This is a genomic window from Alteromonas sp. KUL106 (assembly GCF_009811415.1).
Lineage (GTDB): Bacteria > Pseudomonadota > Gammaproteobacteria > Enterobacterales > Alteromonadaceae > Alteromonas.
This window is the reverse complement of the sequence record NZ_BLIG01000006.1, coordinates 1-57,671: the sequence shown is the minus strand read 5'-3', so window position 1 is coordinate 57,671 and position 57,671 is coordinate 1. Positions and strand designations below refer to the sequence as shown.

Genomic DNA, 57,671 nt, shown 5'->3' with positions numbered 1-57,671 from the left:
CGACTTTACTATCAGTTTCGCAATGTACTTATATTAGCGCGTCGATCCTATGTACCTCTCTATTGGAAACTTCGTCATGTTTGTGCAATACCCGTTCGGTATCTTGTTAATCGGTATTGTTTTGAGCAAGGCAAAGATAGAGGGCGCTTCATGCGCTCAGGACTTAAAGATGGCGTTGTTTATCGCACTGGCGCCTTGCATGCAAAAAAAAGCGACAGTAGTGAACAGTAGAAGCGTTGGTTAAAAGCAACAATTTGGGCAAATTCTGCTGCTGAAGTACAATTTTATCTCTTGCACGCTTTCACTAAATTGGTGCATTAGATATCATTTATCCCAATAATGGTGCTTTGGCACAAGTATTAGAGCGTTTTTGCCCACTCTTAATACATGAGTGCTCTAAAACGGTAATTGGAACATCGATTGCATTATATTGAATTATTCAAATGCATTAGTGCAAACACGTTTTTTGCTTGAGATGACACTACAGTGATGAAGTGCCGTCTTAAGCGCGAAATTAGGATTTTAAAAAAGGATATTAACTTATGAGTCAGGTAAAAAAAGCGGTAATCCCTGTAGCGGGCCTCGGAACGCGAATGCTTCCAGCAACAAAAGCAATTCCTAAAGAAATGCTTCCAGTGGTGGATAAGCCGTTAATTCAATATGTAGTGAGTGAATGTGTTGCTGCAGGACTTAAAGAAATTATTCTTGTTACACACGCAAGTAAGAACAGTATTGAAAACCACTTTGATACCTCTTTTGAACTAGAAGCTACATTGGAAAAACGCGTAAAACGTCAGCTTTTAGAAGAAGTTCAGTCAATTTGTCCGAAAGACGTGACGATTATGCATATTCGTCAAGGTGTGGCGAATGGTTTAGGGCACGCAGTGCTTTGCGCGCGTCCGTTAATTGGTGACGCGCCTTTTGCTGTAGTTTTGCCTGACGTTATTATTGACGATGCAGCGAGTAATCCGAAAAAGGATAACCTTGCAGACATGGTTGCTAAGTTTAATACCAGCCGCGTCAGTCAGGTAATGGTAGAACAAGTACCAGAAGAAGATATTTCTAAGTTTGGTATCGCAGACCTTGACGGCGCTGCAATAACGCAGGGCCAGTCTGCGAAGATCCACAAGATGGTAGAAAAACCACCGCTTGATGAAGCTCCGTCTGATCTCGCGGTTGTAGGAAGATATGTACTCTCTGAGAAGATTTGGGATCTATTAGAGTTCACCCCTCCAGGTGCTGGCGGTGAAGTACAGCTAACTGATGCCATTGACGCACTTATGAAGCTTGAACAAGTGGATGCTTACTACATGAAAGGTAAGAGCCATGACTGCGGAAGCAAACTAGGTTATATGAAAGCTAACGTTGAGTATGCACTGCGTCACCCCGCACTAGGCGATGAATTTAAAGAATACCTCGCATCTATTATGAAATAAGCGAGAAAGAAATTCGAAGTAGCTACAGCTTCTTAAGAAAAATGCGCCTTAACGGCGCATTTTTTGTTTTAAGCCCGCAGGCAGTTAACCCGCGTGAGCGGCGCTATTTTACCTGCACATAGTCCTTTATTTTACTCAACATCTTTTCGCCAATGCCTTTGACTTGAGTGAGTTGAGCAACCTCAAGAAATGGACCTACTTCTTCGCGATATTTGATTATCGCTTGCGCTTTCGATTGTCCTACGCCCGGTAGCGTTAAAAGTTGATCAACGGTAGCCGAGTTTAAATCAATACGTTGCTGAAAACTTGCAGATTCGTTGCCACTACGCCGTTCTCCACTCATTTCTTGAGCTTGAACTGCCGGAGCTTGAATGGCGAGAGCCGATAGTACGAGTAAACCTGAAATTAACTTTTTCATCATCTTTCCTTGTATGCGTTGCAATAAACACTTTGGCTGCGAATAACAGTGTGTTTTAGCTGTTTGGTATGTGATTTGTGTACCCTAAGCGCGCCGACTTTGTAACGTTTATACATTGCTGAACTTTGCGTATTCGTACAGCATTTCTACTTGCCTTGGGACAGGTAGATTACAAGGCTCAGTTCACTGAAGAGGTACAATTGAGATAATAAATGTGAATGAAGAAAGGGATAGTCCAGTTTTAGTACAGTTTTAAAGGCACCGAATGTTAAAACAAAAAAAAACGGGTCAATAAACCCGTTTTTCTCGTGTTATTTGAAGCAAAATAGCTTATAGACGATCTAGAAGTGCCTGCGTGAACTCGATAGTCCCAGCTTCACCACCAAGGTCGCGAGTAGTGCGATCACCTGATTCAATAACGTCTCTCAATGCTGTGCGAATCTTCTCAGCTTTGTCACCCATGTTTAGGTACTCGAGCATTTGTGCTGCAGCTAGAATAACGGATGTTGGGTTCGCTAGGTTTTTACCCGCGATGTCAGGTGCAGAACCATGAACGGCCTCAAAAATTGCACAGTCTTCACCGATATTCGCACCTGGTGCCATTCCAAGACCACCAACAAGACCAGCGCAAAGGTCTGATAATATGTCACCGAACAGATTGGTAGTGACAATAACGTCGAATTGGTGAGGATTCATAACAAGCTGCATACAGCAGTTGTCAACAATCATCTCAGCCGATTCGATGTCTGGATAACGTTCACCAACTTCACGTGCCACTTTAAGGAAAAGACCTGACGTTGACTTAAGGATGTTGGCTTTGTGTACTGCTGTTACTTTTTTGCGGCCTTCACGACGAGCGAGTTCATAAGCAAACGTTACGATTTTTTCAGCGCCGTCACGGGTGATCTTACTCATTGCTTCAGCTTCGTTACCGTCTTCCGATACAACTTGACCAAGACCTGAGTACATACCTTGTGTATTTTCACGAACGGTAATGATATCAATGTCTTCGTAGCGGGCTTTAGTGCCTTTAAAAGAGATAACTGGACGAAGGTTCGCATAAAGTTTGAACTGCTTACGAAGGCTAACATTGATAGAGGTAAAGCCTTCACCTACAGGTGTAGTGAGTGGGCCTTTAAGTGCAACCTTGTTCTTTGCGATTAAATCAAGTGTTTCTTGAGGAAGAAGCTCGCCATGTTCTTCCAGTGCGACTAAACCAGCGTCGGCATAGTCATAGGCAAAGTCACAGCCAACCTTATCTAAAATTTTTGTGGTTGCATCGATAATGTCCGGGCCTATGCCGTCACCGCGAATGACTGTAATACGTTGCTGAGTCATGTGGAGGGATCCTCTGGTAATTCTGTTGTCAAAATCGTTAGGTTTGTTTAGTCTTTTGGCGCTTAAAAGGCCAAATTCTGCCTGCTCGTTTATTATAATGGAATTTGTAGGGAAAAACGGTTAAGCACTGCAAAAGTTGCTGTATTTTATACGATAGCCGGCACAAGTTATAGCCATTCGTAAAGATAAATTTGAAACCATTCACCATTGAGCGCGTTGCTCAAAGCGCTGGAACATTTTCAGCCTAAACAGAAAGAGGGCAAAAGAGTAAGTGTGCGTTAGCATCCAACGCCCTTAATACCTCGTCTTCATCTAGACTTAATACATTCAATATTGATTTTACTTCGATATTTTTTAGTAAAGCGTAGAAATCGTGAGTGAGTAGGCAGGCTTTTGATAAGGTAAATGCAAGCAGAATAATTGCTTGTTCTTTTTGCAATGATTTAGGCACATCGCTAGTTGGCTTATTGCACTGATGTATGATAGCTCGCCACGTTGAGCTCTGATGCCAGCTTCCCGCGAGTTCAGACGCGATTGCAAGCCAAGGGATGTTTGATTTTACTTTGAATGCGCTGTTAACCGTTACGCTTTTTGTTCTATCGACCGGAAGTGAATGAGCCACTTTAAAGCCCGGCAAAGTAAAAAGTGGCGAGCAAACAAACGTCATGCTCAAGGCTGCTGACTGAGGTGAAAATTTTGAATTCACTACTTGGGCAAAGTGGCTGGCAAATGAGCATGCAAGTAGCGTGATTTGTTTACACATATCCAAGAGCGGAAATTGATTTTGCGTCAACCTTTCTAACAAGGCGAATTGCATGAGCATATCGCCAACACGCTCAATGCCGTACGTCAACACCGCCTGTTTTATACTTTTTACAGGAAGTTGTAGCCGATTGTCCTGACTAGCGGTATAGATTAAAAACTGATTGAAAGTGGGCACTTGCTCAATTTTATCGCACAGCGAGGGGATATCTACCTCAGTCTTTTGTAAGGAATCTATAATTCCTAGCAATGCTTTGGGCGGATGTTGTATTGCGAAGGTTGAAGGCAAAAAAGCATTGCCTCCCTGACTCAACCTCGCCTTAGCGGTGTCGGAGTAAAGCGCAATAAAATGGTTAAATGGAATCGATAATTTGACAGGACGATTAATAGATGAGAACGGGATCCATTTGCCATCAACATCTTCGCTGCTTAGTGAAAACACAAAACCATGGCTCTGCTGTATATCAATCATCGCGCCCGGAATTCCGTTTGCGTACACTTTTGACCCCGGTAAAGGCCGTTCAAATAAGGATAAAAGAGGCGAGAGATAATGCCTGTGATGAACAGGAAATCGAGGAGCAAGCATTGCAAAAAGCGTATGGTATTCCGTTTTACTCGGCTTATAGGCAAATGCACCGGCAAGCAAGCAGAGACGCTGGGCAATATTAAGCCTGCTATCTGCAATGTAGTTTATTCGTTTTTCAGATTGGAACGCTTTCTGTAATCGAAGGGTGTCCAACCAAATAATGAGATTGTGCTGTCGTAAAAATCGAACAACCTCGGCGATGTTTTTATTCTCTTTCCCATTATCACATAACCACATAGTTGCGAGCATTGACGCAATAATATGCTGGAGATAATGGTCATTAAAACGGCACAGCTTTCCAAATAATGCGACGAGTAAAAGTTGTTGTGTGTCCTTGGGAAGGTCGTTTTCTAAATGAAGAACAGCAGCGGCAATGGCCGGATTTTCGTTAACCAAAGCAAGAATTCGTTTTGCGCCTTTCAACCAATGGTTAATTCGCTCTTCAACACTAAGCGTAGCATGGCCTTGATTTGCAAGCCGCTTAAGCATGGAAATGATATTGGTCACTCCCCATCCTTTTAACTTTTTTGGTAACTGGAATAGGCTCCTTCGCCCCAGGCAATTAACTTGTCATTTTCAAACAGCAATGGTGTACATTCATCTTGGGTGGTCAAGCCATCAGCACGTACATGCTGCGTTCGGAAGAACATGACCTGAATGGCAGTTGAACCCTGACGTTTGGCCTCTGTTATATCTGGAGAACCCAATAGTGCGAGAACTTCTTCTCGAGTACTTCCTAATTTTAGTTTAGTAATTTGAACCCGGTTGTATTCTTCACGATCCTTCCAATCCATGTTTTCTGGCTTATCAGGGTAGAAAGCGATAACCATAAAAACAAACACCGCATAAAGTGCGACGCCAGCTAAAATTAGACGAATAACCTTGGTATTCATGACCGTTACTTCTCAATCCTTTGTTCTAGAATTAACCCACAGATAGGAATGCAATCTAGAACTTATCGACCTTTTATTTGGCACAAAGACGGACAAACCTTGATGCAAAGAGGTTTGAAGTGCTTCATACAATTAACTTAATCACTTTTTTTGCCAGTGTACCGCAAAATGCGTGCGAAACATAAGTGGTAATCGTAAGCAAATACGTCATATAAAACGTATTTCTAACTCATGTCCTTGATAACATAACAAGGTTTATACGCACTGCCGGGTAATTTCATACGGTGTTGTTTAACGAAAGACTCTAATAGCACATCCACCCTTTTCATGAGGGCACTGTCACCGGTGAGTTCAAAAGGTCCATGCTTTTTAATCTGAGCGATGCCCTCTGCCTTCACGTTCCCGGCGACTATACCGGAAAATACTTTGCGTAAATTGGCGGCAAGCTCACTTTTATTTTGATCAAGGTGAAGTTCGAGGGCTGACATACTTTCATGGGTCGGGATAAAAGGCTGTTGAAAATCATGCTCAATTTTTAATGACCAATTAAAACTAAATGCATCTCCCATTGCCCCTCTAAATTTTTTAACCTTTTCAAGTCCTCGATTTAACGTACGGGCTACTTCTTCAGGGTCGTCGACAATGATTTGATACTTTGACTGTGCTTCTGCACCTAACGTCGCCCCAATAAATTCGTCAATTGCCTCAAAATATTCCTCACTGCCCGCCGGCCCGGTTAATATGAATGGAAAGGGTTGTTGGGCATTACGTTCGTTCATTAAAATGCCAAGAAGATAAAGCAGTTCTTCTGCGGTACCAACCCCTCCGGGAAAGACGATAATGCCATGACCCAGTCGAACAAACGCTTCTAATCGTTTCTCGATATCAGGCATGATGATTAATTCATTCACAATAGCATTTGGGGGCTCGGCTGCAATAATACTCGGTTCAGAGATACCAATGTAGCGTCCAGCTTTATGACGCTGTTTTGCGTGGCCTATTGTCGCTCCTTTCATCGGTCCTTTCATGGCGCCCGGGCCACATCCCGTGCAAATATTCATATCGCGAAGACCGAGTTGATAGCCTACTTCCTTTGTATATTTGTATTCTGTTTGATTGATGGAGTGGCCGCCCCAGCAAACAATGGTATTAACGCCGTCGTTGCCCTCAAGTGCTTGGGCATGACGTAGCATGTCAAATAGCATATCCGTAATTTCACTGCCTTCGGCAGGGGCCGATTGATGAAGAAAGGCGTATTTATTCCCCATGTAAAGCAAATCGCGAAGCACCGCAAATAAGTGCTCATGGACGCCGCGAACTAACTCACCATCGACAAAAGCCACTTCAGGGGGATTGATTAACTCAATTTTCACCCCTCGCTCACGACGTATCAGTTTAATCTCGAAGTTTTCGAAAGGGGCAAATAGGGCTTCAAAGTTATCTTCGTCAACGCCGCTATTCAACACGGCTAAACAGCAATTTCTGAACATGTCGAAAAGCTCGCTATTTGCTGCATCTTGAAGACGAGCGACCTCGGCCTGCGATAACTGGCTCATCCAGCCAACGGGGTTGAGCTGTACCTTTTTCATACGTCTATGTCCTATTAATCTGTACTTAGGTCAGTGACAACGAGATTGCGGCCATTGCGTTTTGCTCTATAAAGATAATCATCGGCGCGCTCAAAAACAGATTCGGTAGTATCGTTTTCACTAAAACATGTGGCGCCAAATGAGGCGGTAATCTTTACTTTTTCTTGTTTAAACTTAAATGGCATCGCTGCAAGTTTAGTTCGGATTTCGTTAAGTTTTTTATCAACATCTTGTATCGAGGTTTCTGGTAGCAACATTACAAACTCTTCTCCCCCCCATCTTGCGATAAACTCATCTTCTGACAGGTGTTGTTTGAGGAACTTGCTAACCACTTGCAATGTTTTATCGCCGGCGGCGTGTCCAAACCTATCATTTATAGATTTGAAGAAATCGATATCGACCACCGCCACTGCTAACGTGCCTCCTTGTGCTTTAAAATTGCTATATGCAGCTTCAAGACGCTCATTGTACGCTTGTCTGTTGGGGAGACGAGTCAGTGCGTCCGTTCGACTCTGCATGGCTTGTTCGGCAATCTTCTTTTTATACACACTGGTCTGCTGCTGCAGTGTTTCAATACGCGACTGCATGGAAAAGAGCAGGGTCAACAATCTTTCTTGACTCTGCTGATCATTATTCTGCTGCTCGCTAAGCGTGGTTACGAGTTCGTTTACACAATGTTGAGTTTGCTCTTTCAATCGCTCGAAAGACTCGCTTTCAGATACCGCCTCTTCAATATGGCTAATGTGGCGAATAATTTTTTCATTGCCGGCACGCCGTTGTTCAAACTGAGATTGACTATTTTCTATGGTGCTTTTGACATCGCTACTCACTTCGCCAAGTGAACGATGGAGGCTCTGAATAACTTTACCCGTCAAACTTGCTTCAGACATCGCGTCTTGCACTATCATTCGTAAAATGACGACGCAGCTTTTGAGTAGTTGGTCTTCGTCCATACCCTCATCAAGTCTTTGTTTGATATCATTTAGCTGCTGATCGTCAGGCTTCTTTTGTGCATACGAGGCGATTAAATGATTGAGTTCGACCAGAATCGAGCGGTAGTGTGGGCTATGGTCTTTTAGTGAACGGGCTTCCCCGGTGTCGCTTGTCTTTTCATCGTTTTCAGACGACGCTACAGGCGACAAACCCACCATTTCTTTATTGAGTGCGATGCGATGCAATGCAATAGCTTTCGCATATAATTTGTAGATACTAAAAATGTCGGTTACAGGCTGATTGAGCTTAATCAGTTCCTGCGTGGTGAGCGCTTTGAGTTCGCTATCTTCAAAGACGATTTTTTGTAGTTGTTTCATCGCGTCTTCTAATGATGAAATCGTATCTACACTGTATTTCCGTAGTGTTATCTCTTGATGTTGAAGAGATTTGTTCAACTTGTCGATACTTACTGCGGCTAGGGTAAAATTAGGCGTACCCGAAAGATGCCCTCTTAAAATTTTAAGTTCGGTATCTATCTTATCGGAAAAGCCCTCGTAAAAAGCAGAGAGCTTCACAATAAACTGACAAAGAAGCGTGTTATTTTGTTTTAGGGATTGTAATTGTTTTGCTTCCATACTCTCGTCTTTATTCTCATTCGCTTAAAAGCGGAATTTTAGCTAATCTGACAATGCTTAACTTCACCGCTATTTCTACTGACGCGCTTGACGATGATTGGAATAGGGCGTTTCATAATTTGAGCGGAAGGGGTTTATATCTAACCCACCTCTTCGCGTATATCTCGCACACACGGTTAATTTTTCAGGGCTGCACTCACGCATAATGTCGCTATATATTCGTTCAACACATTGTTCATGGAACTCGTTATGCTGTCTGAAACTAATCAAATATTTTAAAAGCCCTTCGTGCGCTATTGCTTTCCCTTCATATCTAATTTGAATACTAGCCCAGTCTGGTTGACTTGTTATTAAACAATTAGATTTAAGTAAGTGCGAAACAAGTGTCTCTTTCACGTCTTTGCGATGTTCATCCACATTCAAATATTGTGAGTTGGGGGAATATTCTTCAATAGCTATATCTAACTCGTCCAACAAAATACCTTCAAATTCTTTAAACTTAAGGCTGTCAAATTGCTGTGGCAATATTAAATTTACCTCTACAGGCTGACCTGCACATGCAGATAGGTCACTCTGCAATACTTTTTTTACTTCATCAGCAGAGGCAAACTTAGTTTGATTGAAGCTGTTCAAATATAGTTTGAAGGATTTCGATTCAATTAAGTTTTCCGAGGTGATTGGAACAAAGCACTCTAAAATTGCAATGCAAGGCTTGCCTTTTAAGTTAAGCCACGAGAGTTCATAGCCTGTCCAAGTATCGATACCGTCAAATGGAAGTTCCTTATCAACGAGATGCAAAGTGTCACGGCTTAGACTGCGTGGTACCCCCTGCAGTAAACTCGGATTATATTCAAATTCGTAGTCAACCTCTTTACCCAAAGAAAGGTTATCAGGTGCAGAGATAATAATTTTTTTAGGTGAGTTGTCAGTCGACATAAGACCCTTTTATGTTTCTATCAGGAGGCGTAGTAAACACGCTCTAAACCATGTGGACTAGAGCGGCGAAGCTCAACGCCCTTAGTATTGACTTAACTATTTAGTAGTATAGTGTACCCCAAAAATACGCAGGTAACGTCACAATGGCTCTAACAATTTCAGAACAATTACATAAATTTGTATCATCTTATGTCGAAGAAGCGAAAAGCGAAGGGCTCAAAATTGTTTTTGATAGTGATTGGCCATCGCCTTGTTATGAAGAAACTGCCAAGGATGGTGAATGGGTAAAGTGGACACCAAAAGGACAAGCGCCGAAGCTCTCTTTCGATAATGTGGAGGAAGCGCTGTCTTTACAGCTTCATCCAGATTACTGTACTTATTTTACGTCCTACTTTAGTGACAACCTCAAGGCAAAAGCGCCTCAGGGTAATTGCGAACTGCTTCAGGTATTTAACCACGAAGACTTTGCGCGACTTCAGCAAAACCTCATTGGTCATTTATTGATGAAAGAGCGACTCAAGCAAGCGCCTACCTTATTTTTTGGACTTACCGATGAGGAAGATTTTATTCTAACCCTAGTTAACGATAGTGGCGAAGTTGCACTTGAACAGGTGGGGAAAGAACCTGCCCAAATTCTTGCGCCTTCACTCGCTGCGTTTTTAGCGCAGCTTACGCCTATTCCACACTAGGGGCTGTTGACCTTTGCTATTTTATGTCGCTTAAGAGCTTCTGTAGAACCTGCTTGAGCTCGGCTACCTCTTTTTCCAAGGTATCAATGCGCTCATAAAGATCGCCACGACTCAACGGCAAATCAACGTTTCTTTTCTCTGAACCATTATCTCTCTGTTTATCTATGGAAGGTTTGTGAGCGTTAAAGCGCTTTACGGCTTCAATGGCTTCGGTTACTGACACTTTAAACGGTGCTTTCGCTCGCAAAATCCCAACGGAAAGTGGCTTGCCTTCCTTGTGGATTTGAAGGCACAACGCGTGCAGCTGTTGTAAATTTGAGTTGTTCATGATGAAAAAAACGATATGTTGAAATTAGGTATAGTTTAGCTCGTTCAAATGGTGAATTTAACCAAATTGTTAATTATTTCACTAATTTTAAAAGTTGCTGTATCGTGCGTTTCCTATAAAAAGCAATATATATCAATTGGTTATTATTTTGGCCTTATTCTTGTTTACCTTGCTTATCAATCAATTTGGGCAGGCTAAGTCTGTGTCGAACTATTGTCGATAAATAGAGGAACTGCTGTCGAATCAAGCCGTAATCTCGAACGTTCATAAAAATACCATCAGATACATTAATTAATAAATACATAAAGTTAAGGAACACACATGAAAACACTATTTCTTTCTGCTGCTCTTGCCTCTTCACTTCTTCTGTCAGGCTGTGTTGTATCAGTCGGCGGCGGTTCAGATAGTCACTACAGTGCTGATTGGGAAGATAGAGAGTTCAATAATCGCAAACACATAGCTAATCTAGAGAAAGGGACAAGCTATGAGAGTGTATTGAGAAAAATGGGAGTTGCAGATTTTAATGAGCTGTTCGAGAAACAGGATGGCACTTATCGCGTACTTTACTACCGTACGCAGAAAACTATGGGTGATGGTATTACAACAAAAGATGAATGCACGCCGCTCGTATTTAGAGATGGTAATCTTGTCGGTTGGGGAGACAGTGCGTACAGTTTGATGCATTAATCGTCCTTTTACATCGCATATGTTGACGTTTACTCAATACTTTAAATGTTAATAAAAGGTTAACATTCTCGGGGTTTTCGCGTAGGGTAAAGTTTGAACAGTTGAAATGTCTGATTAAGACTGCATCTTCGGATCGAAATCACGCATATCACTGTATTGGTTAGATGCAGCCTAAAAACTTTGCGTTTGAGGAGCCCCGATGAACAACAATGCGATAGACGGTGCGTTAGCCCCGCTTCAAAATACAGTTAAAGCGATATATCTAACGGTTGACGATCTCAAGGTTGCCGCCTCTATTCTTTACAATGCTTATGTCGATGACCCTCTTTTTGTTGATATTTTTCAAGCTGAGAAAGAGGGCTATGAAAGTCGCCTTCGCTCTGCTATTCGTGAGGAGTTAAACGCCTTTTGGGTAGCAGAGCAGCCCATGATTGGTCTTTTTGATGAAGAGCGATTAATAGCGGTTGCCTGTTTAACGGCTCCAGACGCAGCATTTGGTTCCGGCAGATATTGGCACTGGCGGCTGAGAATGTTGTTGACCGCCGGCTTATTTGGTACCAAACAGATGCTTGAGAAAGAAGAAAAAGTCAGGTCGCTCGTACCTGCAGACAATTTTCACATGCTCAGTTTTATTGCAGTCCATCCCGATTATCAACATCATGGTCTTGGCCATATACTACTCGGCGCTATAGACAGTGTCGTTGAAGAGGATGAAAAGAGTGAGGGGATATCGGTTTTTGTTACGATAGATAAACACCGTTCATTCTTTAATGATGATAATTATAACGTCGTCGGTCAGTTGAGCCTTTCACATGTAAATGGCGATGTCATGTTTCGTCGAAAGTGATGCTTTTTAAATTACTATTGTTTGATTTTTACACCATTCTAACCCTCCCCATCTTATCAACGTTAAATTTATGACAGAGTTTGTAGGATATGTCTTACAAACTCTGTGCGTGATCTTACCTAAATTTATCAATCTAAAATTATACGAAAGTATAAAGTCTATGATTTTAAAAGAATTTTCTTAATTTAGCCAAAAGTAGTAAAAAAAACTTCTTAAAATTACTGTAATTCAACATGGCAGTAATATTTGGAAGGGATACTATGAACATGTCACAAGGAAACACGACGAGTCACGGATTGAACAAGGAAATCATGTAGGGAAAGAGGTAGGACAACTTACGGAAGAGAATCTCACAGGGCAGTGAGTCGAAGGAAAAGGAACGCAGAAGGGAACTGCATTAATAGGGATATTGAAAAGGATAAAGGACGTTTTGTGTGATAGGACATCACGACAGGATGTAGCAAAGGGTTAGGAATAACGGTGGCAAGGAGCCAACGGCAAGGAAAAGCCTTTTCAGGATTGATGATTTTGCATGGACGAGCAAACCAAGGACGAAAAGAGGGACATGCTGAAGGAATAGCATAGTTGTAGCAGGATGTGCAGCTTAAAAGGGAATGAAGGAAGGGAAGGTCAGCGGAGCCTGACAAGGACAGCCTTAGGACGAGGAACACTGCATGTAGGATGTGCAGTTTAAATGGAGCAAAGGAAAGGGACCTGCGCATGGAAGTGTAGCTCGCACAGGAAGTCGCGAGAGTAGATGGAAAGGGGCGTATACGGATTTTAATCGGGAAGATTTTAGTCGCAAGGGATCGCGGAGAAGGATACTCAAAATTCCAGGAAAAAGGGGAGCCGTCAGGTTCCCCTTTTTTTTGATTCTTGCTCTAGTACCAAAAGGATGAGCTGTTTACCCGTCAAGCAAGCGCACAGCCAAATAGCGAAATATCTATACCCTATGCGGTGGTACCTCAGTGCGTATCACGCTTACACCTATCAACTCAACTTCGCCGGTATATCGGTCCTCGCCATTGCTTGAAAATTCGAAGTTGAATAAGCTGTGCCAGTCTGGTTTCCCGTATTTGAAGGAAAATCGTGTTTTGGCTCTAGCTATACTTAACAACTGTAAACCATGTGTTTCGCAGTATTGCGACAGATACGCGTTCGTTCGCTCGGAAATAGCTCGAATTCGCCAAAATTGATAGCCTGCAAACCCGATCACCATCCACACCACTAACTCAAGTAAGGTCATCTATTTTCTCGCTTGTTCAAACAATTGCTGAAATGCATTGCTGAGAATGTTTGAGTTTGCTTTTGAATGCAAGAGCGTGAGTACTTGTCTGCGCAATTTCGGGATTTGCACTAAATCTGAGAAAAAGCCCGCAAATAAGGCGCCTTGATGATCGTCTTTTTCGTCAACTTTTGCCGCCTGTTCTAAAAAGGCGCTAAGCAGCAAAGGTTCCATTTGCTCGAAATGACGGGCTGCGATAACGCTTAAAATATCTAATCTTAATGACTTGTCGCTTTTTAATAGACTAAGCAACTTAGTATTTATCGTTAAGTTAAAGGTGCCTTCTGAGGTGCCTCTAAGCGCAGCTAGGTTGATGTCGTCTCGACAATCTATTTCGTTCAGGTATGCCGCTAACAAACCTTCAGACAAAGAAACGCTCTCACTCATTTCCATTAAGGAATTCAAAAAAACATCCGAGTAAAGCGAAGTATTGGTTTCAATCGCATGCTCTAGAGCATCTCGTCTTGGGTGCATGCTTAAGCGATATACAAAATCGGCCACGTTTTGCATCGAGATCTGCTGCCAGTCGACAAGTTGTGGTGCTTGGATATATGCCTCAACTTTTTGCGCCTCTTCACTTAAGGGTTGGTTTAACGTGCGTTTAACCAATGCATTAAACTGAGCGAGTTGTGATTGATTCGGGACAAACGAATAAGGGTTATCAGGCAAAGTTTGCGCGTTTTTCGTATCCTCAGCGACAGATTGTCCTAGAGCATCAACAATAATCTCTAAAAAATGATTTTTCGCCGCGGCAATCACTAAACCTTGTTCATCAAGTGGCAATTTAACAAACCAAATATAGTGTTGTGTAGAGGCATTTTTGCTCCAAAAAACGACGCCAAACCACGCATGCTGCTGGCGTGGGAAGGGCGCATAAGCGCTACCATTCTCTATCTCTAGAAAGGTTTGGCTATCTGTGGGTACAAGCCGGCGGCCGAGATCAAAAATTTGATATTCAGTGCCTGCGTGTAACAAAAACTCACTGATAGAATTAATACTGTTCGCGCTCATAAGTCGTTCCAAAATACTGCTCAAATCAAAATTCGTTACGGTATATTCGCACTTTTAAGATACCGCCGACAAAGAGAGTTAATGGTATCACAGCTAAACATTTTCAACGATAAGCCACATTGACTTATGTTGACCTTAAGCCCCTGATATACTGCGCGCCTTAAATTGAAGCGTTTTTGTATTGCGGAGAAGTTGTGAACATAACGAATAGCGCCTGTCACATTGCCTTGAGTAAAGCACTGCTACAATTAGAAATTGATATGCAACAAGACGGTATCTGGCCTGGCGCAAAACCGAGTGAACAAGACCTCAAAAATGCTATGGAAAGTGCGGTTCCTTTTGCGGTCGACTGTTTAGCGTTTGAGAGCTGGTTGGCTTTTATTTTTATTCCAAAAATGCGCATTTTGTTGACGCAGGAAAAGCCTTTGCCGCCTATGCAAATTACGCCTGCAGCACAAATATACCTATCATCGGCGAATCATCGCACCCTGTCTCAGCTACAAAGAATTGATAACATTGCCAATGGAGACATTGGGTGAGCAAACCCAATGCACTATGCAGAACGATTTTAAAAAGGCAAATTAACTGTGCATTCAGATGAGCAAATAATAGGAAAGGCAAACGTTGGTGAAGAAGGCAGTGTTAATGCTCTTCATTTACCCGTGTTGTACCAAGATGAGCACATTATCGCAATTGAGAAGCCGCCGGGCCTATTAGTACACAGGAGCCCCATTGATAGACATGAAACTGTGTTCGCCGTGCAGACACTGAGAGACCAAATTGGCCGCCATGTGTTTCCTGCCCATCGTCTGGACAGACCTACATCTGGGGTGTTGGTATTCAGTTTTAGCTCTGAAATAGCAGCAAAGCTGGGGCAGCAAATGATGGACAAACAGGTTGTAAAAACGTATCACGCCCTTGTTCGCGGTTTTGTGCATCACACCGGGTATATCGATTACGCCCTAAAATACCGCTATGATAAAATTGCAGATAAACATAAACGCCCTCAGCAGGCTCCACAGCCCGCATCAACAATGTATCAAGCAGTAGCAAAATTCGAAGTACCGGAACCTGTGGGCAAATATCAAAGTGCACGTTATTCGTTGGTTAAGCTTTCACCGAGTACCGGACGGAAACATCAACTTCGTAGACATATGGTGCATATCCGTCACCCCATTATTGGTGACACAACCCATGGGGATGGCAAACAAAATAAATTCGCCAAGCAGCACTTTAATTTTAATAATTTGGCCTTAAGTTGTACAACCATGGGTTTTAGTCATCCTGTTACAGGCAAGTGGACAACAATTAATTCAGATATGCACAGTGAAATGCGACAATTGCTTGAGAGGCTTACGCCGTACAGCGTTTAGCTTGATAAAATAGAGAGTATTTGCGCCTGTCGACTAGGGCGACGATTATTGGTTAAGAGGTAAAAATGGCAACATTGAAAATTATTGCGGGTACCGTATATGGCAACGCGCAACACGTAGCTGAGCAGGTGGAAGAAAACTTAGCTGAGCAGGGGGTGGATTGCTCATTAGAAAGCGACCCGTCGGTTGCGGATTTTACTGATGCGGACGCACTTTTGATTATCACCTCTACGACAGGCCAAGGCGATGTTCCACCGAACCTTGAGTTTGTATTTTCTGATTTGAAAGACGAATCACCTATGTTAGCCGGCAAGCCATTCGCTGTGGCAGCGCTTGGCGATAGTAGCTATGGTGAAAGCTTCTGTGGCGCTGGCAAACAGTTTCAGGCGCTACTTACAGAGCTTCAAGGTAACGCGGTTGCCGATATGCTAGAAGTTGACGCTATTGAAACTCTAGAGCCGGAAAAAGATGTTGTAGAGTGGGTTAACAGCATTAAAGATAAGCTGTTGGCGTAAGCGTCAAAAATACAGTGTGGATTACAAATAAAAAGAGGCGCTCGTGCGCCTCTTTTAATATGTATTTATCTATGCGGACTGGAGTTTACTACAAGACGTGGGGCGTCAGCGCCACATGCGCTAACAAGCCCGCTTGTTGAACGCCTTATTCCACGCCGCGAAGTAGCGCGTTGATACCTACTTTGGCGCGGGTCTTCGCATCTACTTTCTTCACGATAATAGCGGCGTAAAGGCTGTATTTACCATCGGCACTTGGCAGGTTACCCGCTACTACTACCGAGCCTGCTGGTACACGACCGTAGTGAATTTCACCGGTTTCGCGGTCGTAAATGCGCGTGCTTTGACCGATGTAAACGCCCATCGAAATAACGGAACCTTCTTCAACAATCACGCCTTCTACGATTTCAGAACGCGCGCCGATAAAACAGTTGTCTTCAATGATAGTAGGGTTTGCTTGAAGCGGCTCTAATACGCCACCAATGCCCACGCCACCTGAAAGGTGAACATTCTTGCCTATTTGCGCACAAGAGCCTACGGTCGCCCATGTGTCAACCATGGTGCCCTCGTCAACAAATGCTCCAATGTTTACGTAAGAAGGCATAACAACTGCGTTCTTCCCTACGAAGGTACCCGTGCGTACCGCTGCTGGCGGAACAATACGCGCGCCGTCTGCCGCAAACTGCTCTGCCGTATAGTTGGTGTACTTCAGTGGTACTTTGTCATAAAACTTGCTTTCAGCGCCTTCAATGACATCGTTGTTGTGAAGACGGAAGAAAAGTAGAACAGCTTTTTTCAGCCATTGATGTACTACCCACTCGCCGGCAATCTTTTCTGCAACACGGCCTTTACCGCTGTTAAGCAGGTCGATAGCTTGTGCTACTGCATCTCTTACTTCATCAGGTGCAGATGAAGGGCTAATGTTGTCGCGATTTTCGAAGGCGTCTTCAATAATGGCTTTCAATTCATTCATGGTATTGTGATATCTTCAAGTTGGTCGAGTTTAAACAGGATCCGCTTTTTGAGGTTTACCTGTTGTTCTTGGGTTAATGCTTTGCCAGCGTCATTGCTGACGATAAAAATATCTTCAGCTCGCTCGCCAATAGTGGCGATTTTCGCAAGCTTTAGCGTCATATTAGTATCAACGAATGCGTGCCCAATTTTAGCTAAAATGCCCGGAGCGTCCAGGGCTTCTAACTCAATAAGCGTGGCTTCGTCGTTGATACTGAAAAAACGAACCTTGGTTGGGACGTCTAATTGTTTCATTTGCCGAGGTAATTTGCGCTTGTTTTCGTGCGAACGTCCCGGCTTTTCAAGTTGTGCAGAAATGGCATTTTCAATAGATGAAATACGAGACTCAGAACTTATACGGCTGCCATCATTTTCAAGAATTATCATACTATCAAATACATAGCCGTCTCTGGTCACAGTGACGTGGGCGTCGTGAATCGAACAGTTGCGACTGTCTAATACAGAAGCGACCTGGGCAAATAAGGCTTTTCTATCTTTCCCATAGACAAACACTTCAGTACCACCTTTTGCACTGTTATCGTTTGCCTTAACCAACAGTCCGTCGTGTTCCGGTGTAAGCCATTCATTCTGCGCTTTTATAATTTCATCGGTATGCCATGCAATTTGTGTAGGCTTGAAGCGAACAAAATAGTCGTCATCAAGTCTTGCCCAGAGCGCATCAATGGCAATGGGATCTATTGCGCGTTCTTGAAGAATCTGTCGTGCTTGGTGTTTGTGAGTCGTTACGCGTTCATTAAGCGTCACTTGGCACTGCAATCCATTGTCCAATGCCTTTTGCGTCATCAAATACAGTTCACGGAGAAGCGACGCTTTCCAGTCGTTCCAGAGGTTGTCATTGGTTGCACGAATATCGGCAAGTGTTAGCGTGTAGAGTAGATTGAGATGATTGTGACTTCTCACCGCACTGGCGAATTCGCTGATAACATCAGGATCGTAGATGTCCCGACGTTGTGCCACTACCGACATAAGTAAATGATTTTCAACTAACCAAGCGATCATTTCTGCGTCTTCGGCAGGCACATTGTGCTGCTCACAAAATTTCGCTACATCTTGAGCACCAAGCGTAGAGTGATCGCCGTTTCTGCCTTTGGCTATATCGTGGAAAATTGCCGCGATATAAAGCACCTCGGGTTTATCAAGGTTTCTGCAAATTCTGCCGCATCGCGGAAAATCTTTATTCTCTTTTGAGAAAAAGTAGTTTACGTGCTTAACCAAGCGATGTGTGTGTTCATCGACTGTGTAAGCATGGAATAGGTCAAACTGCATCATGCCTACAATGGTATCCCATTCAGGAAGATAAGCTTGTAAAATACCGTATTGATGCATGACGTCCCATGCAAAGTCAAAAAACTCTGGCTGTTTCATTAAGCGCATGAATTTTTCGCGACACAGGGGGCGCTCTACATAGTATTCAGCTTCAAAAGCGCGATGAGCGTTGCGCAGCAGCCGAATACAGATAGTACTGAGCCCCTGTACTTCCGGCGTGTTAGCTACCAAATGCAGAAAATCTAAAATTGCCTCAGGGGACGCAAATACGGTTTCGTGTCGTGGCGAAATCATATTATCGAGCAGCTCAAAATCTTCGTTTATGATCACGCTTTTCTGAACACTTTGATTCAGCATGTCATATTTGAAGCGTTGAAGCAGCATTTGGTTGAGTTCTGAAACACGGGCTACTGTGCGAAAGAAATCTCGCATCATTTTTTCTACTGAGGATTTACCCTCTTCGCCATACCCCATCATTTTGGCAACATCAGGTTGGTAATCGAAAAGTAATCGGTTTTCACTTCTGCCGGCAATTAAGTGCAGTGCACAACGCATTTTCCAAAGATGCATGCGACACGCGATGAGTTCACTGTGCTCCTGCTCGGTAAAATAACCGTGGCCGACTAAGTTCCAGCCGTCGTATTCTTTGAAATGCTTTTTGGCTACCCAGCCAATGGATTGGATATCGCGAAGGCAGCCCGGATTTTCCTTGATGTTAGGTTCAAGGTTGTAGGCAGTACCGTTAAATTTTGCATGACGTTTTTTCTGCTCATCATATTTCGCAGAAAAGAACGCTTTGCTCGACCATGAGTTTCGACCGTTAACCTCATCCCATAGTTTTTCAAATGTGGTTTCGCTGCCGCAAAGGAAACGGCTCTCAACTAAGTTGGTCGCGATAGTAATATCGTCTTTAGCTAATTTAACGGTTTCTTTAATTGTTCGAACGGACTGACCTACGTCTAGTTTAATATCCCACAAAAGGGTAATAAATTGGCCAATCTTTTCTTGGACTTCAGGTTTTAGTTTCTTTCTACTGACAATGAGTAAATCGATGTCAGAGTGAGGTTGCAAATGCCCCCGGCCATAACCACCAACCGCGCAAAGCGATAATTCGTCGACGGTATCTAAACCATAGAGTTGCCAAAGGTGACAAAGTAGTGCATCGACAAATTGCGCTCGGCCGGTAACAAGCTGATTGACCGGTGTAGTATCGAAGGACTTTGTAATCCAGACATAACTGGCTTCCACACACGACTTAATCGTGGGGATTTCATCAACAGAGCTTATAGTGTCGATATTCTTTATCAGTGATTGCAGCGTCAAAATACACCTTCGAAATAGACTTCTTTTTAGACGCTATGAACAATAACATGAATTGATGGTGGTGCGCAGTAGCAAATTCATGCATAAGTTAGGTTAAATTGTGAATATTTATGGTTTTTTGTTATAGGTGTGTAGCGTCTTCAAAATGTTCCTACTCTTTGTTGTGTCACCTTGATGTAGAACGACTATACCTTCGGTGACACGCCGCGATTACGAACATTTTAACTCCCGCTGAGTGGGTAATTATCTATGCGGACTGGTATAACCGTAAAATTTTTAACGAAGGGCAGGGTGGGTAAAAAGAAAACGGCTGCAGATTTTGCAGCCGTTTTAGTGGAAATCCTTATTATTGCAATTGATAGACGTCGCCTTTGATATTGGCTTAGACTACCCGTGAGAGATGACGCGTTCTAAGGTTTCTTCTTCACGAAGCGTAAGTATTTCAACTCCAGTTTCTGTAACCAACAGGGTATGTTCCCACTGAGCACTTAAACTTCTGTCTTTAGTCACCACAGTCCATTGGTCTGGCAGCACTTTTGAATAGCGCTTACCTGCATTTACCATAGGCTCGATGGTAAAGCACATGCCCGGCTCTAATACATCACCCGTACCTGGCTTACCGTAGTGAACAATTTGTGGCTCTTCGTGGAAACTCGCACCAATACCGTGGCCGCAGTATTCACGAACTATTGAATAGTTATGCGCTTCTGCGTGGGTTTGGCAAATATGACCGATATCGCCAAGGCGCATGCCCGGCTTCACTTGCTCTATTGCTTTATATAAGCATTCTTGGGTAACGCGAATTAGGCGCTCTGCAAGAATCGAAGGCTTACCTACCACGAACATTTTCGATGTATCACCATGATAGCCATCTTTGATGACCGTAACGTCGATATTGATGATGTCACCGTCTTTCAGTTTCTTGTCAGAAGGAATGCCATGACAAATGCAGTGGTTTACAGACGTACAGATAGACTTTGGAAAAGGCGGGTGGCCGTAGTTTAAAGGCGCGGGTACCGCTTTTTGCTCGTTTACGATGTAATCGTGGCAAATAGTATTTAGCTCATCAGTGGTGACGCCTTTCTTTACATAGGGCCCTATCATAGTAAGCACTTCGGCTGCCAGTTTACCGGCTACGCGCATTTTTTCGATTTCTTCTGGGGTTTTGATAATAGCTGTCACAGCGCCTCTCAAATCGTTTGAAACTAGTTGTATGAAGAATTTTGATTACTTACGAAGTATAACACTATTCAGGTCATTCTTAGTAAGGTTATGATATTGCTTGTTTTTATTTGCTAAAGTCAGCGATATAAAGCGTGTCTGTTAATGGGAATACACTTTCCTTGACCCAAATGTTTCAAATTGTCGCTTTTTACCCCCAAAACTTGAGGCTCAGGTGGGATTGTGGTATAAAGCGCGCGCCCTGACGGAAAGCTCATTTTGCTACGTGCATTTGGCACCGTTTTAGAGGGTAAATTTATTTTATTAAAACACACATATACCGACACTTCGTATCGGGGTGTTCAGTTCAACTTAGGTTGGTCTGAATCGATACAAGGGGTATATGGAGGCCTAACCCCAAGAGGAAAATAAAATGGCTAATGTTTCTATGCGTGACATGCTGAAAGCCGGTGTGCATTTCGGTCACCAAACTCGTTACTGGAACCCAAAGATGAAGCCTTTCATCTTCGGTGCTCGTAATAAAGTTCATATCATCAACCTTGAAAAAACGGTTCCACTTTTCAACAACGCACTTAACTACCTTTCAGGTGTTGCGTCTAAGAAAGGTAAAATCCTTTTCGTTGGTACTAAGCGCGCCGCTGGCGAAGCAGTTAAAGATGCTGCTCTTAAGTGCGACCAGTACTACGTAAACAAGCGTTGGTTAGGTGGTATGTTGACTAACTGGAAAACAGTACGTCAGTCAATCAAGCGTCTTAAAGAACTTGAGCAGCAAAGCCAAGACGGTACGTTTGATAAGCTAACTAAGAAAGAAGCACTTATGCTTCAGCGCGAAATGGACAAGCTTGAAAACAGCCTTGGCGGTATCAAAGACATGGGCGGTCTTCCAGACGCAATCTTTGTTATCGACGCAGATCACGAGCACATTGCTGTAACAGAAGCGCGTAACTTAGGTATTCCTGTTGTTGGTGTTGTTGATACTAACTCTAACCCAGACGGTGTTGATTACATCATCCCTGGTAACGACGATGCTATCCGCGCTATCCAACTTTACTTGGATGCTGCTGCAAACGCTATCAACTCAGGTCGCGAAAGCAACCTTGAAGTACAAGCTGAGCAAGACGACTTCGTAGAAGCAGCAGAGTAATTCTGATTGCCTACTGTCATATCCCGATAATATGGCAGTATTACAATACGAAACGTATTGAGAGGGGCGGCATCGCCCCTTTTACCTAACGAATTTATATTTAATGCTGAGGAATTGAAAAATGGCAGTGACTGCAGCACTAGTTAAAGAACTGCGCGAACGTACTGGCGCAGGTATGCTGGATTGTAAAAAAGCCCTGGTTGAAACGGATGGTGACATTGAGTTAGCCATTGAAAATATGCGTAAATCAGGCCAAGCGAAAGCGGCTAAGAAAGCAGGTCGTATCGCAGCTGAAGGTGTTATCCTTACTAAAGTTGAAGGTGGTCGCGCGACCATGCTTGAACTAAACTGTGAAACTGACTTCGTTGCTCGCGACGAAGGTTTCCTTAAGTTTGGTAACGAGCTTCTAGAAGTAGCAGCAGCTAATAACATCAACGACATTGAAGCGCTTAACGACGCAGACATGAACGGCGTTAAAGTTAGCGAAGCGCGTGATGCACTTGTTGCTAAAATCGGCGAAAACATCTCTCCTCGTCGCGTTATCAACGTTGAAGGCGATACGCTAGGCGCTTACATCCACGGCGGCCGTATTGGTGTTATCTCTATTCTTACTGGCGGTGACGAAGAGCTAGCGAAAGACGTTGCAATGCACGTTGCAGCTGCAAGCCCGCAGTTCGTTAAGCCTGAAAACGTTCCAGCAGAAGTTGTTGAGAAAGAGAAAGAAATCCAAATCGAAATCGCTATCCAGTCTGGTAAGCCAGCTGATATCGCTGAGAAAATGGTTGCAGGCCGCATGAAAAAGTTCACTGGCGAAGTGAGCTTGACTGGTCAGCCTTTCGTTAAAGATCCTTCGATCTCTGTTGCTGAGCTTCTTAAGAACAACAGTGCAGACGTAATCAACTTCGTACGTTTCGAAGTGGGTGAAGGTATCGAGAAGAAGACTGAAGACTTCGCTGCTGAAGTAGCTGCTCAAATGGCTGCTGCTAAGAAATAATTGAGTGTTTATCTTTTGCATTAAGCAATAGTTAGATAAACTACAAAGCACCTCTTAGGAGGTGCTTTTTTATAGCTGAACGTCTTTAGTGTTGCCAACACAACACGTTAATGTGAAGCTAGGCGAAATGGGTACGCGCCTGCCAGAATAACGAAAGCGATTTGTCCTATGTTTTTTGCGTATAATACGTTGAAATGCATAGGACAAAACGGGTTTACGAGGACAATTCAAACTATGAGTATCACACCAAAATCAGCATACCGACGCATTTTGCTAAAGCTTAGTGGTGAAGCCCTAATGGGGGCGGAAGGCTTTGGCATAGACCCTAAAGTGCTAGATAGAATGGCACAAGAAATTAAAGAGCTGGTTGAACTTGGTGTTCAAGTTGGTCTTGTTATCGGTGGTGGTAACTTGTTCCGTGGCGAGGGCTTAGCTAAGGCGGGAATGAACCGCGTTGTTGGCGACCACATGGGCATGTTAGCTACCGTAATGAATGGCCTTGCCATGCGCGATGCGCTTCATCGTGCATTTGTCAACGCTCGTATGATGTCAGCTATCCCGCTAAACGGTGTGTGTGATGCATACAATTGGGCAGAGGCCATTAGTCTTCTCAAGTCAGGCCGCGTTGTTATCTTCTCTGCCGGTACAGGCAATCCTTTCTTTACCACCGATTCAGCGGCCTGCTTACGCGGTATCGAAATTGAAGCTGATGCAGTGTTAAAAGCCACTAAAGTCGATGGTGTGTACAGTGATGATCCGGTGAAAAACCCAGAAGCAACGCTTTATGACGAACTGACTTACCAAGAAGTCTTAGAAAAAGAGCTTAAAGTGATGGACTTGTCAGCGTTTACACTAGCGCGGGATCACAGCTTGCCAATTCGCGTATTCAACATGAATAAGCCTGGTTGCCTAAAACGTGTTGTGATGGGTGAAAAAGAAGGTACTGTTATTCGCCACGCTGACAACGATTAATTAAGAACAATAGGATACAAATCGTGATTGATGAAATTGAATTAGATGCGCAAGAGCGCATGGAAAAAAGCCTAACTGCGCTTAAAAGCCAATTCAGCAAAATTCGTACAGGCCGTGCGCACCCAAGCCTTTTAGACGGCATCATGGTACCTTATTACGGTGTAGACACACCGCTCAAGCAAGTGGCAAATGTTGTGGCTGAAGACAGCCGAACACTCGCGCTAACTGTGTTTGATAAAAGCGCTATTCAGGCGGTGGAAAAAGCGATTATGCAGTCGGACTTGGGCTTAAACCCAATGAGCGCCGGTGGTTCAATTCGCATTCCTTTACCTCCGCTTACTGAAGAGCGTCGTAAAGACCTAATTCGCGTTGTTCGCAACGAAGCAGAAGGCGGCCGTGTCGCTATTCGTAACATTCGACGTGATGCCAACGGTGATGTGAAGGATCTTCTTAAAGAAAAAGAGATCAGCGAAGACGAGAGCCGTGCAGCGGAAGAAAACATTCAATCAATTACTAACGAGTTCATTAAGAAAGTTGACAGCATGCTTGCTGACAAAGAAAAAGAATTAATGGAAGTATAAGTAAGTATTATGATTGGAAAGCGTTTAAGCGCAGCCAAATCGACGAAAGCTGAGGTGCCAGCAGTAGCTGCTGGCCCGAAGCATGTGGCTATCATTATGGATGGTAACGGTCGATGGGCGCAGAAGAAAGGGAAAATTCGTACCTTTGGACACAAAGCCGGCGTCGAGTCTGTGCGTTCTGTCGTGCGCTTTGCGCGTCAAAATAGCATTGAATCACTAACGCTGTTTGCGTTTTCAAGTGAAAACTGGAAACGTCCTGAGGAAGAAGTCAGTGTCTTAATGGACTTGTTTAATCTTGTCCTTAATAGTGAAGCAAAGCGATTACATAAAAATGGTGTACGCTTGCAGGTCATTGGTGACGTTGAGGCGTTTGATGCCAAGCTGGTTGAAAAAATCCGAAAAGCTGAAGCGATGACCCAAGACAATAAAGACTTAGTGTTAAACATTGCCGCAAATTACGGCGGTCGATGGGACATAGTTAATGCTGCTAAACAGCTTGCAGCGCAAGTGAAAAGCGGTGAAATTGACGTAGAAAGCATCTCTGAAGACGCATTTAGTGCGCACATCTCTACTGCTAACCTTCCTGAGTTAGATCTTCTTATTCGCACCGGTGGTGAGCATCGCATCAGCAACTTTTTGCTATGGCAATGTGCGTATGCTGAACTGTATTTCACTGATGTTCTATGGCCCGATTTCAATGAAGACGTGTTTCAATTAGCCGTAGACGATTTCAATGTTCGCCAACGTCGATTTGGTCTTACAGGTGAACAGGTAGTCACAGCCAATGGTTAACACCATGCAGGCAATTATCAGGCTAGCCCTGGTAACTAAAGCCAAGGGCAAATTATGCTAAAACAACGAATAATAACTGCATTAATCCTCGCGCCATTGGCGCTCTACGCTATTCTTTTCCTTCCCATTTTTTGGTTCGAAATAGCCATAGCCTGTGTCGTTGGCATTGGTGCTTACGAATGGGCAAATATGTCTGGCGTATGTGAGCGTCCTAAAAAGCTCATTTATATGGCGAGTGCATTTGCTATATGCATTGCGCTATCGTTTATTGTTGATGCCAGCATGATTTGGTACCAAGGTCAGCTTCATGGCTTGTACCGCGGTATACTAACAATTGCCGTATTGTGGTGGGTAGCCTCTTTGTTTATGGTGCTTGCCTATCCTAAATACGCGAAATTCTGGAAAGACAGCCGAAGCGTTAGGACCTTGTTTGGTGCGCTCACTTTGATTCCCACTTGGGTTGCCGTGGTTGCCCTTCGCACGAGTCTTCATGATGTTGATCCCTTCTACGGCGCATCTCTGATTTTCTATGTACTGGGTATTGTATGGGCGGCAGATATCGGTGCCTTTTTTGTCGGGGTAAAATTTGGACGCCACAAGCTAAGACCTAATGTGTCGCCAGGTAAAAGTTTAGAAGGCTTATTAGGTGGTATTGCGGCTTCATTTGCTATTATTGCGTTTGCGGCTCTTCACTATCAGGTAGAGCCATCACGTATTTGGCTTCACCTTGCTATAGGCGGGATCACGGTGGCTGTTTCAGCCTTAGGCGACCTCAACGAAAGCATGCTCAAGCGCTGCGCTGGCATCAAGGACAGTGGTAAAATCCTTCCTGGTCACGGCGGTGTACTTGATAGAATAGATAGCCTTACTGCGGCATTCCCCGTATTTGCGTTTTGCTATGTAACCTGGATGGCGTAATGCAAACAGTAACAGTGTTAGGGGCCACTGGCTCCATAGGTTGTAATACACTTGATGTTATAAACCGTCACCCTGAAAAATACCGCGTTTTTGCTATAACCGGCAATTCTCAGCTCGATTTGCTAATGGAACAAGCCAAAAAGTGCGCGCCCCGTTACGTGGTAGTGGCTGATGATGCTCTATACCAGACTGCGTGTGAAATGGCGTCACAATACCATGTTGACGCTGAAATATTAGCAGGTAGTCAGGCCCTTGAAGACGTGTCGAGTGCGCCTGAAGTTGATGCCGTAATGGCTGCGATTGTGGGGGCTGCAGGTCTTTTACCGACACTCGCGGCGGTAAAAGCAGGCAAGCGAGTGTTGCTTGCAAATAAAGAAGCGTTGGTCATGTCTGGCGCGCTATTTATCGAGGCGGCAAATCAAAGCGGTGCTGAAATTCTCCCCATCGATAGTGAACACAATGCCATATTCCAGTGCTTACCTCACGATTATGAATACGGTAACTTTGCGGCTTCTGGCATTCGTAAAATTCTGTTAACCGGTTCCGGCGGTCCCTTTAGAGAAAGGGCGCTTGATAGCTTCTCGTCAATTACTATTGATGAAGCGAGCACTCACCCTAACTGGTCGATGGGCAGAAAAATTACTATCGACTCGGCGACGATGATGAACAAGGGGCTGGAGTTCATTGAAGCTTGTTGGCTGTTTGGCGCTGGTGCTGATGATATTGATGTGGTTATTCATCCGCAAAGTATCATTCACTCGATGGTGCAATATATCGATGGATCGGTGATCGCACAAATGGGCAACCCTGACATGCGTACACCTATAGCTTATGGTTTGGCGCACCCCGAACGCATTGACGCGGGAGTAACCCCTCTCGATTTTTCAGATATTGCAAACTTCAGTTTTCAAACCCCCTGCTTTGAACGTTACCCTAATTTAAAACTGGCTATTGATGCCTGTAAAGAAGGGCAATGTGCAACAACGAGGATGAATGCTGCCAACGAAGTTGCTGTTGAAGCCTTTTTACAAGGAAAGATTCAGTTTTCCAACATAGCGCAAGTGAACGACGCCACGCTCAACGCCATGCCAAATGTATCTGTGAGTTCTATACAGCAAATACTAGAGCAAGACAGCTTGGCAAGAGCAAAAGCTGACGAGATTATTCGAGGTAAATTTCAGTGCTAGCATTTTTATGGAGCCTAGGTGCATTTATTGTCGCCTTGGGTATATTGGTTGCGGTTCACGAATGGGGTCACTTTTATGTGGCTCGTAAATGCGGTGTACAGGTAGAGCGCTTTTCTATAGGTTTCGGGAAGCCCATTTGGCGTAAGTTAAGCAAGTCCGGCACCGAATATGTCATTGCCATGATCCCACTGGGTGGATACGTTCGCATGCTTGATGGCCGTATTGACGATGTTCCGCCTGAATTAGCCGATAAAGCCTTTAATAATAAACCTGTTTTACAGCGAATGGCGGTTATTGCAGCGGGTCCTGGGGTTAACTTTATCTTTGCATTTTTCGCTTTGTGGTTAATGTACTTAGTGGGACTGGATACGGTTAAGCCTGTGGTCAAAAGCGTCGAGCCAAACAGTATCGCTGCTATCGCAGGTGTTGAATCTGGCGATGAAATTATTAAAGTTGGCGACAGAGTTACGCCCGATTGGGAAGCGGTAAATCTAGAAATTGTTTCAAATATTGGTGGGGAAAAAGCCAGAGTTACGGTTAAAAATTCAGCTAACGTTGAAAAAGAACTGAGTTTTACACTGAATTCTTGGAACTTTGACCCAGATAGCGAGTCTCCTTTAAGCAGCTTAGGACTGACACCTTACCGTCCAGATGCAACGTTAACTGTTGGGTTTGTTGGTGAAGGCAGCGCAGCGCAGCAGGCAGGATTAAAACCTGGTGATGAGTTAATCGCACTAAATGGGAATAAGCTGCAATCGTGGGAACGATTAGTGGATGTGATTGTAGAAAGCCCAGGAGAGCAAATATTGCTCGACATAGAAAGGGATGGACAACCAATCACGTTAAATGCCACGATAGCGCGCCGCGATACACCACAAGGGCAGAGTGGGTATCTAGGTGTGAGCCCAACATTTGAGCCTTGGCCAGAAGGGTATGTGTTTACACATCAATATGGCATGATAGAGGCTATTGGGAAGGCGCTAGATAAAACGTGGCGCCTAATGACACTGAGTGTCGAAATGATAGGAAAGCTCATCACTGGCGACGTGTCGGTGAAAAATTTGAGCGGTCCTATCTCAATTGCTCAAGGTGCGGGAACAAGTGCTGGGTATGGACTTGCGTACTTCTTGAGTTTTCTTGCCTTAATAAGCGTAAATTTAGGCATTATAAATTTATTACCCTTGCCCATGCTTGACGGTGGTCACCTCATGTTTTTTATTGTGGAGTGGATCACAGGCAAACCTGTGCCTGAAGCCGTGCAGGAATGGGGTTACAGAATAGGTGGCGTGCTTCTGTTTATGATAATGGGTATCGCAATATTTAACGATATCGCTCGCATAACCTGATGGAAATCAGGAAGTACAAAACAGCTAATACAAAACGCGGCCAGGAAAAGAAAAATAGATGAAGTTAAAACAGTTAGTAGCAGCCGGAGCCATTCTTTCCAGTGCTAGCTTTGCCAATGCTGCAGCGCAAGACAGTGAGTTTGTCGTTGAGGACATTCGCGTTGAAGGTTTGCAACGTGTTGCACTGGGTGCAGCATTAACCTACTTGCCTGTTCAAGTAGGCGATGAGCTTAATACATTTAGGGTAACGCAGCTTATTCGCTCGTTATATTCTTCTACTCACTTTGAAAACGTAGCTATTCTTCGCGATGGCAATACGCTGGTTGTTCGTGTTGCAGAGCGTCCAACGATCAGTAATATCATTTTTGAAGGCAACGATGATATTAAAGATGAGCAGCTTCAAGAAAGTTTGGACGGTAACGGTGTTCGCATCGGTGAGCCGCTCGACAAGACCGTATTGACCTCTATTGAGAACGGCCTGAAAGACTTTTTTTACAGCATTGGTAAGTATAACGCTGATGTGACGGCTATCATTACGCCTTTACCGCGCAATCGTGTAGATTTGAAACTTTTGTTTGAAGAAGGCGACGCCGCCAAAATCGAACAAATAAATATTGTGGGCAACGAGCTGTTTTCAGACGAAGAACTGATGGAAGCGTTTGAACTACAATACGACACGCCTTGGTGGGACTTCTTGTCTGAAACGCGCTATCAACAGCAAACATTGCAGGGCGATATGGAAACGCTGCGTAATCACTATCTAAACCGTGGTTACTTGCGCTTTAACGTTGACTCAACTCAAGTATCAATGACTCCTGAAAAGTCAGGCATATATATTGCCATGAACGTGACAGAAGGTGAGCAGTACACCATCTCTGAAGTGGAGTTGGTGGGTGATGTGCTTGGCCATGAAGAATACATTGAACGTGTTTTACCGTTGACCCCTGGTGAGCTTTACAATCAAGCCGAAGTCACATACACGGAAGAGTTTATTAGTAAGTATCTAGGTCGTTTTGGCTATGCTTACCCAACAGTAACTACGGTTCCTGAAATTAATGACGAAGACAAAACAGTTAAATTGACCCTGTCAGTTGACCCGGGTAAGCGTATTTACGTGAACCGAATCATATTTAACGGTAACGTAGTAACGGCGGATAGTGTATTACGACAAAACGTTAATCAAATGGAAGGCACGTGGCTGTCTAACAACTTGTTAGAGTCGTCAAAAGGTCAGCTTTCTCGGCTCACCTATATGGAAGAGGTTGAGTTTGAAACTGTCCGAATTCCGGGGTCTGAAGATAAAGTCGATGTTAACTTCACCGTTAAAGAGCAGCCATCAGGCTCGTTTAATGCGGGTATAGGCTACGGCGATAGAACACGATTGAGTCTCCAGGCGGGTATCCAACAAGATAACTTCCTTGGTACAGGTAAACGTATAGGACTCAATTTAAATACCACAGCATTCCAACAATCGATTCAAGCGACTTACAATGACCCGTTTTTCACCATTGACGGCATTAGCTTAGGTGGCTCAATAGGTTATAGCGAGTTTGATGGTTCTGACTTTAATGTTATCCAGTATAATTCTAAACGTTATTCTTTAGGGGCTAATATTGGCTATCCTATCAACGAGTTCAATAGGATTAACTTTGGTTTAACGTACAGTGATGTCGAATTGTTTAACCGCGGGTTCTTTGAACAAACAGAGTTGTTTTATAACCAGTTTACGAATGGCGCTGACCCAGATGCGGCAATAAAATACAGCAGCTTGTTGGCAAGTGTAAGTTGGAGTCGTTCGACGCTCAACAGAGGGCTTTTCCCTACAGCTGGCTCATCACAAAGAGCCTCATTTAGTATCACGACCCCCAACTCTGATGTTAACTACTTCAAATCGGTATTTGATGGTAAGTGGTATTTCCCCCTTTCTCGTGATCAGCGATGGTCTCTGCTAACACGCATTCGCTTCGGATACGGTAATGGTTATGGTGATATTAATGGAAACGAACAAGTGCTTCCGTTTACCGAAAACTTTACCGCTGGTGGCGCAGACTCATTACGTGGTTTTGAGAATAATACGGTAGGTCCCCGAGGCGTGAATGTGGGCAACGCTGGCAATATCGTTGGGCCAGATGGCGAAGTATTCCCAGGGGATCCTGCGGATGCATTGCTGACTTGGTCTCGACAAAGCTTAGGGGGGAATGCAATGGCCCTCGGCGGTGTAGAACTGATTGTTCCTACGCCTTTCGTAGAGGCCGACATGGATAACTCTGTTCGCACAAGTTTGTTTGTGGATGTGGGTAACGTATGGGATACTGAATTCGATTTTGACAGATATAGTCAGTTTCAGGTCAATCCGAGTCAACGTTTTGGTCAAGAGCTATTGGACTATTCTGATTGGAGTCTGTATCGTAGCTCAGCAGGTGTATCGGTTCAGTGGATTTCACCAATGGGGCCAATGGTTTTCAGCTTCTCAAAAATAATCCAAGAACGTGAGGGTGACGACGCGAGGTTCTTCACTTTCAATATCGGTCAAACTTTCTAAAATATTAAAGCGAGCGCGTATTAGTTGCGCTCTATAACAAGATTTACAAAAGGAGTTCCCTTTGAAACAGTTGGTAAAACATATCGTTGCAGGAGCAATGTTAGGTAGCGCTTTAGTAAGTACGTCTGTGATGGCTGAACAAAAGGTAGCTGTCGTAGATGTTCAAGGTATTTTCCAAGCAATGCCTCAAGCGGCTGAAATACAAAACGCGATTCAGGCTGAATTTAAAGATCAGCTTGAAGAAGTGAATCAGCTTCAGCGCGACGGTCAATTCTATGCCGAGCGTCTTCAACGTGATGCCGCGACAATGAGCGATACCGAGAAAAAAGAACTAGAACAAAAAATCTTGTCTGTTCGTGAAGAGTTGTCAAAAAAAGGTCAGCCTCTTCAGCAAAACATCCAACGCCGCAGCAACGAAGAGCGCAACAAGCTGCTTGGTCTTATCAAGCAAGCTATTGACTCAGTAGCAGCTAAGCAAGGTTATGACCTAGTGCTGAATTCTGGCGCAGTTGCGTTTGCAAAAGAAGAGCACGATTTATCTGAGCAGGTACTTCAGCAGGTTAGCAAAGCTAACTAATCGACTGGCTAAAATCGTTGATATAATTATCAGACCAATTTCCGAAAGGTGTTGGTCTGATTTGTTTTTTACGCTTAACAGCGTATGGTTGCCGCCGTTTTCAGTTTTTACGGCGAGTTTGACCAAATACCAATCAATTACGCGCATTGGTATAAAGCAGTTGTAGGTCATGCTTGTATACAGGAGAAAGTTTTTGGCCAATTCACTCAATACCATCGAAATTCAGGAAATTCTGGAATTACTTCCACATAGGTATCCATTTTTACTTGTTGATCGTGTAACAGACTATGTTCTGGGTGAGTCTGTAAAGGCTTATAAAAATATAACCATTAATGAGCCTTGTTTTACGGGGCATTTCCCAGGTCAGCCAATCTTTCCAGGCGTACTTATCTTAGAGGCCATGGCGCAAGCCGCAGGTGTTTTAGGATTTAAGACCATGGGCAATAATGATAAGTTATACTTGTATGCTGGAATTGATAACGCGCGCTTTAAGCGCCCTGTCGTTCCAGGAGATAAGCTTGAATTTGACGTTGCTTTAGTTAAAGAGCGCAGAGGGATTTGGAAATTTAAAGGTACGGCAAGTGTCGATGGTGACATTGCTTGTTGTGCAGAGTTTATGTGTGCGATGAGAGAGATAGCGTAACGTGATCCATCCTACTGCGGTAATTTCAGAAAGTGCAACGATAGGTGAGAACGTCACCATTGGTCCATTTTGCGTGGTTGACGATAATGTCACCATAGGTGATGGGTGTATTCTGAAATCACATGTGGTGGTACGCGGCCCAACGCGTATCGGTAAAAACAATAAGTTTTATCAGTTTTCTTCAATCGGCGAAGACTGCCAAGATAAAAAGTATGCAGGTGAGCCAACCGAGCTTGTCATCGGCGATGATAACGAATTCCGTGAAGGTGTTACTGTTCATAGAGGTACTATCCAGGACAACAGTATTACTATCATCGGTTCTCGTGGTCTATTTATGGCTAATGCGCATATTGCTCACGACTGCGTATTGGGTGATGACATTATTATCGCGAACAATGTCGCAGTCGCGGGTCATGTTCATATCGACGATTTCGTGATTGTTGGCGGTGCTACAGGCATTCATCAATTTTGTAAAATTGGCGCTCACGCTTTCTTAGGTGCAGGCGGCATTATCCTGAGAGATGTCCCTCCTTTTGTCATGGTAAGCGGCCAGAAGAATATTCCCCAAGGTATAAACTCTGAGGGCCTGAAGCGCAGAGGTTTTGCGAAAGAAGAAGTGTTAGAAATAAAGCGCGCTTATAAAACAATTTATCGCGAAGGTAACACAGTAGACGAAGCCATTGAAAAACTTGCCGAGTCCGCTGATAAGTTCGATGGTGTAGCGTTAATGGTCAAGTTCCTCCAGGACGCTAAGCGAGGCATTATCCGCTAATTATGTCTAAGCCAATTCGTATCGGCATGGTTGCCGGAGAACCCTCTGGTGACGTTCTCGCCGCCGGAATGGTTGCAGAGTTAAAACGCCAACACCCCGATGCTATTATCGAAGGTATTGGCGGTCCAAACATGATAAACGCAGGTTTCCATAGCCTGTTTGATATGGAAACGCTGTCGGTTATGGGGCTTGTTGAAGTCCTTTCCCATTTGCCTGCCATCTTGAAAGTAAAGAAACAGCTTCTTACTCACTTTGAGCAAAATCCGCCGGATATTTTTGTTGGTATTGATGCCCCGGATTTTAATTTACGTGTTGAAAAAACGCTTAAAGCGCGCGGCGTTAAAACCATTCATTACGTTAGCCCTACTGTTTGGGCGTGGCGCGAAAAGCGAATTCATAAAATTGCTAAGGCTGCTAACCGCGTATTAGGTTTGTTCCCCTTCGAGCAGCAGGTTTACGATAAATACCATGTTCCCTACACGTTTGTGGGGCACACAATGGCTGACGCTATCGCGATTGAGCCCGACCAAAATGCGGCACGCCAAGAATTAGGTGTAGCTAGTAGTGCTTCCGTATTGGCTGTACTTCCCGGTTCGCGCCGTGGCGAAGTAGATACGCTTCTTCCTGTATTTCTAGATACCATAGAAGCTATTCATGCCAAACGCAGTGATATTCAATTTCTTATTCCCGCTGCTAATGCGCATCGTCTGGCGCAAATAAAAGCACTATTGGCTGATGCCAATAACGCTGAAGCGCGTCTACCCATTAAAGTAACGCAAGGGACATCTCGAGATGCCATGATAGCAAGTGATGTTATTTTGCTTGCCTCTGGTACAGCGACGTTGGAAGCCATGCTGTGTAAGCGCCCCATGGTTGCAGCGTATAAATTGGCACCGCTTACCTACAAAATCATGCAGCGCTTATACAAAGCACCATTCTTCACTTTGCCTAACCTATTAGCGAATGAAGCGATTATTCCAGAATTACTTCAAGAAGAGGTTAATGCAGAGAATATGAGCAATCAGTTACTTAACTTATTCGAAAGTGATAATTCAGCCCTTATTGCCCGTTTCACCGACCTCCACCATACGCTAAAATGCAATGCTGATAAAACAGCAGCAAAAGCTGTCGTGGAGGAATTGTTTGCATAAGTTAATTGCCGGTGTTGATGAAGTAGGGCGCGGACCACTAGTGGGTGATGTTGTCACCGCCGCAGTCATTCTTGACCCTGAGAATCCTATAGAGGGGCTTACGGATTCTAAAAAGCTAAGCGAGAAAAAGCGCGTAGCACTTGCCCAAGAAATTCGTGAAAAAGCATTGTATTGGAATATTGGCAGAGCCAGCCCAGAAGAGATCGATAAGCTAAACATTCTTCATGCGACAATGTTGGCTATGATTCGGGCGGTAGAGGGTTTGCCGGTCATGCCTGACTTTGTTCGTGTGGATGGGAACCGCGTGCCCGCTTGGAATTTTGAGTCTGAAGCCGTGGTAAAAGGCGATAACCTTCACGCTGAAATTTCAGCTGCCTCCATCATCGCTAAGGTAGAGCGCGATAACGACATGCTCTCACTGCATGAAGCTTACCCGCAATATAATTTTGCAGGGCATAAAGGTTATCCGACCAAGGCGCATTTTGAAGCCATTGCAGAATATGGCATCTTAGACTGCTATCGTAAAAGCTTTAAACCTGTTAAAGCGTTACTTGAAGAGAAATAACGTCATGCCATCGCCATTTATTCATTTACGTGTTCACAGCGATTATTCGATGATGGACGGCTTAAATAAAGTAAAGCCGATATTAGGGAAAGTTGCCGAGTTAGGGATGCCGGCGGTGGCCATCACCGACCAAATGAATATGTGTGGTTTGGTAAAATTTTATTCTGAAGCACATAATTTGGGTATTAAGCCCATTATCGGCACAGATTTCTGGGTAACCAATGACACGTTTGGTGATGAGCCATTCAGGCTTACGTTGCTGGCGATGAATAATGAGGGATATAAGAATATTACGGTTCTTATATCTAAAGCTTATCTTCGCGGACATTTGGCTCATCGCGCTGTGATTGATCAAGAGTGGCTTGTCGAACACAGCGAAGGGGTTATCGTTCTTTCCGGTGCCCAGCATGGCGACGTAGGCGTAGGCTTAACAAAGAACAATGCAAAACTTTTAGACAGTGCAGTTGAATTTTATCAAACCCACTTCCCTGACCGCTTCTATCTTGAGTTGATCAGAACAGGGAGACAGGGGGAAGAAGATTACCTACACCGCGCCGTTGAGCTTGCTTCTCAGCGTGGTTTGCCTGTGGTTGCTACTAATGAAGTATGCTTTATAGACCAAGAAGGGTTCGACGCACACGAAATCAGGGTGTGCATTCACGATGGTTACACGCTAGATGATAACCGCCGCCCTAAACGCTATAGCGACCAGCAGTACCTACGTACCGCCGAGGAAATGGTCGAATTATTTAGTGATATTCCAGAGGCAATAGAGAATACGGTTGAAATTGCTAAGCGCTGTAATGTTACCGTACGCTTAAACGAATACTTCTTGCCGCAATTTCCAACCGGCGGTATGACCACAGAAGACTTCCTGGTCAAAGTGTCTGAAGAAGGGTTGGAAGAACGTCTAGAATTTCTTTTCCCCGATGAGGAAGAGCGCAAAGCGAAACGGCCAGAATACGATGACCGACTTCGCATCGAGCTTGAAGTGATCAACCAAATGGGGTTCCCGGGTTACTTCCTGATCGTAATGGAATTTATTCAGTGGAGTAAGGATAACGGAATTCCGGTAGGGCCTGGGCGTGGTTCAGGTGCAGGTTCATTGGTAGCGTATGCGCTTAAAATTACTGACCTCGACCCGCTGGAGTTTGACTTACTCTTCGAACGGTTCTTGAACCCTGAGCGTGTTTCCATGCCCGACTTCGACGTCGATTTCTGTATGGATAGACGAGATGAGGTAATCGACCACGTTGCTGAGCTTTACGGGCGTCAGGCGGTATCACAGATCATTACCTTCGGTACTATGGCGGCGAAAGCGGTAGTGCGCGACGTGGGCCGGGTGCTTGGCCACCCATACGGCTTTGTAGATAGGATCTCAAAGCTTATCCCACCTGATCCAGGCATGACGCTAGAGAAGGCGTTCAAAGCTGAGCCACAGCTGCCGGAAGTTTATGAAAGCGATGAGGAGGTAAAAGACCTTATCGATATGGCGCGCATTCTTGAAGGGGTTACCCGAAATGCCGGTAAACACGCCGGTGGTGTTGTTATTGCGCCAACCACAATTACAGATTTCTCGCCTTTGTATTGTGATGACGAAGGTAAAAACCCCGTAACACAATTCGACAAAAACGATGTTGAAACGGCGGGGTTAGTAAAATTCGACTTCTTGGGTCTTCGTACACTGACTATTATTCAGTGGGCAATCGATATGATCAAAGAAGGAAAGAACGTTGATGTGGATATCAGCGCTATTCCTCTTGAAGATCCTAAGAGTTTTAGAACCCTTCAAAACGCCGAGACAACTGCGGTATTCCAGCTGGAATCTCGCGGTATGAAAGAACTAATTAAGCGCCTTAAACCTGACTGCTTCGAAGATATTATCGCACTGGTGGCCCTTTTCCGTCCGGGCCCGCTGCAATCAGGTATGGTAGATAACTTTATTGACCGAAAGCACGGACGTGAAGAAATTTCCTACCCCGATGCAGAATATCAGCACGAGTGCTTGAAAGAAATTCTAGAGCCTACCTATGGCATTATCTTGTACCAGGAACAGGTAATGCAGATAGCCCAGGAAATGGCGGGCTACTCACTGGGCGGCGCTGACTTGCTACGTCGTGCGATGGGTAAGAAAAAGCCAGAAGAGATGGCAAAGCAGCGCGGAACGTTCGCTGAAGGTGCTAAGGGTAATAATATTGACCCAGACTTAGCGATGAAAATTTTCGACTTAGTAGAAAAGTTTGCCGGTTACGGGTTTAACAAATCTCACTCCGCAGCTTACGCGTTGGTGTCTTATCAAACCCTTTGGTTGAAAGTCCATTATCCTGCGGAATTCATGGCTGCGGTAATGTCGGCGGATATGGATAATACCGATAAAATCGTAACCCTCGTCGACGAATGCGAGCGCATGGGCATTGAAATACTGCCGCCAGATTTGAATGTGGGTAAATACAAATTTACGGTCGATAGTAAAGGCCGTATCGTCTATGGAATTGGCGCTATCAAAGGCGTTGGTGAAGGCCCAATTGAAGCCATTATTGAAGCGCGCGAAAACCAAGGCGCGTTTAAAGATTTATTCGATTTTTGCGCGAAAGTGGATATTAAACGGGTTAATAAGCGCGTGCTGGAAAAGCTGGTTCTCGCAGGTGCGATGGACAATCTAGGGCCGCATCGTGCTGCGTTAATGGCATCACTTCCCGATGCGCTTGCCGCCGCAGGGCAGCACGCCAAAGCGGAATCGTTTGGTCAGTCAGACATGTTCGGACTTTTAACCACAGAACCAGACGAAGTTAAACAAGCCTTTGCTGATGTGCCAGAGTGGCCAGAAAAGGTATGGCTGGAGGGCGAGAAAGATACGCTCGGTTTATACTTGACCGGTCATCCTATCAATCAATACGCCGAGGAACTCCGATACTATACCGACGGTAGGTTAGTTGATTTAAAACCGACGAATAAAGATCAGATGGCCAGCGCGGTAGGTTTGGTGCTAGGCGTCCGTGTTATGACAAATAAGCGAGGGCGTCGTTGGGCGATAGTGACACTGGATGACAAGAGTGCCAGAATAGACGCGCGTTTCTTTCCAGATATGTACGAACAGTTCGAAAGTGTGTTAGAAACTGACAGAATATTGCTAATAAAGGGACAGGTCAGCTTTGATGATTTCTCTGGGGGCAATACAATCACTGCCCGTGATGTAATGGACATTGTTCAGGCACGAGAGAAAAACGCGAGAGCGCTGGCACTTAATATTGACACCCAGTTGCTTGAACCCAAGAAATTAAGTCAGATGCAATCTATCCTGCAGGCATTTAATGGTGGAAGTTGTCCTGTTCAGTTAGCGGTAACGCATCCGGACGCTGAAGTAACGCTGGCGTGTGGTGCCAAATGGTATGTTACCCCTGAAGACCAACTTTTACACGATCTCAAACAATGTTTGGGAGACAAAGCCGTTTCAATTCTCTACCATTAAGGGTAAGAGTTCGTTAGATTGGACATCTCGCGTTTGCATAGACGAGCGTAGTACGAATAGGACATGAAATGAGTATACAGTTTTTGGACTTTGAACAGCCAATAGCCGAATTAGAAGCAAAAATTGAAGAGCTAAGGTTGGTAAATCAAGGCGGTGAGTTCGATGTTGGTATCGAAGAAGAAATTAATAAGCTTCGCGGAAAAAGTGCGGAGCTAACTAAAAAAATCTTCTCTGACCTTGGTGCGTGGCAAGTGTCGCAACTCGCCCGTCATCCAATGCGTCCATATACGCTTGATTACATTCCGCGTATTTTTACCGAATTCGACGAGCTTGCTGGCGACCGTGCATTTGCAAATGACAAAGCTATTGTAGGCGGACCGGCTTTGTTAGATGAACAGCCAGTGATGATTATCGGTCATCAAAAAGGCCGAGACACTAACGAAAAGATCAAGCGTAACTTCGGGATGCCTAAACCAGAAGGTTACCGCAAAGCATTGCGTCTTATGAAAATGGCAGAGCGCTTTAACATGCCTATCATCACGTTTATTGACACGCCAGGGGCCTACCCGGGTGTGGGTGCAGAAGAGCGTGGTCAAAGTGAAGCGATTGCAAAGAACTTGTTTGAAATGGCTGAGCTTACCGTTCCTATTGTCTGTACAGTCATTGGTGAAGGTGGATCAGGCGGCGCCTTGGCGATTGGTGTTGGCGATCGCGTTAACATGCTTCAGTATTCTACCTACTCGGTTATTTCGCCAGAAGGTTGTGCGTCTATTTTGTGGAAAAGCGCAGAAAAAGCGCCATTAGCTGCAGAAGCTATGGGCGTAAGTGCCCCACAAATTAAAGAACTAGGCCTAATCAACAGTATTGTTGAAGAGCCGCTAGGTGGTGCCCATCGCGATCATAACGGTATGGCAGCTAACCTAAAAGCGGTCATCAAGCAACAGTTGAACCAGCTTAAAGAGCTAGATAAGACCAAACTGATGGAAGAGCGCTATCAGCGCTTGATGTCTTTCGGTTACTGTTAAGCTCTCTAGCCTCTGCGCTCAGACAGTCGCGGTCGTCTAGATATTATTAATATCAAGGGGTTGTTTACCACAGGTAATCAACCCCTTGGCTTTTTTATACAATGAAAATTAAGAGGCATGCCGATAAGTGTCCCGTCAAATTTCTTCAGTTAGCGAACATATTGTCAATCGGGTAGAGCGCCTTCTCAGCGACGCTGACTTTTCTCTTCAAACGCCTTTAGTCGTTGCGTATAGCGGCGGAGTCGATTCGTCTGTTTTGCTAAATGCTATTGTTGGGTATCGCGAGAGGTTTGACGCGCCTATTCACGCTGTGCACGTGCATCATGGCTTAAGCGAGAATGCTGACAATTGGGCACGCCATTGTGAATTACAATGCCGCCTAGAAGATGTACAGTTTCACCTGCATCGCGTAGACGTTGATACTGGTGCACGCAAAAGCCTTGAAGCGGAAGCGCGGAAAGTTAGATACAACGCACTACTTGATGTTTGCAAGCAAATAGGGGGGGTATTGCTGTTAGGCCAGCACGCAGAGGATCAGCTTGAAACCGTGTTATTGCAGCTGAAACGAGGAGCGGGCCCACAGGGATTGGCGGGGATGGGTGAGATGCAGTATCGCGGCAAAACCCTCATCATGCGTCCAATGTTGGCATTGGAGAAAGCTGACATCATCACCTATGCAGAAGAGGAAATGCTGCAGTGGGTAGAAGATGAGTCTAACCAGCAAAATAGTTTTGATAGAAATTTTTTAAGAAACGAGATTATTCCACACCTTGTAGCGCGTTGGCCTCAACTAGCTAAAACGGTAGGCCGCAGCGCGGCCCTATGCGCAGAACAAAGCGCGCTGGTAAGTGAGTCAGCACAATCCTATTATGAAGATTGTAAACGCACGGCGCTAAGGTTGAATGGGCAAAAACTCGGCGCACTATCAAGGCCTTGGCAGGCTTTGGTTATACGAGCATGGTTTACCGAACAACGTCAGCTTTCGCCATCTAAAGCACAGGCCGAACAGGTACTGTCAATGTTAAAGGCGAAGCATGACGCAACGCCTGAAGTAAACTTTAAGTGGGGAAGGGTGATTCGGTTTGACGGAGACCTATACTGGGTGGCACATGCAGCGCACGAACCTGACGTCAGCGGTACGTTATCGCTCAATACGCCAAATCATCTGCCATGGTTAAACGGGTCGATAAGCGTGTCTTTGACTGAGCCAAAAGAAGATGACAAGGTAACGTTTCAAACCAATGCTCGTGACCTGCGCATTAAGCCCGAGCATGGGAGCGTGTCTAAACTATTAAAAGAATGGTTTAAAGTGTGGCGTGTTCCCCGTTGGGAGAGAAATGGGGTGCCGGTTATATACTTAAATGAAAAACCTGTCGCACTAATTGTGGAGGGAAGCTGTGTTTACTTGCAACCTAGAGAGCCGGGTTTTGATGTATCGTTTAAGCCTGATTAGGTTATGTTAGTGACCATTTCAGTCTATTTCAGCCCAAAAAGCGGCAGTGTTTTGCCTCTTCTGAGATGCGTAAACTACGCCGCTTGGTAGCTGTTTTTACCCGAATTTTTCACGCGATATAAAGCATTATCTGCTCTGTCAAAAATACTGCTTATTGTGTCACCATCCCTGTAGATAGCACCGCCTAAACTCGTTGATACGGCTAAGCCTGCCAGATAGGAAGAGCTGTTTATGCTTGATTGGATACGTTGAGCCGCACAGGCTAGCTGTAACTGAGTTTGGCAATCTAGCAAACAGCAAAACTCATCGCCGCCATAGCGAAATGCTTCGTCTTCGTCCCGTAACACTTTTGAGAAGTGTGATGCTACGTGCACAAGCACCTTGTCTCCTTCACCATGCCCGAAATTGTCGTTGACGTATTTAAAGTTGTCTAAATCTATTACGAGCAGAGCAAACGGCTCATCATGCCGTTGCGCCCAGCCTAGCTGCCTTGTCATAGACTGCTCAAAACCTGCTCGATTGCCTAAGCCTGTCAATGTATCTCGTGTCGCCATTTGCTGCACACGCATAAATGAGAGAGCGTGTTTAACCTGTTTTCCAAATAAATCATGAAGTTGGAACAGTGCTTCGCGTTGCGATAACGATAAGGGTGAACTAATGTAATAGTAGACATGGGCTTGCTCACCATTAATAGTACTGGCACCTTTTAAAGGTAAATCAATCAGCGTTGAGGATACTTTTGCGTTGCCATAAACCCAGCGAGAGTCAAAATCGGATAAGCTAAACCCGATGACAGGCAGCAACATATTAATCTGCTGGAAATAAACACCGCCTAACTCTTGGAGTTCAAGAGTAGTAAGGAGTTGTGAGACAAAACCCGCTAATTCACTCGATGTGAGTGCGTTAGCAGTACTCTCAGCAGGATAAAAACTGTTATGTTGTGTGCTATCGTAGACTGACGTAGAGAAATCCACAGTTATGCCCCTATACAAAATGCGTTGATATGCAAAGAAACAAGCGTCAAAGTCCTGACGTTTCTGTGGCCTAGCTTTCAATGTTGAAAGATTTATGGCGGTCACAATGGCAAAACTTGCCAAATCTGCATTTGTACTAAGGGTTTTTGCAAAACAAATGCCAAAAAAGAGTGAAAATACTTTTTTGTTTTAAACTTGCTGGCGTTAATTAAATACGTCGTTTTCTGATACCAGATATTTTGTGTTGAACGTAATATTTGCACCTTCTTCATCGGCAAGGCAGAGAGTAGACTCTCGACACAAGGCGGCACAAATCTTAAAAGCCTACGCGCAGAAGAACGATAAGAGTTATGGAGGTAATGTGGGAACAAGTTTTTTAAATGTTGTGATACTGATGTTCATATCGGTATGCGCCGTCGCACTATTTAAACGTGTTCATCTTCCTCCTATTTTGGCTTATCTTTTTGCTGGTATAATCGCTGGACCTCAGATCCTGTCGGTTTTTGCGCATCCAGAGGAGATGCACCTGCTCGCAGAGGTAGGGATCGTTTTTCTACTTTTTTCTTTGGGACTTGAGTTCTCCTTGCCTAAATTGCTCGCCATGCGTTCATTGGTATTTGGCGTCGGGTTCGGGCAAATGCTTTTCACCACCGCGGTGTTTACCTGTGTTCCCCTGTTTTTCGGTATCTCCATTAGTGCATCAATAATCATAGGCGGAACGCTCGCGCTCAGCTCTACCGCAATTGTTATCAAACAAGCTACTGAGATGGGGATCCTCAACAACCGTCGTACACAGCTTGCAGTCAGTATTCTACTCTTTCAAGATCTAGCGGTAGTGCCGTTTCTAATCGCTATTCCACTTTTAGCGCAAACCGGCGAGGTCAGTATTGCACTTGCATTAGGCGAAGCATTGCTTAAAGGCGTTTTTGTGATCGCATTTTTAATGTCAGTGGGTAAGTGGTTACTTCCTTGGGTGTTCAGAGAGGTCGCGAGAACAAGGACCGACGAGTTGTTTGTTCTTACAACTATTTTCATTGCGTTGTTGGCAGGTGGGCTTACCTATTATTTTGGGCTATCTATGGCCTTGGGCGCGTTTTTAGCTGGGATGATGCTCGGGGAGAGTCAGTATAAATATCAGCTTGAAGCTGACATACGCCCTTTTAGAGACATACTCATGGGACTGTTCTTTGTTACGGTAGGAATGCAGTTAGAGTTGACGGTACTCTGGGACAGCTTGTTTGAAATTGTTTTCGGCGTATTTGCACTTATGATAACAAAAGTAGTGCTAGTGAGGGTTGCCTCATTGTTGGTGAAAACAGACGCTATCGATGGATGGTCTGCAGGCGTTAAGCTTTGTCAAATAGGTGAGTTTAGTTTTGTCATTGCAGCACTTGCTACCACGCATGGTGTGCTTACGTCGGAGCAATCATCCCTAATCGTGTGTATGGGCGTTATCAGCATGGCACTGACCCCTTGGCTAATGAACAATAGCGTTACAATAGCTAAGCGCATTGTTAACAACGACATCGCTTTTGATGATGATGTGAGCAGCAACGCAGGCGCTCAATTAACCAACCATGTGGTTATATGTGGGTTTGGTCGCGTAGGACAATCAGTGGCGAGAATGCTGAAAATGGAAGGTATTCATTTTGTTGCCATCGATATGGACCCCGTGCGTGTGCACGAAAGCCGAAACGCAGGTGAACCCGTTATTTTCGGAGACGCTAGTCAAAAAGATATTCTGTTCAATACCAATATAGAAAGCGCTAAACTTGTATTGGTTACCTTCGACCAAGTGGACAAAGCGAAGCAAGTTATCACGCAAACAAGAAGCATTACCGAAACGACGGATGTTATGGTGAGGACGAAGCGAGATTATCAGCTCGACAGTCTGTATAACGCTGGCGCTAATCAAGTTGTTCCTGAACTGCAGGAGGGGAGCTTAATGTTAGTCTCTCAAGTCTTGCATTATGCTGGTGTTCCCATGTCACGTATTTTGAAGCGGGTGCGGGCAGAGAGAAAAGGACGCTACGATCACATGCACGGCTTTTATCCTGGAGAAACGACAGAAATTACTTATGGTACGGAAGATAAGTTGGAGTTTATTCACGCTGTGGTGCTGTCAGAGCACGCATCATGTATAGGAAAAGCGATAAAAGATATCGATTTCTCGAGAATGCGTGTGGCCATTAAAGGGTTGAGACGAGATGGTAACGAAGTAAAAGACCCGGACAAAGATGCCATTTTACAAGCCCACGACGTGCTGGTTATTGCAGGTAAACCTAGGCGTGTAGAGAGGGCAGAACGCAAACTGTTAGAAGGTAGCTAGCGCGCAGTAATGTTCTGACGCGCTGATAAAAGAGCAAGCAGGGGGTAGCCTATGCTACGCGATCTTTTTCCAAGTCCGCAAATTGCTTTTTTAAATCATAACGCTCATCGGTGACGATCTTTTCTAGTACTGAAACCCGTTCTTTTAACTCGGCTATTTCAGCTTTGTAAGCGTCAGCCTCCTTATTGTTTAACTTTCTTTTGCTTTTATCTTTTGCACTGTCGACAATACTGACAAGTGCCCAAGCACAAATAGCTACTATTGCAATCGCGGTCATATCCACGGTGATATCCCTCATAAACGGCGTTAAAACAGTGTAGGTGAAAATATGTTCATTTGTCTAATTCACACTCAAATTTAGTCAATTTGATTTCACTACATATTAGCAACTTGCTGCTAGGCTTTGAACATTATAAAGGTCATTTCTCCACATTTTTGCTAAAAAATGTAACCAGTTAATTCCTTCACCTCAGCAGTGTTATAATGAAAGTTAGCAAGTACATTGCCAAGTGACAAAAGTCATTACTTTTTAAAGTGTTAAGGTATTTTTAAAGCCAAATTAAAAATAGCGGTTAACCAATTTCACCAACTTAAATAGCAAATCTGACGAATGAATGACCAAAATAGTAACTCTCTCTCAGCAGACCTGGCCCAAGAACCGGGGCGGGCAGGTAATCAGAAACAAGATTTACCGGGTGAAACAGAGAGATTGAGTGAAACAGAGAGATTGCGTGAAACTGAGCGATTAGTATCGATAAAGATTGACAATAGTCCGTCTCAGGAGGTTGATGGTGTTCACGTTAAGAAAACCCTCGAAGACAATGGTAGAACGCTAACAAATGAAGAGATTACGCAAGACATCCACTGGATGAAGCATGCTTTAATGCTTGCCGATAAGGCTGAGTCAATAGGTGAGGTGCCAGTTGGGGCTTGTGTAGTATTAAACGGTGAGATCATCGGAGAAGGGTATAATACACCTATCACAGACAATGATCCTTCCGCCCATGCTGAGCTCCGCGCTGTAAAAGAGGCTGCCTCACACGTTCAAAATTACCGTTTAATTGATGCTACCTTGTACGTGACATTAGAACCTTGTTCAATGTGCGCTGGCATGTTGGTGCATGCTCGCGTTAAGCGCGTCGTGTTTGGCGCAAAAGATGCGAAAACGGGAGCAGCGGGCTCGGTGATGAATTTACTTCATCATCCAGCGCTAAACCATCAGGTTGAAATAGTGTCGGGAGTACTCGCTGAAGATTGTGCTAGTAAATTGTCTAACTTTTTTCGCAAACGAAGGCAGGAGATTAAGGCCGCTAAAAAAGCCAAAAAATGCAAAGAGGGTGGCGAGTCCTGTTAGTTGACTCTTAATATTTTTAAATCTCTAGATTGAAAGCTCTGCGGGCAGCACATTGCGCCGCCCAATGGATTAACTCGGTGTGCGAGTCAACTGAGTGAACATGTCACTGGTCACAAAAAGCTTACGTCGTTGAAGTACTTTTTGATGACATCGTTTAAGCATAAGTCTACGTCTATTGTTATTTTTCAATTTTATTCCTTTTTTCATAAAACGATTTTTTTTCATTTTTTCTCCTTTCCCTTATACCTCACTAGTAACGACTGTCAGTCGTTTTAAGATTGCATATTTTTTGTCGCATGTTGTTTTTTGAGAAAGTGAGTTAGTGTTGTCTAACGCTTTCCTAGGGTAGTCAATAAAGATGACATCGAAATGACAGTTTTCAAGAGGAGGGAGCCGTAGTACGACGTTAAATTTTTCCTTGTTCGTCTAACCATACTAAGCTGTCGTAATAGCGGCGAATATTTTCAACATATTGCAACGCTTCATCGCCTCTAGCATAGCCATATCGGGTAGTGCGGTAATATTTCTTTTGCCTTAATTGGGGCAAGCGGCGCTTTACGTCCACCCATAGATCAGGATTTCCACCCTGTCGCTCAGTAAGCACTCGTGCATCTTCTAAATGTCCCATGCCAATATTATACGAAGCCATGGCCATCCAAGTTCGATCAGGCTCGCTTATGCGTGCGGGGATCCTATTTAACAAGCTGGCGAAATAACGAGAACCCCCGCGAATGCTTTGTTCAGGGTCAGTTCTGTCATCAACGTTCCAATCGCTAGCAGTATCTAGGGTTAGCATCATTAGTCCACGTACTCCCGTTCGTGAAATAGCATCACTATCCCAGTGGCTTTCTTGGTAACTCATTGCTGCTAACAGTCGCCAGTCAAGGTCGCCAGCATATTTCTGAAACAGCGGTTTATACCGGGCCAGTGTGGTTTCGGCCGCATCGTTAAATGCACGACTGTCTACGTAATCAAACTGCCTAATATGGCCAAAATATTTATCTTCTAATACCGTAAACCAGCCAGATTGATGGACGGTACCAAAATATTCAATTAGTGCGGCTTTTACAGAGTCGTCCTGATGCAACGGCAACGCCCATGCCATTGGCATGTCTTCGTCAAGGGTTTTCGCCACGGCTAAATTGGGATAGCGTCTGCGCTGAAGCGCCAGTCGGTTGCTGTCTGCAACCGTGTACGCTATGTCGCCATTGGCAACTTGTTGCAACAGTTCTTCAGAGTCTGAATCTTCAGTTGTAATAAGTTGAGTTTTTGTTTCGACGCTTTCGTCATCACTGACTTTGTCGCCCAAACTTTCTAACAAGCGCGACAGTAGATGGGCTTGGCTGCTACCTGCGACTGCAATAATTGGGGCATCAAGCTCTAATAGATCTCTGGGTCTCGACATCCCAGCTTGAAACACAAGTTCTTGTTGAACGTGTTGATAAGCAGGTCCATAAGCAAAGCGTTTTTTCAGTGAAGGGCTAACTGCATCGCCAGTTGCAACAATGTCCAGGTTACCTTCCTCTAATTGTTCCAGCATGACTTCGTAGCTGTAAAAAGGGTAAAGGTCGAGAGTTACGCCAAGGAAATCGGCGAATCCAGCCAGCAATTCATATTCAAAACCCTGTGGACCCTCAGCGCCATTGTAAAATGTGCCTGCACCATAAACTGTTCCTACGCGGATCGACTCCCTTTCCAATAATGAAGACAGAGCGGTGGGAACCGAAGGAACGCCACAACTCATCACAGCAATCGATAATATGAATATTAATTGTAGTTTTAATCGCTTTTTATAGTCTGGTGACTGCATAGACCTTTACTTGTTGTCGTTAAACCGTCTAAGTTTAAAAAAAAGTTCATGTAAGTGCGTTATGAGGTTACTTACTATCCATTATTACTTTATAATCCGCGCCGAAATACTCATCAATCTAAGAGGCAACGCGTCGCATTGGTGGTCGTTGTTTCTAACAAACCAGGTAAATCAATATGTTGGTCCTACGAGGCGCTCCTGCACTATCAGAGTTTAACCAAACTAAACTGATTGCAAAGCTGGGTCAATCCGGCGTTAGGGTAAAAAACCTATATAGCGAATACGTTCACCTAGTCGATTCCCAAGGTGACTTATCTAAGCAGCAAATAGACATTCTTGAAAAGCTGCTCACTTACGGCCCCGCGAGGCAGGCACAAACACCATCTGGAACTCTCTTCCTCATCACACCTCGCCCTGGCACTATTTCTCCCTGGTCTTCTAAAGCCACCGATATCGCTCACAACTGTAGTTTAAAAAATATCAATCGCATAGAGCGCGGTTGTGCTTTTTATATAGAAACAGAAGCAGGCACAGAACTAAGCGAAGAAGACTTTGCGCTAGTTGCGAGCTTTTTGCACGACAGAATGACAGAGTCAGTATTTACAAAAACGGATGATGCGGCGGTACTGTTTGCGCACACCGAAGCGAATTCATTTACCAGCGTCGATGTATTAGGTGAAGGTAAGGACGCGTTAGTAAATGCAAATGTGTCGTTAGGCTTAGCGTTAGCCGATGATGAGATTGACTACCTTTTTGATAGTTTTACAAAGCTGGGAAGAAACCCAACTGACGTAGAACTCTATATGTTTGCCCAAGCAAACTCAGAACACTGCCGCCACAAAATCTTTAACGCTAGTTGGACCATTGACGGCGTAGAGCAAGAAAAGTCGCTCTTTAAGATGATCAAAAACACGTTTGAATTGTTGCCAGATCACGTGTATTCAGCCTACAAAGACAATGCAGCGGTAATGGAAGGCTGGCAAGCAGGGCGCTTCTTCCCGAACCCCCAGTCACATCAATACGAATACCATCATGAGAATATCGACATTTTGATGAAGGTAGAAACCCATAACCACCCAACGGCAATTTCACCTTTCCCAGGTGCGGCAACAGGCTCTGGTGGTGAAATCCGTGATGAAGGGGCTACTGGTCGTGGTTCAAAACCTAAAGCGGGTCTGGTTGGTTTTACCGTATCTAACTTGCGCATACCTGGTGCTGAGCAGCCGTGGGAATTCGAATACGGCAAGCCCCAGCGTATTGTGAGCGCCCTTGATATTATGCTTGAAGGCCCATTAGGTGGCGCTGCGTTTAACAACGAATTTGGTCGTCCTGCGCTACTGGGGTATTTCCGTACTTTTGAGCAGGAAGTAAATAGCTTCAACGGTGTTGAAGTACGCGGCTATCACAAACCCATAATGCTCGCTGGTGGTTTAGGTAATATTCGTCGTGAGCATATTGAAAAAGGCGAAATCACCGTAGGCGCTAAGCTTATAGTACTTGGCGGCCCTGCGATGAACATTGGCCTTGGCGGCGGTGCAGCGTCATCAATGGCATCTGGTCAGTCAAACGAAGACTTAGACTTTGCATCAGTACAACGTGACAACCCTGAAATGGAGCGTCGCTGCCAGGAAGTGATTGATGCATGTTGGCAGTTAGGGGATGACAACCCTATTCAATTTATCCACGACGTGGGCGCAGGTGGCCTTTCAAATGCACTGCCTGAGTTGGTCAATGACGGTGGCCGTGGCGGCAACTTTGAACTTAGAAAAGTATTGTCTGATGAGCCTGGTATGACACCGCTGGAGCTATGGTGTAACGAATCCCAAGAGCGCTATGTTTTATCTGTCGCGCCAGAAAACATGCCGGTTTTTGAAGCGATTTGTGCCCGCGAACGTGCGCCGTTTGCTGTGGTTGGTGAAGCCACTGCCGAGCAGCACCTAAACTTGAACGACAGTCAGTTTGATAATAAACCTATCGATATGCCCCTTGATGTACTTTTAGGCAAGCCGCCTAAAATGCACCGCGAAGTAAGCTCGACCAAGGTTAGCTCGCCAGCACTGGACGAGTCAGGCATCACCTTAAGTGAAGCGGCAAACCGTATTTTATCATTACCCACAGTGGCTGAGAAAACCTTCCTCATCACCATTGGCGATCGCTCGGTTACTGGCCTTGTAAGTCGCGATCAAATGGTGGGGCCATGGCAGGTACCTGTGGCAGATGTGGCGGTAACAGCAACCGCGTATGACACCTACCACGGTGAGGCAATGTCGATGGGTGAACGTACGCCTGTGGCGCTTCTATCACACGGTGCGTCGGCACGTCTTGCTGTGGGCGAAGCGTTAACCAACATTGCCGCAGCAAACATCGGCGATATTAAGCGCATTAAACTGTCTGCAAACTGGATGGCAGCAGCCGGACACCCCGGTGAAGATGCGGGTCTTTATGAAGCGGTTAAAGCGGTAGGTGAGGAGCTTTGCCCAGAGCTAGGCCTAACCATTCCTGTGGGTAAAGACTCTATGTCGATGAAAACGGCATGGAATGAAAACGGTGAAGATAAAGCGGTGACTTCTCCGCTATCGCTCGTTATTTCTGCTTTCGGTGCAGTCAAAGATATTCGCAAAACGGTCACGCCTCAGCTTCGCACAGATAAAGGTGCGAGCCGTTTGTTACTGCTTGACTTAGGTGAAGGTAAAAATCGCTTGGGCGCTAGCTGCTTAGCGCAAGTTTATGCCCAGCTTGGTGATAGCCCTGCCGATGTGGTTTCTGCTACCCGCCTTAAAGCCTTCTTTGATGCAATGCAGGCACTTATCGAAAAAGGTTTGGTATGTGCTTATCATGACCGTTCAGATGGTGGCTTGTTTACTACTGTGGCTGAAATGGCTTTTGCGGGTAAAACTGGCGTAAGCGTTGACCTTGATAGCCTTAAAGGCAATGACATTGCAGTACTATTCAATGAAGAATTGGGTGGCGTTATCCAAGTACTCGAAAGCGATATGGATGCAGTTAATGCCGTGCTGAGTGAATTCGGTTTAACTGAATTGACTCACGATATCGGTACGCTTAACAGCACAGACATGATTGAGTTCAGTCGCGATGGCGTAGCTGTACTTGCTGATAGCCGCGTATCAATGCGTACAACGTGGGCACAAACCACGTTTGAAATGCAGAAACTTCGTGATAACCCTGAGTGTGCAGAGCAGGAGCATGCAGCCAAGCAAGATGCAGCAGACCCAGGTTTACACGCTGCGTTGACTTATGATGTCAACGAAGACATTGCAGCGCCCTATATTGCCAAAGGTGCTAAGCCGAAAGTGGCGATATTAAGAGAGCAAGGCGTAAACTCTCACCTTGAAATGGCGGCGGCATTCAATCGCGCTGGCTTCGATGCCATAGATGTTCACATGAGTGACGTCTTGGCCGGTCGCATTACCCTCGAGCAATTTGCTGGTCTTGCTGCTTGTGGTGGTTTCTCGTATGGTGACGTATTGGGCGCAGGTGAAGGTTGGGCGAAATCTATATTGTTTAACAGTATGGCGCGCGATCAGTTTGAAGGCTTCTTTAATCGCAACGATACATTCAGTTTAGGCGTATGTAACGGTTGTCAGATGCTATCAAACTTAAAATCACTGATTCCTGGTACTGAGCACTGGCCACACTTTGTTACGAACCAGTCGGCGCGTTTTGAAGCTCGTGTTGCAATGGTGGAAGTGATGGAGTCTACGTCAGTACTGCTTGACGGTATGGCAGGCTCTCGTATGCCTATTGCTGTGTCACACGGTGAAGGTCAGGCTGAATTTGCCAATGACAACGCGCTATCACAAGTTGGCGCACAAGTGGCGATGCGTTACGTAGACAACTATGGCAAGCCAACCATGCGATACCCAGCAAATCCGAACGGTTCACCGCAAGGGATCACTGGCCTCACTTCACTAGATGGGCGAAGCACTATCATGATGCCGCACCCCGAACGTGTATTCAGAGCCGTTGCAAATTCGTGGCGTCCAGACGATTGGCAAGAAGACGGTGCGTGGATGCGTATCTTCAGAAACGCCCGTAAATTTGTTGGCTAAAAAATAGCATTCTTGATTAAACAGGGGGGAGACCCCCAGTTTAATTACTATAAAAATACTGTTTAATAAATGCGCATACCTTAAATAGGCGTCAAACCTCTGTCAAAGTGTCAAAAATCTGATTTTTGCCCTTGTCATCAGTTTGTCACTGATCTATTGTAGTGCAGGCAAGGAATGCAATTAGGTTACAGGAGTTGAGTTAGGGTTGTACCGGTGATTAGCATTTGCTTACTGGTTTTAATAATAAGAGACGACCAATGAATCGTTCTTCAAAAGGGTTTGGCTTAACCGGAGTAGCTGTAGCTGTAGTGCTGATGTTCGTAACTGCTGTTTTTAGCACATCTGCGAAGTCTGCCGAAGCTCCAACAACGCTAAGTGTGCTGTCTTCAGTTAAGTAGTCTGAAAGAAAAATTCTAACGCCCGTATCAAGTCGCTTGATACGGGCGTTAATCATTGAAGCCTGAGGAATAAGCTCTCACAAACGGCAACTTACGCAAAAAGCGCACGAGATCAGGCGGCGTCTATCATACGTGCCTCTCACTCTATCCTTTCTTATTTTTCTCTCTATTGATCAGCTTTTGATGAGGATGTTTTTTCAGTAATACATAAGTGGCGCCAAACCCGCCGTGCATAGGTTGTGCTGTATGGTAGGCAATCACTTCATCGAGTTCACGTAGCCAATGATTAACGTAGCTTTTCTTTAATGCTGGAAAGGGCTTACTATTTTCCCCCGTCCCATGCTTAATGAGCAGAGCGCGAACTCCTCGTTCATGGCTGGATTTAATCGTGGTATAAATTAGCTCTCGGCTTTGCTCCAAGGTCTTTCCAGCAAGTGTTACGTTGGTCTCTAACGGGTATTTGCCAAGACGAAGTTTTTTAAACACGCCGTCTTGAATGCCGGGCTGCTGAAAATGTATAAACTCATCCGGCGGCACAGGCTTAACACCTTCCATACTCAATGGATTAGCGAGCTTCTCACGCACGCTCATTTGCCTTGCGGCACGTTTTTGTTTCTCTGCGAGGGCTTTTTCAGGGTCGTGTAATAAAGCTTTATCATCTGAAGCGATAGGTTTTACATCCTGCATTTCTGCAAAGAAAGAATCGATATCGTCGTTTTGAAATTGGCTCACTTTAATTCCCCGCACTGGATACTACATTGTTACTTATACGTTATTTTGTGCCCAATGGTCTATTGCTAAGCATGCTTACTGAAAAACGAACGGCAAAGAATAACTAGGCTCAAGACCGGTGGTCTTTACAAGGTGGGGATTAATTTGGAAATTTCATCGTTTAGAAGATGGCGCCAGGTTCTGATAATGCCTCAATAGCAATCCATTCTTCTTCAGTAAAGCCTGAATCATTCGCGCTTTCATTATTATTGTCAGTGTCTTCGAAAGGGGAAAAATCGAACGTCATTATGCTCTCCTGTTTTAAACAGTATTACTTATTTCGATTAAATTACAATCAAAGCTGAAGGAATAAACACATTCAAAAGAAAAGAAATGTATCGCTACCTTTACTTAATTTTTGTTTTGGTGAGCAAGAATGGCGTCCCCAGCTGGAATCGAACCAACATCTAAGCCTTAGGAGGGCCTTGTTTTATCCATTAAACTATGGGGACCTAATGCATTGATTTCTATTATACGTAGTTCGATGAAATACGAAACCTTCATATTTATCAATGGGGTGCGGTGGTTTTATTACACTGCATTACATCACTACGCCCTCCCATTTTCCCTTTGATTTTAAATAGAAAGCCCCCGTAAATAACGAGGGCTTTAAACTGAGCCCGCGACAGACTAAATATCTGTTGGTGGAAGTTTGTCGATCGCAGTTTTCAGTACTTCAGACTCCGTCGTGGAAGCAATTGTAACATCACTACTGCTTTCTTTTGAGGTATCGCTAACGATTCCGTTGGAAACATCAGGTGATGTGCTCTCACTGCCTGAATCAGTTGATGTAGGTTCTGTTGAAGGAAGAATTAAATCCTCTGGCGGAAGATCTATATCTACAACATCAACGGTTATCTCTGTCACCGGACCACCTGATACAATATCGTCTTCTTCGGGCAGGATAATAGTATCCTCTGGTATGGTTCCTGAAGTAATCGGTTCCGGAGTCGAACTTTCAGGGGTAGAAACATCAGGCGAAAGCGGACTCGAACCGTCGAGTGGCGTGTTAGGTAAAGGTCCGCCAATATCAACGGTATCAAGCATAGTGCCCGTCAAGTCAATGGTATCTCCACCACCGAAACTATCGCCAACAGTGGTACCAAGTGTGCTGATCTCCTCTTCAGGTAGCGTAATGATATCTGGCGTGGTCTCTATAGGTTCTGGACTCGCTAACGGCTCGGTTATCGCTGAAGGCTCTGTTCTCATAAGCGGTGCAGTGGGCTCGTTTTCTGGTGTTACCAGTCTAGTTTCAGCGTTCAGGTCGACTGTTTGAAGCGTTTGCCCTGTTAGGTCAATCACGTCAGGTGCAGTAGGCTCGTCAGTTACCACTGTGCCATTGCTATCTGACGCACTTACAGGCTCAGATAAACTGCCTGTCACCACATCAGGAACACCTTCACCGGATGCCGTCACAAAGACATTAAATTCTGCTTGCTCGACAGTACCGTCTGGATAAGCGATACGATAAGTAAAGGTATCCGTTAAAGTCCCACCAAAAACGGCTAGCGTGTTGTCTGGGGTATAGGTGTATGCCCCCGTCTCATCAACTTGTAGCGTACCGTATTCACCAATTAATGTAATGCCACCCGTTGGGTCTTGGAACGTTGTTCCGTCAGTAGAAACCGTGACGTCGTACGTTGGGCCAAACAGCACATCGTTTTCAAACAGGTTGCCGGTGGCCGTTTGTACGCTACTGACTTCAAACTGATCAAGATAGTTAACAGTAGAGGATAGATCCACACTAATACTGCCTGCTACCCCAAGCCCCGTGGTGCCATTCATTGATAGCCGATACAATCCTTCAGTAAGTCCGTTGACGGTAAGTACGGTATCGCCATCAATACCTAATAAGCTAACGAGCTCGCCGTTTGGGAACACTCGGTAAGGTTCCCACGATCCGTTTTCGAATTTTTCTACTGTTACAGTAAGACTCGAAACCAGTGATAACAGGCTGCCGTTATCGACGTTTAATGTGATATCTTGAGTGGTATTTGCAGTTACCGCAAAGGTACTGCTGGTATCACTAAAGCTACCTCCAAGCCCTAGCAAATAGCTATGTGAAAGCGCATCTATGTCACTTGGACCGGCTTCAGATACAAAGTCATAGGTTAATTCAGCACGGGCCGAGTCTGCCGATATCCCTTGCCCTGACAAATTAAAATTAAGGTTGGCAGTAGAGGTATTCGTGCCGTCTGAAATGGTATAGCTAAAGCTATCCGTGTTGCCTAAGCCGTCGCGCACGCCGTTGGCTACATAGGTGTAGCTACCGTCTTCAAATATAGTTAAATCGCCATAGTCACCTGAAATAGTAATGCCCGACAAGTCAGTACCTAATACGGTGACCGACTCCCCATTGGTATGGGTAACTTGCGTAACCACACCGCCTTCAGCAATGCTATCTGCCACATCACCTGCATTAGCAGCATCAATGACATTTCCTGACGTTGTAGTGCTGCCCTCAAACGCGTATTCAGTAAGTGTTGAAGTCACATCGGTAGATTGTAATAAAGTAAGTGTATTACTTAGCAATGCCGCTGCTACAGCGTCTAATGCTGCATCTGCCAATGCCCCTAACCCCAATAGATTCAAGCCTGTAGTAATGGTACTCACTAAATCGCCGGCACCTATCGTGTCTGCGGTGCTCAACGCTGGCTCTAGGATAAGGTTTCGTACTATCGTACCTAAACCTAGACCATTGAGAACACTCGCGTTGGAACCGTTTAGTGCATCTTCAACAGCAGTAAGTACCACTTCCTGGTTTTCCTCTCCAAGAACGACGCCGCTATTTCCTAACTCAGTTAACGTAATTGAGCTGTCATTATTTTGATCAAACAGCGCTTCAAGCGTGCTTTCATCGTTGCGAACAACCACTGTGTAGCTACCAGATGGTAGCCCTGAAAATGTCGCAATAAGGGTATCGTCACCGGTGAGGCCAATGAGGTTTACACCTGCTACATCACCTATTAAAGGGTTATCTGGTGTCATGGCCGTGGCAACCACATTGCCATCTGCATCAACAATGTCCACTCGGTATGAATCAGCAACAGCGACCAGTGCAGTCTGGCTGACTTCTACAACCACTTCTCCAAAGAAACCAGCATCAACAGTAAGTGTAGTACTTGCTGTTGGCGAGCCCGCTGCTGGCGAGCCCTCTGCTAAGCCGATTACTTGTAGATCACTGTCGGTAATAGGGGCATTCACAATGGCCGTCTGCGCACCCAGCTCCATATCATTATTATCTGTCTGTGCGACCACAGGCGGGAAGTCGCTGCCAGAAATGGTAATGGTAAGTGCCGCAATATCAGAGGTTTCACCATCGGATAAGGTGTAGTTAAACACTTCACTTTGTCCAATTGCACTGCGGTCGCCGTCGGCTGTATAGGTGTATGTACCGTCTGCAGCAATTTCTAGTATGCCATAGTTGCCTTGAATGGTGACGGTGCCTGTAGCTGGAACAGCAACACTATCACCAGAAGCATTCGTGACCAATGTCACTTGAGCACCGTCTAAAATGGTGTCAGTGCCCACACCACTTAAGTCACCGTCAATTAGGTTGCCTTGGGCCACTAAATCACCTGTGTAGGTGTATTCGGTTAATGTGGTGGTGATGTCAGTGTCTTGCAATAGGGTTAACGTATTGCTGAGCAATGCATCGGCAAGAACATCGGCCACAGCGTCGAGGAGGCCTGTGATACCAAGCGCGTTTATTGGCGTAGTTAGTAGACCAACCAGCTGACCTGCGCCAATTACAGTAGTTGTATCAAGCAGACCTTCAAGGATCCCTCTAACTTGCGTGCCAACGGTTCCGGGCAAGACGACATTTAAAATTCCACCGTTTAACGTTGTTTCAACGAAATTAAGAACTTCCGTTTGGTTATCAGGCCCAAGCACGACACCTGCTGTCCCTAGTTCATCAAGGTCAACGTCGTTACTGTTGTCATTGTCTAATAAATCTTCCAGTATATTTTCATCATTGCGGACCACCACGCTGTAGGTGCCAGCGTCAAGGCCTGCTAACGAGAACGAAATAGTCTCATCGCCAGTAACATTGAAAATGTCTAGACCACCGACATCGGCAAGTTGTGAGTCTGCGCTTACCCCTTGATAAACAAGCTGGCCGCTCTCGTCATACACCTCAACAATGTAGGCATCGGCAACAGCAACCAGTGCTATTTGGTCAACCTCTACTAATACTTCACCTACATGGTTAGGGGAAACGGTAAAGGAAGCACTTGCGTCTACACCACCTGTAGACTCTGCTAAGCCAATCACCTGCACGTCGCTAGTGGTTTCCGGTGGATTTACAGTAACCACGGGTTCGCCCATATCAACGGTGTTGCCGTCGTTTATAGCATCGAGAGCCTGCACTACAACATTCTGGCTTGCTGTGCTCGCCGAGTTACCTGCTTCGTCGGTGACTGTTGCCACCACCGCGTAGGTACCCGCTGGTAGCGTAGTGCCCGTTAAATCAAGGCTCCAGTTACCGCTGCCATCAATAGTAAGTTCGGGGTCAGTGCCAAAGGTATAGGACGTACCATCAACGGTAACGGTTAGGGTGGTATTGTCACCAAGGTCCACCGTTCCATTGAAGATAAGTGTGCTATCGCTAGTAATAAAGTCTCCAGCCACGCCAGAGTCGTTTGAAATACTATCGAACGTTACTGTCTGCCCGTTATTGTTTCCATCGATACTGGTATCGATGACAACTGTACCTGTAGCTGAGTCAGAATTACCCACAGCATCCGTAGCGGTAACAGTTGCGGTATAAGT

Annotated in this window: 48 protein-coding genes and 1 tRNA gene (1 of these 49 running past the window's edge); 29 read left to right on the top strand and 20 right to left on the bottom strand. The window is 44.8% G+C overall.

Annotation, left to right across the window (positions count from 1 at the left end):
• Both GVO63_RS02450 and galU read left to right on the top strand, forming a co-directional pair.
• Window positions 1-231: the final stretch of a glycosyltransferase family 2 protein gene (locus GVO63_RS02450; RefSeq protein ID WP_159577994.1), read on the top strand. The gene continues 651 nt to the left of window position 1, outside the view; the window shows 231 of its 882 coding nt (coding positions 652-882); its start codon lies beyond the left edge, outside the window; its stop codon occupies window positions 229-231.
• A 311-nt stretch (window positions 232-542) separates the two neighbouring features.
• Window positions 543-1,436, top strand: coding sequence for a UTP--glucose-1-phosphate uridylyltransferase GalU (galU, locus tag GVO63_RS02445; RefSeq protein ID WP_159494229.1), 894 nt, complete (start codon window positions 543-545; stop codon window positions 1,434-1,436).
• 103 nt (window positions 1,437-1,539) lie between these two features.
• Here galU and GVO63_RS02440 read toward each other — a convergent pair whose 3' ends face one another.
• The 7 genes from GVO63_RS02440 to queF all read right to left on the bottom strand — a co-directional run bounded on the left by GVO63_RS02440 (window position 1,540) and on the right by queF (window position 9,526).
• Window positions 1,540-1,854, bottom strand: coding sequence for a ComEA family DNA-binding protein (locus GVO63_RS02440; RefSeq protein ID WP_159577993.1), 315 nt, complete (start codon window positions 1,852-1,854; stop codon window positions 1,540-1,542).
• A 330-nt stretch (window positions 1,855-2,184) separates the two neighbouring features.
• Window positions 2,185-3,192, bottom strand: a complete 1,008-nt coding sequence (locus GVO63_RS02435; protein ID WP_159494228.1) for an isocitrate dehydrogenase — start codon at window positions 3,190-3,192, stop codon at window positions 2,185-2,187.
• Between the two features lie 244 nt (window positions 3,193-3,436).
• Window positions 3,437-5,047: a histidine kinase gene (locus GVO63_RS02430; RefSeq protein ID WP_159577992.1), complete on the bottom strand. Its 1,611-nt coding sequence runs from the start codon at window positions 5,045-5,047 to the stop codon at window positions 3,437-3,439.
• An 11-nt stretch (window positions 5,048-5,058) separates the two neighbouring features.
• Entirely contained in the window at window positions 5,059-5,433 is a 375-nt protein-coding gene (locus GVO63_RS02425) for a DUF3192 domain-containing protein (RefSeq protein WP_159494226.1), read from the bottom strand.
• A gap of 224 nt (window positions 5,434-5,657) precedes the next feature.
• Entirely contained in the window at window positions 5,658-7,022 is a 1,365-nt protein-coding gene (gene ppnN / locus GVO63_RS02420; protein ID WP_159577991.1) for a nucleotide 5'-monophosphate nucleosidase PpnN, read from the bottom strand.
• Window positions 7,023-7,036: 14 nt separating this feature from the next.
• Window positions 7,037-8,590: a GGDEF domain-containing protein gene (locus GVO63_RS02415; RefSeq protein ID WP_159577990.1), complete on the bottom strand. Its 1,554-nt coding sequence runs from the start codon at window positions 8,588-8,590 to the stop codon at window positions 7,037-7,039.
• Window positions 8,591-8,665: 75 nt separating this feature from the next.
• Window positions 8,666-9,526, bottom strand: a complete 861-nt coding sequence (gene queF, locus GVO63_RS02410) for an NADPH-dependent 7-cyano-7-deazaguanine reductase QueF (RefSeq protein WP_159577989.1) — start codon at window positions 9,524-9,526, stop codon at window positions 8,666-8,668.
• A 143-nt stretch (window positions 9,527-9,669) separates the two neighbouring features.
• Between queF and syd the strand changes: the two genes are divergently transcribed.
• Window positions 9,670-10,215 carry a SecY-interacting protein gene (syd, locus tag GVO63_RS02405; RefSeq protein WP_159577988.1) on the top strand — a complete coding sequence of 182 codons (546 nt, stop codon included), beginning with the start codon at window positions 9,670-9,672 and terminating at the stop codon, window positions 10,213-10,215.
• A 16-nt stretch (window positions 10,216-10,231) separates the two neighbouring features.
• On the opposite strand, the gene GVO63_RS02400 is transcribed toward syd, so the two are convergent.
• Window positions 10,232-10,543, bottom strand: a complete 312-nt coding sequence (locus GVO63_RS02400) for a hypothetical protein (RefSeq protein WP_159577987.1) — start codon at window positions 10,541-10,543, stop codon at window positions 10,232-10,234.
• Between the two features lie 321 nt (window positions 10,544-10,864).
• Between GVO63_RS02400 and GVO63_RS02395 the strand changes: the two genes are divergently transcribed.
• Both GVO63_RS02395 and GVO63_RS02390 read left to right on the top strand, forming a co-directional pair.
• Window positions 10,865-11,230, top strand: a complete 366-nt coding sequence (locus GVO63_RS02395; protein ID WP_159494220.1) for a DUF3192 domain-containing protein — start codon at window positions 10,865-10,867, stop codon at window positions 11,228-11,230.
• Between the two features lie 199 nt (window positions 11,231-11,429).
• Window positions 11,430-12,077, top strand: coding sequence for a GNAT family N-acetyltransferase (locus GVO63_RS02390; protein ID WP_159494219.1), 648 nt, complete (start codon window positions 11,430-11,432; stop codon window positions 12,075-12,077).
• Window positions 12,078-13,020: 943 nt separating this feature from the next.
• On the opposite strand, the gene GVO63_RS02385 is transcribed toward GVO63_RS02390, so the two are convergent.
• On the bottom strand, window positions 13,021-13,323 hold the full coding sequence (locus tag GVO63_RS02385) for a DUF3301 domain-containing protein (RefSeq protein ID WP_159577986.1): 303 nt from the start codon (window positions 13,321-13,323) through the stop codon (window positions 13,021-13,023).
• On the bottom strand, window positions 13,324-14,373 hold the full coding sequence (locus GVO63_RS02380) for a DUF3549 family protein (protein ID WP_159577985.1): 1,050 nt from the start codon (window positions 14,371-14,373) through the stop codon (window positions 13,324-13,326). It abuts the gene before it with no gap.
• Between the two features lie 194 nt (window positions 14,374-14,567).
• Between GVO63_RS02380 and GVO63_RS02375 the strand changes: the two genes are divergently transcribed.
• The 3 genes from GVO63_RS02375 to GVO63_RS02365 all read left to right on the top strand — a co-directional run bounded on the left by GVO63_RS02375 (window position 14,568) and on the right by GVO63_RS02365 (window position 16,261).
• Entirely contained in the window at window positions 14,568-14,912 is a 345-nt protein-coding gene (locus tag GVO63_RS02375; protein WP_201284981.1) for a YqcC family protein, read from the top strand.
• Between the two features lie 66 nt (window positions 14,913-14,978).
• Window positions 14,979-15,746 carry a tRNA pseudouridine(65) synthase TruC gene (truC, locus tag GVO63_RS02370; protein WP_236552037.1) on the top strand — a complete coding sequence of 256 codons (768 nt, stop codon included), beginning with the start codon at window positions 14,979-14,981 and terminating at the stop codon, window positions 15,744-15,746.
• Between the two features lie 65 nt (window positions 15,747-15,811).
• On the top strand, window positions 15,812-16,261 hold the full coding sequence (locus tag GVO63_RS02365) for a flavodoxin domain-containing protein (protein WP_159494216.1): 450 nt from the start codon (window positions 15,812-15,814) through the stop codon (window positions 16,259-16,261).
• 145 nt (window positions 16,262-16,406) lie between these two features.
• Here GVO63_RS02365 and dapD read toward each other — a convergent pair whose 3' ends face one another.
• From dapD to map, 3 genes are all read right to left on the bottom strand, one after another.
• Window positions 16,407-17,231: a 2,3,4,5-tetrahydropyridine-2,6-dicarboxylate N-succinyltransferase gene (gene dapD / locus GVO63_RS02360; protein ID WP_120960526.1), complete on the bottom strand. Its 825-nt coding sequence runs from the start codon at window positions 17,229-17,231 to the stop codon at window positions 16,407-16,409.
• Window positions 17,228-19,879, bottom strand: a complete 2,652-nt coding sequence (gene glnD / locus GVO63_RS02355) for a [protein-PII] uridylyltransferase (protein ID WP_159577984.1) — start codon at window positions 19,877-19,879, stop codon at window positions 17,228-17,230. The genes dapD and glnD overlap by 4 nt, the downstream gene beginning before the upstream one ends.
• 387 nt (window positions 19,880-20,266) lie before the next feature.
• Entirely contained in the window at window positions 20,267-21,061 is a 795-nt protein-coding gene (gene map, locus GVO63_RS02350; RefSeq protein WP_014997567.1) for a type I methionyl aminopeptidase, read from the bottom strand.
• A 412-nt stretch (window positions 21,062-21,473) separates the two neighbouring features.
• Between map and rpsB the strand changes: the two genes are divergently transcribed.
• From rpsB to tilS, 17 genes are all read left to right on the top strand, one after another.
• Window positions 21,474-22,205, top strand: a complete 732-nt coding sequence (gene rpsB / locus GVO63_RS02345; RefSeq protein WP_159495214.1) for a 30S ribosomal protein S2 — start codon at window positions 21,474-21,476, stop codon at window positions 22,203-22,205.
• A gap of 121 nt (window positions 22,206-22,326) precedes the next feature.
• Window positions 22,327-23,199, top strand: coding sequence for a translation elongation factor Ts (gene tsf, locus GVO63_RS02340; RefSeq protein ID WP_159495213.1), 873 nt, complete (start codon window positions 22,327-22,329; stop codon window positions 23,197-23,199).
• A 234-nt stretch (window positions 23,200-23,433) separates the two neighbouring features.
• A complete protein-coding gene (gene pyrH / locus GVO63_RS02335; RefSeq protein WP_105932280.1) occupies window positions 23,434-24,171 on the top strand; it encodes a UMP kinase in 738 nt (245 codons plus the stop codon).
• A 23-nt stretch (window positions 24,172-24,194) separates the two neighbouring features.
• Window positions 24,195-24,752 (top strand): ribosome recycling factor, encoded by a 558-nt coding sequence (gene frr, locus GVO63_RS02330; protein WP_159495212.1) that lies wholly within the window; start codon window positions 24,195-24,197, stop codon window positions 24,750-24,752.
• A gap of 9 nt (window positions 24,753-24,761) precedes the next feature.
• Window positions 24,762-25,544, top strand: coding sequence for a polyprenyl diphosphate synthase (gene uppS, locus GVO63_RS02325; RefSeq protein ID WP_159495211.1), 783 nt, complete (start codon window positions 24,762-24,764; stop codon window positions 25,542-25,544).
• A 54-nt stretch (window positions 25,545-25,598) separates the two neighbouring features.
• Window positions 25,599-26,462 (top strand): phosphatidate cytidylyltransferase, encoded by an 864-nt coding sequence (locus GVO63_RS02320; RefSeq protein ID WP_159577983.1) that lies wholly within the window; start codon window positions 25,599-25,601, stop codon window positions 26,460-26,462.
• Window positions 26,462-27,649: a 1-deoxy-D-xylulose-5-phosphate reductoisomerase gene (gene ispC, locus GVO63_RS02315; RefSeq protein WP_159495209.1), complete on the top strand. Its 1,188-nt coding sequence runs from the start codon at window positions 26,462-26,464 to the stop codon at window positions 27,647-27,649. The genes GVO63_RS02320 and ispC overlap by 1 nt, the downstream gene beginning before the upstream one ends.
• A complete protein-coding gene (gene rseP / locus GVO63_RS02310) occupies window positions 27,643-28,995 on the top strand; it encodes a sigma E protease regulator RseP (protein ID WP_159577982.1) in 1,353 nt (450 codons plus the stop codon). Before ispC ends, rseP begins: the two co-directional genes overlap by 7 nt.
• 58 nt (window positions 28,996-29,053) lie before the next feature.
• Window positions 29,054-31,537 (top strand): outer membrane protein assembly factor BamA, encoded by a 2,484-nt coding sequence (gene bamA / locus GVO63_RS02305; protein WP_159495207.1) that lies wholly within the window; start codon window positions 29,054-29,056, stop codon window positions 31,535-31,537.
• A gap of 61 nt (window positions 31,538-31,598) precedes the next feature.
• Window positions 31,599-32,114, top strand: a complete 516-nt coding sequence (locus GVO63_RS02300) for an OmpH family outer membrane protein (RefSeq protein WP_105932274.1) — start codon at window positions 31,599-31,601, stop codon at window positions 32,112-32,114.
• Window positions 32,115-32,307: 193 nt separating this feature from the next.
• Window positions 32,308-32,757 (top strand): 3-hydroxyacyl-ACP dehydratase FabZ, encoded by a 450-nt coding sequence (gene fabZ, locus GVO63_RS02295; RefSeq protein WP_105932351.1) that lies wholly within the window; start codon window positions 32,308-32,310, stop codon window positions 32,755-32,757.
• 1 nt (window position 32,758) lies between these two features.
• A complete protein-coding gene (gene lpxA / locus GVO63_RS02290) occupies window positions 32,759-33,529 on the top strand; it encodes an acyl-ACP--UDP-N-acetylglucosamine O-acyltransferase (protein WP_159577981.1) in 771 nt (256 codons plus the stop codon).
• A gap of 2 nt (window positions 33,530-33,531) precedes the next feature.
• A complete protein-coding gene (gene lpxB / locus GVO63_RS02285) occupies window positions 33,532-34,680 on the top strand; it encodes a lipid-A-disaccharide synthase (protein WP_159577980.1) in 1,149 nt (382 codons plus the stop codon).
• A complete protein-coding gene (rnhB, locus tag GVO63_RS02280; RefSeq protein WP_201281866.1) occupies window positions 34,673-35,245 on the top strand; it encodes a ribonuclease HII in 573 nt (190 codons plus the stop codon). Before lpxB ends, rnhB begins: the two co-directional genes overlap by 8 nt.
• A gap of 4 nt (window positions 35,246-35,249) precedes the next feature.
• Window positions 35,250-38,714, top strand: coding sequence for a DNA polymerase III subunit alpha (gene dnaE / locus GVO63_RS02275; protein WP_159577978.1), 3,465 nt, complete (start codon window positions 35,250-35,252; stop codon window positions 38,712-38,714).
• Window positions 38,715-38,782: 68 nt separating this feature from the next.
• Window positions 38,783-39,739 carry an acetyl-CoA carboxylase carboxyl transferase subunit alpha gene (gene accA, locus GVO63_RS02270; protein WP_159495201.1) on the top strand — a complete coding sequence of 319 codons (957 nt, stop codon included), beginning with the start codon at window positions 38,783-38,785 and terminating at the stop codon, window positions 39,737-39,739.
• A gap of 127 nt (window positions 39,740-39,866) precedes the next feature.
• On the top strand, window positions 39,867-41,192 hold the full coding sequence (tilS, locus tag GVO63_RS02265; protein ID WP_159577977.1) for a tRNA lysidine(34) synthetase TilS: 1,326 nt from the start codon (window positions 39,867-39,869) through the stop codon (window positions 41,190-41,192).
• Between the two features lie 74 nt (window positions 41,193-41,266).
• Here tilS and GVO63_RS02260 read toward each other — a convergent pair whose 3' ends face one another.
• Window positions 41,267-42,166, bottom strand: a complete 900-nt coding sequence (locus tag GVO63_RS02260; RefSeq protein WP_159577976.1) for a GGDEF domain-containing protein — start codon at window positions 42,164-42,166, stop codon at window positions 41,267-41,269.
• Between the two features lie 361 nt (window positions 42,167-42,527).
• Between GVO63_RS02260 and GVO63_RS02255 the strand changes: the two genes are divergently transcribed.
• A complete protein-coding gene (locus GVO63_RS02255; protein WP_159577975.1) occupies window positions 42,528-44,495 on the top strand; it encodes a cation:proton antiporter in 1,968 nt (655 codons plus the stop codon).
• Window positions 44,496-44,544: 49 nt separating this feature from the next.
• On the opposite strand, the gene GVO63_RS02250 is transcribed toward GVO63_RS02255, so the two are convergent.
• Window positions 44,545-44,772 carry a hypothetical protein gene (locus GVO63_RS02250; RefSeq protein ID WP_159495217.1) on the bottom strand — a complete coding sequence of 76 codons (228 nt, stop codon included), beginning with the start codon at window positions 44,770-44,772 and terminating at the stop codon, window positions 44,545-44,547.
• A 333-nt stretch (window positions 44,773-45,105) separates the two neighbouring features.
• Here GVO63_RS02250 and tadA point away from each other — a divergent pair, with 333 nt between their 5' ends.
• Complete coding sequence (gene tadA, locus GVO63_RS02245) at window positions 45,106-45,849, top strand: tRNA adenosine(34) deaminase TadA (protein ID WP_308469285.1); 744 nt, start codon at window positions 45,106-45,108, stop codon at window positions 45,847-45,849.
• 406 nt (window positions 45,850-46,255) lie between these two features.
• On the opposite strand, the gene mltF is transcribed toward tadA, so the two are convergent.
• Window positions 46,256-47,659, bottom strand: coding sequence for a membrane-bound lytic murein transglycosylase MltF (gene mltF / locus GVO63_RS02240; protein ID WP_159577974.1), 1,404 nt, complete (start codon window positions 47,657-47,659; stop codon window positions 46,256-46,258).
• 176 nt (window positions 47,660-47,835) lie between these two features.
• On the opposite strand from mltF, the gene purL reads away from it, so the two are divergent.
• Both purL and GVO63_RS19485 read left to right on the top strand, forming a co-directional pair.
• Window positions 47,836-51,729 (top strand): phosphoribosylformylglycinamidine synthase, encoded by a 3,894-nt coding sequence (gene purL, locus GVO63_RS02235; protein ID WP_159577973.1) that lies wholly within the window; start codon window positions 47,836-47,838, stop codon window positions 51,727-51,729.
• A gap of 257 nt (window positions 51,730-51,986) precedes the next feature.
• On the top strand, window positions 51,987-52,127 hold the full coding sequence (locus tag GVO63_RS19485) for a hypothetical protein (protein WP_012517588.1): 141 nt from the start codon (window positions 51,987-51,989) through the stop codon (window positions 52,125-52,127).
• A 144-nt stretch (window positions 52,128-52,271) separates the two neighbouring features.
• On the opposite strand, the gene smrA is transcribed toward GVO63_RS19485, so the two are convergent.
• From smrA to GVO63_RS02220, 4 genes are all read right to left on the bottom strand, one after another.
• Complete coding sequence (gene smrA / locus GVO63_RS02230; protein WP_159577972.1) at window positions 52,272-52,859, bottom strand: DNA endonuclease SmrA; 588 nt, start codon at window positions 52,857-52,859, stop codon at window positions 52,272-52,274.
• Window positions 52,860-53,019: 160 nt separating this feature from the next.
• Window positions 53,020-53,145, bottom strand: a complete 126-nt coding sequence (locus GVO63_RS19740) for a hypothetical protein (RefSeq protein ID WP_268891596.1) — start codon at window positions 53,143-53,145, stop codon at window positions 53,020-53,022.
• A gap of 130 nt (window positions 53,146-53,275) precedes the next feature.
• Window positions 53,276-53,350: transfer RNA gene (locus tag GVO63_RS02225), tRNA-Arg, on the bottom strand.
• 178 nt (window positions 53,351-53,528) lie between these two features.
• Window positions 53,529-57,671: S-layer family protein (locus GVO63_RS02220; protein ID WP_201281865.1), on the bottom strand; the 4,143-nt coding region annotated here is incomplete at its 5' end.

Bases quoted from the DNA above. Each gene is read 5' to 3' on its own strand.
- galU (WP_159494229.1), top strand. From the start codon at position 543: ATGAGTCAGGTAAAAAAAGCGGTAATCCCTGTAGCGGGCCTCGGAACG.
- GVO63_RS02440 (WP_159577993.1), bottom strand. From the start codon at position 1,854: ATGAAAAAGTTAATTTCAGGTTTACTCGTACTATCGGCTCTCGCCATT.
- GVO63_RS02435 (WP_159494228.1), bottom strand. From the start codon at position 3,192: ATGACTCAGCAACGTATTACAGTCATTCGCGGTGACGGCATAGGCCCG.
- GVO63_RS02425 (WP_159494226.1), bottom strand. From the start codon at position 5,433: ATGAATACCAAGGTTATTCGTCTAATTTTAGCTGGCGTCGCACTTTAT.
- ppnN (WP_159577991.1), bottom strand. From the start codon at position 7,022: ATGAAAAAGGTACAGCTCAACCCCGTTGGCTGGATGAGCCAGTTATCG.
- GVO63_RS02415 (WP_159577990.1), bottom strand. From the start codon at position 8,590: ATGGAAGCAAAACAATTACAATCCCTAAAACAAAATAACACGCTTCTT.
- queF (WP_159577989.1), bottom strand. From the start codon at position 9,526: ATGTCGACTGACAACTCACCTAAAAAAATTATTATCTCTGCACCTGAT.
- syd (WP_159577988.1), top strand. From the start codon at position 9,670: ATGGCTCTAACAATTTCAGAACAATTACATAAATTTGTATCATCTTAT.
- GVO63_RS02400 (WP_159577987.1), bottom strand. From the start codon at position 10,543: ATGAACAACTCAAATTTACAACAGCTGCACGCGTTGTGCCTTCAAATC.
- GVO63_RS02395 (WP_159494220.1), top strand. From the start codon at position 10,865: ATGAAAACACTATTTCTTTCTGCTGCTCTTGCCTCTTCACTTCTTCTG.
- GVO63_RS02390 (WP_159494219.1), top strand. From the start codon at position 11,430: ATGAACAACAATGCGATAGACGGTGCGTTAGCCCCGCTTCAAAATACA.
- GVO63_RS02385 (WP_159577986.1), bottom strand. From the start codon at position 13,323: ATGACCTTACTTGAGTTAGTGGTGTGGATGGTGATCGGGTTTGCAGGC.
- GVO63_RS02380 (WP_159577985.1), bottom strand. From the start codon at position 14,373: ATGAGCGCGAACAGTATTAATTCTATCAGTGAGTTTTTGTTACACGCA.
- GVO63_RS02365 (WP_159494216.1), top strand. From the start codon at position 15,812: ATGGCAACATTGAAAATTATTGCGGGTACCGTATATGGCAACGCGCAA.
- dapD (WP_120960526.1), bottom strand. From the start codon at position 17,231: ATGAATGAATTGAAAGCCATTATTGAAGACGCCTTCGAAAATCGCGAC.
- rpsB (WP_159495214.1), top strand. From the start codon at position 21,474: ATGGCTAATGTTTCTATGCGTGACATGCTGAAAGCCGGTGTGCATTTC.
- tsf (WP_159495213.1), top strand. From the start codon at position 22,327: ATGGCAGTGACTGCAGCACTAGTTAAAGAACTGCGCGAACGTACTGGC.
- pyrH (WP_105932280.1), top strand. From the start codon at position 23,434: ATGAGTATCACACCAAAATCAGCATACCGACGCATTTTGCTAAAGCTT.
- uppS (WP_159495211.1), top strand. From the start codon at position 24,762: ATGATTGGAAAGCGTTTAAGCGCAGCCAAATCGACGAAAGCTGAGGTG.
- GVO63_RS02320 (WP_159577983.1), top strand. From the start codon at position 25,599: ATGCTAAAACAACGAATAATAACTGCATTAATCCTCGCGCCATTGGCG.
- ispC (WP_159495209.1), top strand. From the start codon at position 26,462: ATGCAAACAGTAACAGTGTTAGGGGCCACTGGCTCCATAGGTTGTAAT.
- bamA (WP_159495207.1), top strand. From the start codon at position 29,054: ATGAAGTTAAAACAGTTAGTAGCAGCCGGAGCCATTCTTTCCAGTGCT.
- lpxB (WP_159577980.1), top strand. From the start codon at position 33,532: ATGTCTAAGCCAATTCGTATCGGCATGGTTGCCGGAGAACCCTCTGGT.
- dnaE (WP_159577978.1), top strand. From the start codon at position 35,250: ATGCCATCGCCATTTATTCATTTACGTGTTCACAGCGATTATTCGATG.
- accA (WP_159495201.1), top strand. From the start codon at position 38,783: ATGAGTATACAGTTTTTGGACTTTGAACAGCCAATAGCCGAATTAGAA.
- GVO63_RS02250 (WP_159495217.1), bottom strand. From the start codon at position 44,772: ATGACCGCGATTGCAATAGTAGCTATTTGTGCTTGGGCACTTGTCAGT.
- tadA (WP_308469285.1), top strand. From the start codon at position 45,106: ATGAATGACCAAAATAGTAACTCTCTCTCAGCAGACCTGGCCCAAGAA.
- mltF (WP_159577974.1), bottom strand. From the start codon at position 47,659: ATGCAGTCACCAGACTATAAAAAGCGATTAAAACTACAATTAATATTC.
- purL (WP_159577973.1), top strand. From the start codon at position 47,836: ATGTTGGTCCTACGAGGCGCTCCTGCACTATCAGAGTTTAACCAAACT.
- GVO63_RS19485 (WP_012517588.1), top strand. From the start codon at position 51,987: ATGAATCGTTCTTCAAAAGGGTTTGGCTTAACCGGAGTAGCTGTAGCT.
- GVO63_RS19740 (WP_268891596.1), bottom strand. From the start codon at position 53,145: ATGACGTTCGATTTTTCCCCTTTCGAAGACACTGACAATAATAATGAA.